Source organism: Paenibacillus sp. FSL R5-0475, from assembly GCF_038004585.1.
Taxonomy (GTDB): Bacteria; Bacillota; Bacilli; order Paenibacillales; family Paenibacillaceae; genus Paenibacillus_AQ.
In genome coordinates this window covers 4438843-4496513 of sequence record NZ_JBBORK010000001.1, presented here as the reverse complement: position 1 = coordinate 4496513, position 57671 = coordinate 4438843, and the positions used below count along the sequence as shown (strand labels likewise).

Below are 57671 nucleotides of genomic sequence, written 5' to 3'. Positions count from 1 at the left end.
CGTTAAGGAAAGCGGGGGAACCAACAACTGGGAACCAGTGTAACAATCGGTACTAGTTATGGGGTGAATCCTGTTCCAGGTGCATAAATGCATCCATGCAGGTAGGGCAACTCTCACTGCCCGAATCCGACAGCTAACCTCGTAAGCGTATGGAGAGAGGATGAATGGCGTATTTGATGATGAATAGCCACAGAGAATCCCTCTGTGGTTTTTTGCTGCGTTAAAAAGCAGATATAGTTGTAGAACCTATCTATGAAAGAGGTGTTAACTTTGCCTATTGCTAAACTGAATGGAACTTCGCTCTATTACGAAATCAATGGAACAGGGACTCCGGTTGTGTTTATCCATGGACATGGATTAACACATAGTATGTTCAAGCCACAATTAGAGTATTTTTCTGATAAATATAAAGTGATTCTGTGTGATTTACGGGGGAATGGCAAATCAGGTGAATTACTGCAGGCCCCAAACGAGATTATTGAAACCCAATGTCTAGATATAATAATGCTATTAAATGATTTGGGTATTCGTGAGGCTGTTTTTGTTGGGAGTGCCTATGGGGGGCTCGTCGTTCAGCATATTGCGAAACAATATCCAGAGCGAGTAAAAGCGATTGTTGTCGCGGATAGCTTTTGTAGAAGTCAGGCGTCAACGATAATCGGTAAAATCCAGCTTATGGCTGCTTATTGTAGCTGGTTAATGTATTACGCTCCAAGTGAGCTTGTACTGCCTTCGATTCGTATGATGTACCGGGAACGCTGGAATCTGGCTTATAACGAGATTAGAAGAGGACTTCTCGATAAACGTCCACGGGAATTGTATCGGCAAAGGCTGGCTACGAGCCATGTGGATTACACTAGATGCTTAAAGTCTTTTAAGCGTCCCGCCTTATGTATTGTAGGTGACTTTAGTGAATTTGGAGTTAATTGTATGAAGGATATGGTGTCTCAGCTGCCACATGCTCAGTTAGTGATCATCCCTAACGCATTAGATCCTAGTAATCTGTGTCAGCCGGAGAAATTTAATGCTATACTTCAGCGGTTTTTGGAGAAACAGCAGGAAACTCAGCAGATTAGTTGATCTTAGTGGTAAGTGAGAAATGAGGGGCGTCCCATAGCCGGGGAGTATGTACTGGCTACGGGGCGTTCTTCTGTATGTCTGTATTTTGTACAATGCTGTCTACTGATGTAAGATTAAAGATATTCGATATTAACTATCTAAAGGAGCTGAGTCATGATGTCTCAAGCCGAAACCATAAAATTGACCTCATTATCTTCAAAAGGGGGCTGCGGCTGCAAAATCGGTCCCGCCGATCTCATGCAGGTTATTCGCAGTCTACCACCAACCGTTCCTAATCCGGATCTACTTGTAGGTCTGGATACCAGTGATGACGCTGGGGTATATCGATTAAGTGATGATCTAGCGTTAGTGCAAACTGTTGATTTTTTCACGCCGATCGTGGACGACCCTTATTCCTTTGGGCAAATTGCAGCAGCTAATGCGTTAAGTGATATTTATGCTATGGGCGGCAAGCCGCTTACAGTGCTTAATATTGTGGCCTTCCCTATTTCTGTTTTGGACAAAAGCATTCTCGGTGACATTTTGCGCGGTGCAGCAGAAAAAGTGCAGGAAGCAGGAGCAACGCTTGTGGGCGGACATTCCATCGACGATAAAGAGCCTAAATTTGGATTGGCCGTTACGGGCCTTGTGCATCCGGACAAAGTAAGAACGAATGCAGGTGCGCAGGCAGGAGACAAGCTGATTTTGACTAAACCTATCGGTGTGGGCATCTTAACGACTTCTATTAAAAAGGATCAGCTATCCCCAGAAGAAACTACACGCCTTACGACAGTCATGTCTACACTGAATAAAAAAGCGGCAGAAATCATGGAGCCCTATGATGTACATGCTTGTACAGATGTTACCGGATTCGGGTTGCTTGGACATGCCTCGGAAATGGCAAAAGGGAGCAATCACGGACTGATTATTCGTCAAGGCGATGTACCGATGCTGCCAAGAGTAAGAGAGCTCGCGGAGCAGGGCTTTGTTCCAGGCGGCACTAAGAATAACTTTGCTCATTTGGAGGGCAGTATTCTTTATCCGGAAGAGATGGACCAATTAAGCCGCTATATTCTGTGTGATGCTGTGACTTCCGGTGGATTGCTGATCTCTGTTGCTCCTGAACAAAGTGAGGATTTGCTAAAAGAGTTAGTAGATGCAGGTGTAGAAGCAGCATTGATCGGAGAGGTAACGGAAGAGCATCCGGGTCAGATTGCAGTTATAGCTGCGCAATAACGCTGGAGTTCAGCTTAGAGGCGACCTAAGAAGTTAGCCACCAGAGGAGAGAGCGCATTGTTTCAGGATATTACATTGGAAGAACTAAGAGTGTTAAAGAATAAGAAGCAGATCACCGTTATCGACGTTCGATCTCCTTCTGAATATAAAGATGCAACGCTGCCGGATAGCTTGAATATTCCCTTTTTTGATGATGAGGAACGGGCTGAAGTAGGTACGTTGTATAAACAGACAAGTGTGCAGGCTGCGAAAGAACGCGGTTTGGAGATTGCTGCTGCGAAGCTACCTTCCTTTGTCAAAGAATTTGCTGCGATTCAAGGGGACAAGGCTGTATTCTGCTGGAGGGGAGGTATGCGCAGCCGTACAACTGCGACCGTACTTTCTTTAATGGATATTCACGCTTACCGATTGATTGGCGGCTATAAAGCTTACCGTAAATGGGTACTCGATGAACTGGAGTCCTATGAATTCAAGGCGAAGCCTTATGTCATTCATGGAAATACGGGTACAGGTAAAACAAACCTGCTGCACCGCCTGAAGGCACAGAGCTATCCTGTTTTGGATTTGGAAGGAATGGCAGGTCACCGCGGTTCTATCTTTGGCGAGATCGGACTTCATGCAAACAATCAAAAAACGTTCGATAGTCTTCTTATGGAGGAATTAATTAAGCTTGGGGATGCTCCTTATGTACTGTTTGAAGCGGAGAGCAAAAAGATTGGGAAGGTCGTAATGCCCCCATTCATGGCCGAGCAGAAGGAGATTGGAACACAAATTTGGATTGAGATGCCACTACAAGCCAGAGTGCAGCAAATCCTTGAGGATTATCGACCAGAAGAATATAAAGAACAGTGCATTTCAGCATTTCGAAGTATCAAATCGCGAATTCATATCCCCATTGCGGCGGAAATCGAGCGTTGCTTGCAAGCTGATATGTTCGGAGAGGCTGTTGCGCTGCTGTTAGAATACTACTATGATCCTAAATACGATTATACGTCTACTCAGTATGAAGGCATTGAGAGAGTTACCTTTAAGGTGAACAATTTGGATGAAGCTGAGGCTGCGGTAATCTCTTTTTTAAGTAATCAGAAGGTATAAGCTTTATGTATCGTAAAGTATGAGGGGTTTAGAGGAGGCTCGGCTTAACAAATGATCTATTTAGACTATAACGCTACAACACCTGTAGATAAGGAAGTAGCAGAGGTTATGATTCCTTATCTTTATGGTCATTTTGGCAATCCTTCAAGCAGTCATTCTTTGGGACAAAAAGCTAAAGTCGGAATCGAGCGAGCAAGAACACAGGTGGCTAATTTCCTGAATTGTACGCCGGGTGAGGTGCTTTTTACAAGCGGGGGCAGCGAGTCGAATAATACCGTCATCAAGGGCGTCGCCCAAACGTATCGACATAAAGGCAATCACATTATTGTGTCTGCTGTGGAGCATCCTGCGGTAATTAAACCGTGTCAGTATCTGGAGCAGTTGGGCTACACGATTACTTATGTACCTGTTGACGCGTATGGAACGGTGCAGGTAGATGATGTGAAAAATCAGCTTACAGACCAAACTATACTAGTCTCCATTATGCACTCTAATAACGAAACGGGCACGATTCAGCCGATCAAAGAAATAGCTGAGGTCTGCCATGAACGGGGTGTCCTTGTACATACCGATGCTTCGCAGTCCGCTGGAAAAGTAGAGCTTGATGTGGCTGAGTTAGGGGTGGATTTTCTAACGCTGGCAGGCCATAAATTATATGCGCCAAAAGGGATTGGAGCATTGTACATCCGAGAGGGCATTCACATCGAGCCATTAATTCACGGAGCAGGGCATGAGCAGGGGAGACGTGCCGGAACGGAAAACACCCCTTATATTATTGGATTAGGAAAAGCCTGTGAGCTTGCTTCGGACTCTGCATCCAGAGAGCGTGTGAAAGAAGTAGCGGATTATTTCTACGATAGATTGCAGAAGGCATTTGGCGACAGAATTCACCTGAATGGTCATAGGCATAAGCGATTGCCCAACACGCTTAACGTTAGTTTTCTTGGAGCGGTGGGTCACGAAGTGATTGCTTCGCTGGAAGATGTGGCTGCCTCAACAGGCTCAGCTTGTCATTCTGGAGAAACATTGATTTCACCTGTTCTAAAGGCAATGAATGTCTCAGCAAGTATTGGGCAGGGAGCGGTTCGTTTTAGTGTGGGACGGTATACGACTAAAGCGGAGATCGATGAGGTTATCGGTAAGCTGAAAGAGTATTTGTTGTGAGTGGATTGCCAGGGATAGCTAAGTTTGCTCAATAGCGTCTCTCCGGATCGAAAGATTAAGAAATTTTAATCGAATATTATAACAAAAGCATCTGTTACTCCTTTAGTGGGGAGGGCAGATGCTTTTGTTTGTGTTAGTGATTATACAATAGTAAAGCCTGCACTTGCATAACCAGTGACTGTATTTACAAGGGTAAGACCTGTAGCAGTGGCTGAGAATACCATAAGTAGACGTGTCTGCGGTGTTACAGCAAAATTGATACCATTCGTAATTCCGCTGACAAAAGTTCCTAAATTAATAGTACCAGTGATAGATGGAAGTGGTACTATTGCACCTGGAATAGGAGTAAATGTGTTATTTGGTGTGGCCGATTGGTACAATTGCGCTGTTACATTTATCGTAGTACCAAGAAGCGATAAAGCAATGGTATTACTGAAGTATGCAGCAATAGATGTTATCACTCCTGAACGAGGAACGGACATTGCAAAGTTGATAAGAGGTCCAAGAACAGTACCTGTCAAATCTATATTTCCACCAACAAGAGAAATGCCTGTGGCTGAACTTCCGAAGCCTATAAGGCTTGTTGTTCCCACCAAACCACCTAAAACCGTGGTCATAATAATTGGTCCACCAGATGCCAGTGGAATGATTGCGCCATCACCGGTTGCCCCAGTAACTCCTGTAACTCCGGTAACCCCCGTCGCACCAGTCGGACCAGCAAGTCCGGCAGTACCCGTAACCCCCGTAGCTCCAGCAAGCCCGGCAGTACCTGTCGCACCCGTCGGCCCAGCAATTCCAGCAGTACCTGTCGCACCCGTCGCGCCAGCCAGCCCCGCAGTACCTGTAGCACCTGTCGGTCCAGCAATTCCAGCTGTACCTGTAGCGCCTGTCAGTCCAGCAAGTCCGGCAGTACCTGTAGCGCCCGTCGGTCCAGGACCTGGAGGTCCCTGTATACCTTGCGCCCCAGTCGCACCCGTCGCGCCTGTCCCGCCAACACCATATTCTCCTTGAGGACCTTGAGGACCTTGAGGACCCTGAGGACCCTGCGCCCCTTGAGGTCCTTGCGGACCAGTCGCACCTGTTGCTCCACCAGCAATTAGTAAATAATCTGATGAACTACCTGGTGTTCCTTTGGGTCCGGCAACAGTAGCTATATAAGTGCTGCCATTAAAGGTTACTACTTGACCCGCTGGATATAATGGGCTTTGTGCCGGATTAAAGACTACAATACCTTGCAGCCCTGCACCAGTGGCTCCTTGTGGACCCTGAGGTCCTTGAGGCCCTTGGGGTCCCTGAGATCCTTGAGGCCCTTGAGGTCCTTGGGGTCCCTGAGGACCTTGTGGCCCCGTCGCACCTTTAATAGGTAAGCCAAGCGCTTGTGAAATAGAAGCTTGAATATGTCTGATTTGAATTACCAACTGATCTTTGCAATGAGGGTCAATCTTCGTGGCGAGGATAAAAGATAATAACTCGGCTAACAGCTGTTGAAGATTAGTACCCACGCTCACGACGGAGAAGGGACTGACCTCAGTAGATACAATAGTTATTTCTACTACAGAAAGAAGCTCCGTTCTAAAAGGGCTGCATATCCTAGCCTCATGCAAGAATTCCATGAGCTCTCTTAACACTCTTTGAAGATTGGAAATATGAAGTGTAGTGGGATTCGTAAGTGCGGGAGGTACCACTATAGCAAGCTCTGTGACTATTTTTAATAGTGCAGCACACTCTCTTTTTCTAACAGGACTGCTTATTCTTCCTTGTTTGTTTAGGATAGCGTCACCTTTGAATGGTCTATGATAATGATCCGACATGCTTCTGTATCTCCTCCTTGAGCTTCTCCTTTTCATACCTTTAAAAATTGGGAACCTGCCCAATCAGCATATTCAGAGAAGCTGAAGTTGTTACAGTAATCGCTCTGGAAGTCAATACACATGAACCTACATTAAAAAGGCAAGCCACCGCTAATACAGTAGCCTGCCTTTTTTTGATAGAGTAGTTTAGTAGTGTTATTGATCTGTACTCCGTTCGCATTCTCACTCAGCCTTCAGTTTTATGAACGAGTATTAGAACGCCTGTATTCCATCGGCGTGATGCTGAAGTTGCGTTTGAACATCCGATGGAGATAAGAACTGCTCGTGAAACCGGTCATTTCAGCAATATCCGATACGGACAGATCGCTCTCTTTCAAGAGGCGACATACTTCCTGCATTCGTACATCCATGATGACATCCACAATAGCTGTCATTGTTTGCTGCTTATAAAGACGGCTGACATATATAGGTGACAGGTTAAGCTCATCAGCAATCTGGTTCAGGCCCAGGCTGGGGTCCGTGTAAGATTGATTGATTTTTTGGTTAATTTGACGGATCAGATCACTTTGCTTAGAGCTACGTTTATCGACCTGTAATTCCTGAATATCATCGAAGAGTTGGTAAAAAGCTTCTTCAAGCTCCTTCATCGTCTCGTAATTCTCAAGTGAAGGTATCTTGAGGATATCTTCCACAGATGTAGAGCTGAGCTTTTTGATATTATCGATGATTCTCTTAATCGTTAGCGTCACCCTGGATAGCGTTAGTTCTAGTACATGGTAGGGGTATTGGTCCAATTCGCGCACGATGTCAGAGAAATGGCTACGAGCTTCGTCTGTTCTACTACTGGTGAGGGCATCGACCAGCTTTTTCTCGTTATCCGCAGGGTAAGAGTATAGGTTATTCTGCAATTCGTTAATCTTCTCCGCGTTGATTAGGCAACCATGCCCATAAAAAAGTCTATGTTTAGAAGCTTCTTTGGCCTGGTTATATAGGCGGTTCAATCGATCTGGATTATCACTAACGGGACTGTACACTAGCGATAATCCTATTTTCAGATAATCGCAGCAAGCCACACGGATTTGCCTTAGCAACACTTCGATTAATTCCGAATCGAGATGTTCAGTGGACGTCATACTGCTAAGCAGCATAACAACACTATCATCGTTCATATCTACGCTTTCCACTTGATAAGTCTGACCGCAAATTTCCGAAGCGATATTCATGATCGCGAACTTGTATGCTAGTAGATAAGCACCTCGCTCTTGTCGCAGGGTATTGTATTCATCAATACGCAGCAATACAAGCCGATAACCTTCGTTTAAGTTGAAAGCAATACTTAGTTGCTCGAAATCACTAGGCCGACTGCTGTGGGGGGCTTTTATACCGAGCACAAGATTACGTAATGAATTCTGTCTAATCGTAAACATACTGTTGCGCTTGTCAGCTTCAAGGCTATTCATTCGGCTTACAATGGAATCAATAGGAAGGTAGAGGCGTTTGGACAGCATTCTAGAAATGATAAGTCCGAATATTAAAATAATCAAAGAAATCAGTAGTGTTGTATTACGGATTTGCTTAGTCTGTTCTGTGATTACATCATAAGGAGTGATGCGAACATACTGCCAACCAAGAGAATCTGGTGAAGTATAGGACACTAATGATTTCTGGCCTTTAAAAGGAGCTGTGAAATAACCTGCGGAGCGGGTTTTAACTTTATTCTCTATCCAACTGCTTTCATCCCCCGAGAGCTTCTCCAATGTCAGCTTGTTCCCCGATAGAAACCGATCTTGGTCATCAAGAAGATAAGTATTACCACTACCGGCGGTATTGCTGTTAGCCAACTCCTTGTTTATCCAAGCTGCTGATATATTAACAATAACTGCAGAATTGATGGCACGGTCCCAGTTGATCGCATCATAGCAGAGATAAGTATAGACAGCGATAGCTTCTGATTTGGGTTCGCCGATGGAATAGGTGCGTGGGATCGGAGTGAATGTTTTGTAATCCTGATAATGATTCAACATTTGTATGATTTCAGTGTCCTCTAACTCTCCTGTGGAGTACACACCATTCTGCCCTTGCGCCGCTGAGATATATATAGTGTCATTATTCGGATTATAAACATAGATGGATTCAATGTATGGCATGGAGTTCAGATAGTTTCCGAGATCCGACATTGCAGCCGTAACCTCGTAAATGGAAGGTTTGTTGTAGAACAACAGATGGGAAATAGTGGAGGTCCTGTATAGCTGAAATGAAAGCGTTTGAGCTACTTCAGCCATGTTGACTACTTTTTTGCCAGTCTGAGTTAGATCTTTTAGATCGGAACGGAAGGTCTGAGTCTTTTCGACGCCGATGTAGTATGTATAGTACACGATTGTAGAGACCAGAAGAGTTAACGAAATACATAGTGTAATCGTTGTTAGCAGCTTGCCATACAGCAGTCTTTTTCTCCGTATATCATTATTCTTCATAATAGCCCTCCCCCGAAATATATGCGGCTTATTGGATAAGGCTCTGGATGAACTCTAGATATGAAGTCCTCTTATTATAATTGCCCTAGAGTGAACAGAACAGTGGAGTAACACTAGAATGTTGTATTTTACCAATATATAGCTGTGAAGAAAATAAATATTTGTGCACTTATCATCATTATTTTCGGGATATTCGAGTGCATTCCCCTATGTACACTGGCATTAACACTATTCATCGTTTCTTCATAAACATCCTTATTGTTCAACAGCGATTTCTCCAGTTTGTGCAGGAAAGCTATGAAGCTTCACTTCTGTGTTCAAAAGAACCACCCTATAGTGGAATTATGCAGTTTCTACATTAAAGGGAGTGAGAGACCTTGAGCCAAACCTCATCCAAAGGAATCTCAACCGTCGAACTTGGCATCCAGGCCGATGGAAGAGCACGCTTACGGACGACAAGAAAGAAGAAGGGATTTATTTATGAACTGATACACAATCGGATGATGTTTCTGATGCTGCTGCCCACCTTGATCTTTTTCTTAGTGAATTCTTATTTTCCAATGGTAGGTATCTATTATGCGTTCACTCAATTTGACTTCAACAGCAGTATGTTTAATTCCAAGTTCGTCGGCTTGCAGAATTTCGAGTTTCTCTGGAGATCCGGCACACTGGTGAAGCTGACGATGAACACGATAGGTTACAACATCGCTTTTATTGTACTTGGGAATGTACTGGCGATTGCTTGTGCGATTCTCTTAAGTGAACTGAATGGGAAATGGTTTAAAAAGATTAGCCAATCGATAATGTTTCTACCATATTTCGTATCCTTCGTCATTCTAAGTGTTATTGTCTACAACCTGTTCAATTATGACAGCGGTTTCTTAAATACAATGCTTACACAATTTGGGCTTGATCCGGTGGACGTTTACAGCAAACCCTGGGCTTGGATTTTTCTAATTATTATCTTCTATCTATGGAAGAATCTCGGTTATAGCATGGTTATCTATCTAGCAGCGATTACAGGGATCAGTGATGAATATTATGAAGCGGCTAAGATCGATGGCGCTAATATTTTTCAACGGATTTGGTATATTACAGTGCCAATGCTGAAATCAACCTTTGTGGTGCTGCTGCTCTTTGCGCTCGGAAGTATTATGAAAGGGCAGTTTGATCTGTTCTATCAATTAATAGGAAACAACGGGCTTCTCTATAATACGACGGATATTCTCGATACCTACGTCTATCGCTCGCTTAAAGTAACGTTTGATGTGGGCATGGCTACTGCTGCCGGGGTCTATCAGTCCTTGTTCGGTTTTGTCCTCATCATGACGGTTAACTATATTATTCGCAAAATAAATGATGACTACGCCCTGTTCTAGGAGGACAAGAAATGAAAATTCAAAAGGATAAATATACACGGATGCTTCATGCAATCGCCTATGTGGTCATCATTGGACTGTCGGTTGCTTGCCTGCTGCCCTTTCTGCTAATTATATCCGCATCATTAACCAGCAATGAATCTATTATCCGGGATGGCTATCATCTGATTCCGGGGCAGTTCTCTCTTGAAGGCTACAAGACGGTGTTCATTTTCCCGGATGAAGTACTGCGTGCTTACACGGTCACCATCGTCACCACTGTAGTGGGAACGACATTAGGACTCTTCTTCATGACGATGGCTGGTTATGTGCTGGCCCGCAAGGATTTCAAATACCGCAATACCTTTTCCTTCTATATATACTTTACGACCTTGTTTGGTGGAGGACTTGTTCCTTGGTACATCATGATTACTAAATACCTCGGTCTGCTGGATTCCTATGCTGTATTGGTGCTACCAGGCCTGATGACACCGTTCTTAATTATTTTAATGAAGAATTTCGTTAAATCAGCAGTCCCTGAGGAGCTATTTGATTCTGGGAAAATCGATGGGGCCGGTGATTTCAGAATCTACTGGCAGATCGTCCTCAAGCTCTCCATGCCAGGGATTGCTACAGTCGGATTGTTCCTTGCATTGTATTACTGGAATGACTGGTTCACATCTTCACTGTTCATTAATGATACCCATAAATATCAACTGCAGTTCTATCTGTACAATGTTATCAATTCAGCGCAGTTCATTGCACAGATGGGCGCTGGAACTGGGGTGTCTCTGGCTACAGAAGTCCCTGCTGAGTCTACCAAAATGGCCATGGCGATTGTTGTGACTGGACCAATTCTATTTCTGTATCCATTCGTTCAGCGTTACTTCGTCAAAGGGTTGACCATCGGAGCTGTAAAAGGTTAGAACCGTAACCTTACCCCTACCCGGGTTTAGGTAAAGTCGGCTAACATAGAAGCATAGTGAAAAGGGAGGATTCAGATGAATAAGCTACGGGGCAAAAGCATGTCTATTCTGCTCACGTCAGTACTGAGCTTGGCTCTACTGGCAGGCTGTGGGGGGAATTCTAGTTCCACGAACGGGGAAAATGCAGCGGTAAAAGAGAGTACTAGCGGCGGGAATACGGCTCAGAGCACCAATGCTGAGACTGAGGAGAAGTCGGGGCTGGATACATCGAAGAAGGTAGAGCTGCAGTTTTATATGCTGGGCGATGCCCCGAAGGATCTTTCGAGCGTTGAAGCGGAAATTAACAAGATGGCTGAAGAGGATCTGAATGCAACCGTTAAATTCAACTATACAACTTGGACAGACTGGGATCAGAAGTACAAATTGCTACTATCTTCTGGACAATCGATTGATTTGATTTTTACTGCGGATTGGACACAGTATCAAGCTTATGCTAAAAAAGGAGCTTTTTTGGCTATAGATGATTTGCTGCCGACGGCTGCTCCAGCGCTCCAGCAATTTGTACCGCAGGATATGTGGGATGCAGTTAAGATTGATGGCAAGATTTACACTGTACCCGCGACCTATAAGGAATATGTAACTAACGGTTTCGTATGGCGTGAGGATCTGCGTAAGAAATACAATCTGCCTGAGCCAACAGATCTGGCCAGCTATGAGGCTTATATGGAAGGGATCAAGAAGAATGAACCGAAGATGTCGCCGGCATCCTTTAACAGTGATGTGAGGGGTAATCTGCATGATGTCTACACTACACTTACCGCGATGGTCGGAAGTCCGCTGCCTTATGGTATCGGAATCAAGTACAGCGATCCTTCGAAGGCTTATCTTTACTGGGGCTCGGAGGAACATAAAGAAGAACTGCTGACCATGAGACGTTGGCAGGAAAAAGGCCTAATCTCCAAAAATGTATTGAACGTGAAGGACACTCTTCAGGCTCCGGTTATTGCGGGTAAAGCGGCATCCATATTCGGTGATAACCCGACTCGCTTCAACGATACGCTGATGAAAGTTAAAGCAGCTCATCCAGATTGGGAGTTGGGTTACTATCCTTATGGTCAAACAATCGGTTACGCAACACCGGTGCATCCTATTCATAATGGATTTGCTATTCCGAAGGGCAGCAAGAACCCGGAACGTGCATTAGCCTTTTATGAGAAGATGGTTTTGGATAAACGTTATAACCAGCTGACACAATACGGTGTTGAGGGAAAAAATTATAAGGTTGATGCAAACGGCTATTATGAGCTTATTGGAGATGCTTCTACGAACGGCTTCACTCGTGAAGGGATGAACGGCTGGGCATGGCGGAACCCGGAATTTATGTTATTCGACAAATCCTATGATGGCGTCAAAGAGATTTTCGCTGAGCTTGATAAGATTCAGAAGCCGGATATCTTCACAGGATTTGCAGAAGATTACACCTCTTATCAGGCTGAAAAAGCGGCGCTGGAACAGGTAGAAAAGCAATACCTGTATCCGCTGCAAGCCGGATTGGTAGAGGATGTTGATGCGGGTCTAGCTACCTTTATGGAGAAGGCTAAGCAAGCCGGCCTTGAGAAAATTCAGGCGGAATATATCAAGCAATGGAATGCTTACGTACAGGGGAAGGGTCTGTAATAAAAAGAGCAAGGGATGTTCCTTAAGCCATAAAGGCGGGGAGCATCCCTTTTTTGTATTTTAGGAGACTACGAGAAGCGCTGGCGGAATTCCCGCGGAGTGGTTCCCTCAATACGGACGAAGCTGGAGCTGAAGTAAGGCGCTTGATTGAAGCCGACCTCCTCGGCGATCCGGGCAATCGTGTAACTGGTCTGCATCAGCAATAGCTTGCTCTGCTGAATTCGGTAGTGCAGCAGGTAATCCATAGGTGCACAGCCGTATTCCTTTTTCATGCAACGAGCGATATATACAGGATGAAAGTTCAGGTTCTCCCCTAGCTGCTGTGCTGTGATACGTTCACGGAAATGACTACGCAAGTAGGAGGCAGCTTGCTCTGCACATATTTTGGAGGGAGAGGGACGCTCATGGCGCAGAGAGGCAGATAATTGCTGGAGAACCTCTTGGAATAGCAGCTGCTGCTGAAATGGAGTATCGCTCAAATGGGAATTAGGCGCTAGTTGATTCAGCTGCGAGAGCAGTTCTTCCATCTTGGACGGTTGCAGCAGAGAGGTATATTGGGGCAGCTGTAAGGTAAAAGTGCGTATATTAAATTCGTCTGAATGAAGAGGATGCTCCACTCTGTTGTGTTCTGTCTCTGGTGCTGTAGCCGTAACCTCGGAGATATTCCAATCGCCCACTGTCTGAAAATGCAGCCAGTAATAAGAGGTGTGTTCCTTGCAGCTGTCCGTACTGAAATGATGGCTATCTGGACGAAGAAGCAGTGCCTGACCTGCACGTACCTGAAAGGTAAGACCTCCTTCATTCATATATAGGCAGCCCTGCTTGACTACAAGTAAGTCAAATACCTTGATATTGTGGCGGCTCATGTGGTAATGCCCTGGTGAGAAGGTGTGCAATCCACTTACGATATAATAGGGCATTGGCGGGACGGTGAAATTAATAATGTTCATGGAGAGATCTCCTTTTATGAGGTTGAAATAATGAAATTATTGGTTTGAAATCTGTACCATCACCAAAATTATATCATCTATAATTTAGTCTGACCTAAAGAAAAAATATGCTGTTTCATAGGTCCAGTATGCATGTTTGGTTTAAGGGGAGGTTTATTTAGTGAAAAAAGAAAGACAGGGCTTTGGACTATGGGTATTGGCTTGGCCTATATTTATAGAGGTGTTTCTTCAGACCCTGCTAGGTACGGTAGATACACTCATGGTCAGCCGTATTTCAGACGATGCAGTCGCCGTAGTCGGCATTTCAAATCAATTGTTCGGTGCGTTGACCACACTTTTTACCACCTTTGCGGGCGGGGCGGGGATCCTAATCGCGCAAAGAATGGGTTCAAAACGATTCAGCGAAGCGCGTACGATTGCAATTATGGGCGTATCGGTTAGTCTCATTCTTGGTATTGTCGTGAGTATCATCCTGTTCTTCTATGCGGGTCCAATAGCGGGGATTCTAAATATATCGCCTGAGCTATTATCACTGTCCAATATCTATATCTCGTATGTCGGTGGCGGTCTGTTTTTGGTGGGGATGATTGCTTCCCTTGGAACAGCGATTCGTAATACAGGGAACACCAGAGGACCAATGTACACAGGGGTCATCATAAATGTCATTCACATTATTCTGAACTATACCTTTATATTCGGGATGTTCGGTCTGCCACAGCTAGGGCTTGCGGGAATCGCAATCTCAAGTATTATCAGTAGACTGGTCGGTGTGATCATGCTGTATACCATGTTTAGAGGTTCCTTCGAGATTAAGATTAGACTTAGGGATTTCCGTATATTCAACGGCAAGCTATTCAAGGAAATTATAAGGATTGCTTGGCCTCTAGGGATTAATTCTTCCTGCTGGGTGTTCTCTCAGTTGATTGTCTATTCCTTTCTAGCCGCACTGGGGGCTGAAGCGTTAGCCGCACGGACTTATCTCAATACCTTAGAGTCCTTTTGCTTCACGTTAGGGTATGCAATCGCGCTGGCTGGACAGATACAGATCGCGCATTTGTTCGGGGCGGGGAAGCTGAAGGAGGCTTATCGTAGTGCATATCGCACGCTGTATATCGGCTTGGCTATTGTATCAGCGAACATGTTACTGCTATTTCTTTTCGGCAGGAATCTACTAGGTTATTTTACTTCCGACCCGCGGATTATTGCGATTGGGATTTCCCTACTGGCCCTAAATCTCCTACTGCAACCTTGCAAAATGTTGAATATGGGCATGGGTAATGCGCTGAACGCCATCGGCGATACCCGTTATACGATGTATACTTCCATCGTGTCTATGTCCATTATTGGAGTGGGATGTTCTTACTGGTTTGGAATCAGCTTAGGCTGGGGGCTCACAGGGATCTACTGCTGTATGATTGCTGATGAATTTGTGCGGGGGATGCTTGTTCTAATGCGCTGGAGAGGGAGGAAAGTTATCCGTCAGGCGGATATCGGTTTGAGTGAAGGGAATGCCTCACTACATGGAGCCGGGAAAAGAAGTACTTCGTTAACTATATGAGCGGGACTCTATAAGCCGACCATGGTGGGCAATGGAGTGTAATGATGTCTTTTTGCACCAATAGCAATAGTGTCTCTGGGGTCCGATAGTTGCCCAAAAGAGCCATTTTTTCGAAAATAGCGACTCTGGAGTCCAATAGAAAGTTTGAGAACTGCAAGTAACATCGAGCGACAACAAACATCAAGCATTCCAAGCACCACTGAGCACCTTAAGTGCGCCCAGCACCAATCCCCATCTGCTGCGCAATCGCCCACCGAGCTGTGGGTGTTGGGGGATGTTTTTGGAGAGAGGCTACCCATGAGTAAATAATTACTTAAGGGTTAGCCTCTTTTTTGTGCGAGTATAAAATTTAAGTTTGATGGTTCTGAAATTTGATTATTCATTCATATAGAATTTGATTCTATGATATAAATGAGTTAGCCTTTAGAGCATAGGTACCTGTTTTATGAATACATACTACTGAAGGGTTTGAGGAAAATGCCGTTAAAATGGAGAGGCTTGACGATCCTAACACTGCTCTTAATGATGATACTAATATCGGGATGTTCTAATGGTACCGTTCACGTCACGGTGAATAAGAATCAAAGCGTAGATTTAGCAATGAATGTGAAATTGGATTCCCGAACAGAAGCATTGATCAGCGATAAAATGGAGAAGAGTCTGACAGATAAATTGAAGGAGGAAGGGATTCAGCTAGAAAAACGACAAGAAGGTAAGTCTACAGTCTATGAAATCCAGAAAAATTACGCTTCATTTGAGGATATAGGTTCAACCTCTATGGGGCTGGATATTGTGGATCTACAGCTCGTTACTAAAAAGAATTTGTTATATACCACGTATGATGTTGAGGCACAGCCTCAATTTAATAGTTATATGGATACCATTATGGATAACATGGGGACATTGAGTTTATCAAAGCCGATTATTCGGGCGGTGCTGAAAAACTTGGCATTTGATTTTATACTAACGTTGCCAATAGATCTAATTGGTGATAATAATGCAGCTGTTGATGAAGGCAGAACACTTACCTGGAATGTTTCCCTGGGGGATACGGAGCCGATCAAAATGCAGCTTTATGTGCCAAATGTATGGAATATAGTGATTGTGTTAATCATCCTAGTGGTGGTGATCATTGCTGCGATTCTATTTTTCGTCAGAAAAAGAAAACACCGTAAAGTAAATCGTGCTTAAGTGGTTCGAGATATGTATTGATAGTGCCGGGAAGCCATGCTGCTTTACCGGCTTTCTTTACTTTATAGCAGGTGTAGAGTTATAATTAGTACCAAGTACTAATATCAGATACTAAATGAAGAGGTGATTGGAATGACAGGTGCAAAAATTACAGCTATCGGAACTTATGTCCCGGAAAAAAGACTGACGAATGCCGATCTTGAGCAGATGGTGGATACTGATAATGAGTGGATTGTGGGGCGGACTGGAATTCGTGAACGCAGAATTAGTCGGCAGGATGAATACACAAGCGATTTATGTGTAGCCGCAGTACAGGATCTAATGAAACGTTATGGAAAAAGCGTTGAGGATGTGGATATGGTCCTAGTAGCTACTAGTACACCTGATTTTTCCTTTCCCTCAGTAGCTTCTTTGATTCAAGATCGCTTAAATATTCCGCAGACTGCTGGAGCTATGGATTTGAGTGCAGCCTGTGCGGGTTTTGTATATGCACTTCATACGGCTCATAGCTATGTTGCTTCAGGGATGCACCGTAAGGTTCTAGTGATTGGTGCGGATACGATCTCCAAGATTACAGATTACACTGATCGCAGTACATGTATCCTTTTTGGTGATGGGGCCGGTGCAGTGCTTGTGGAGAGTGATAAGCAATCGACGGGATTTTTAGGTTTTCAGCTAGCTAGTGATGGCAGCGGCGCGCATCATGTGTATCGCACGGGTCTAGCCCATACGGTGAATAATATTGAACTGGTAGATACACAGATGCTCGTACAGAACGGACGCGAGGTATTTCGTTGGGCGGTCAGAACCGTTCCTCTCGGTGTACAGCAGCTGCTTGAAAAAGCAGAAGTGGGTCTGGAGCAAATCGATTGGTTTATTCCACACAGCGCAAATATGAGAATGATTGAGCCGATTTGCGAGCGTATGAACTATCCGATGGAGCAAGTGCTGCATAGTCTTGTGAATTTTGGCAATACTTCTGCCGCGACAATTCCCTTAGCTCTTGATTTGGGCATTCGTGAAGGCAAAGTAAAGAACGGGCACAAGATTCTGATGTATGGCTTTGGTGCGGGGCTGACGCAGGCCGGTCAACTGGTAGAGCTGAACTTGGATGAGCAAGTAGGGGAGCCAACTTTATTGTGAGTTGTTCAGGTAAACATAAATAATAAAACATTGTTAAAGCAACGACCGTTTCTCGGTATTTTTTCGAGGAACGGTCGTTTTTGTTTCATTACTAAAAGTATTTTTGGGCATATATTATGCATGTATTAGGCTACTGTTGTGATCATATTCGGCTAATGATATGCAGATGTTATTCGTTTATTAGGCATCTTTTGGTATTGAGTTAGGCGTTTTGACCCATATCACAGCCTTTGGATGCATCTTTTGAAGTTTACAGATATTTAATGCTAGGCAAATAATCCATACCTACAATAAACACAGCAGACCCCAGTCTACCAAAAAAAATAGTATGGTATGTACTTTGAATAGGATGAAGAAAGGAGGAGTTATCGAATATATCCGAGATAAGGGTAGTTAGCTCTTTTGTCGATGGAGAGTTCTCATGGGATTCAAAACTATAAAATAATGCTTGGGAGAGATGATTTTGTTCAGAAAAGGTAGGAAATTTGTTGCATTATTACTGGCACTTACAGTGATTGGTTCCACGATGCCGAATATCACCCCTGTGTTTGCAGCTGAAGAATCTGAGATTCTATCTGTAGATCAACCAACGACTTCTGTACCCACCGGCCGATATGAAGAAGCGCAGACGATCCACCTCACAACTGCAACGCAGAATGCTGACATTTACTATACACTCGACGGCACACTTCCGGATGTTCATAGTTTAAAATATAACGCGCCGATCTCGATTTCCAAAACAACGAATTTGTCTGCCATTACGATCAAAGATGGTGTAGCTAGTAAAGGAGTAACCTTCTCTTATATCATCAAGACCAAAGAAAAGCCGTTGCTCCAGTTTGTAGCGATGTCTGACGTACATGTAGGCTCACATGCTTCAGCAGATGCACGTTACACCCAATTCTTTGATACGATAGGGTCAATTTTCCCGAACCCGGATGCGATACTCGTCGTTGGCGATATGATTAATGATAATGGGAACGACAAGCCTAATGATCATGTGATGGTTCGGGAAATTTTTGAGCAAAATTTAGCTAGAAAGCAGTGGAATAACACCCAGATCCGAATGGCTATAGGTAACCACGATTCCACAGTTGCTAAAGTCAACGAACATTATCCCACGGACTGGTTTACAAACCAGCCGAATGGCTATTATGAATCTGAAATCGGTGGCTATCATTTCTTATTTTTAAACGGGAACAACTACAACTCAGATACAGGTCAGCGTAATTGGCTAAAGGGTAGACTTGCAGAGCTCACAGCTGATCCGAAGAATCAGAATACCCCCATCTTCGTGAATGTGCACCAACCTATATCGAATACGGTAATGGATGGGCAACAGGCATCGAATCCTAATCTTTATACGGATCTCAAAGACTATCCTCAAGTGATTACCTTCTCCGGACATTCCCATCTGAATATTAGTGATGATCGCTCCATTTACCAGAAGGATTTCACTTCAGTTAACCTTGGCTCCATGTCTTACATTGAATCCGATCGCGGTTACTCCCAAGTGACTAAGAAGGGACTTGAAGGACGTTTTGAATTTCCTGTCAGTCAGGCCGACTTCGTTGAGGTATATGCGGATCGGGTTGAAGTGGATCGGATTGCGTTTAACGCAGATCCTGGAGATATCTACACAGACGGTAAGTGGACGGCTGAGCCGCAGCCTCCATTCAACAGTGCGGGTACAGTTGCTGGAGATAAGTGGGTCATTCAGCTAAAAGGCTCGACGAATGAAGCTATTAAGAGCAATTTCAAGTACACGACGGCTAACCGTAATAAGGTTGCTCCTGTATTCAATAGTGAGCTCGACATAACGAATCAGGATACGGTACCTTTACTTTCCTTTAAGCAAGCGAAAGATGATCAATCTATGCATCATTATGAAATCAATGTCATCGATAAAAGATCCGGAGTTAGCAGCAAATCTGTGAATGTATTCTCTGACTATTACTTTTCCCCGATTCCGAATGCAATGAATATTCCACTCGAAGGACTTGCGCCTCAAACTTCATACATTGTTCAAGTGACAGCTGTTGATGCCTACGGGAATCGCTCTGCAACGCTAGAGCAATCGTTCACAGCCGGCAATGAAGCACCTGAACTGACGCCAATTGATCCATCGACCATGTGGAAGGATCTAGTGGTCGATATGAAATTGGATGGTAACCTATCCGATGAAGCTAAAGACGTGACAGGGCTTGCAAGTCTAGCAGGCAATGTAACGTATGTCGATGGTAAATCCAATAAAGCTGCGCTCATTGCAGCGGGTAATAGTAATTATATTGATTTGGGCAAGCGTGATGATTTGAAATTCGGAGCAGGAAGCTTCACCGTGTCTTTCTGGCACAAAGGCAATCTTTCCGGGGATCAGACTATCCTTTCCAATAAAAACTGGAATAGTGGCGGTAATCTAGGTTGGTATATTGGACCTGCCTCCACCAATGGTATGACCTTAAATATTAGTGATGGAACGAAAAGAGCGGATATTACAGCATCAAGTGTAGGAACGGAGTGGCATCTCTTTACCATTACGGCGGACAGAACAAACAACTTAGCAAAAGTTTATGTAGATGGGACGGAGAAAGCATCGGGGAGTATTGCCTCGCTTGGCACTCAAAGTGTAGACACAACCTTTAACACGCTGATTGGTGTGGATGGCAACAAAGGAAATGGCGGAGCAACGATTACCATAGATGATCTGAGAATCTGGAAGAGATCGCTCACTGCCACGGAAAATAAAGCATTGTCGGATTCCTATAAGGGTGTTCAGCTCTTTACCTTTGAACAGCTCACCACATTAATTCATGATGCTGCATCCTTCCAAATGAACAGCGATAAAGTCAGTGGTGTATCTTACCCGAAAGAACAGCTAGACGAGCTTGCGAAGCAAATTCAGAAAGCCAGACAACTGACGGCAAGTAATAGCCCAACCGAAATTGACCTTGCTTATGTCGAGCTTCAGTGGGTCTATAAAAAAATACAACAGGCAGCAATATATTCCTTTATTCCTAAGAACGCATTCACAATCGACTCCTTCAGTTCCTATGCGGACAATGAGAATGCCTATGCTGCGAACATCCTAGATAACGATACCGCTACGATTTGGCATTCCAAATGGCAGGAGACTGCAGCCTCATTTCCACATTGGGTGATTATCGACATGAAGGGTAGTAAGAACTTAACTGGTATTGGGCGCACTAGCCGCTTAAGTCAGACGGCTCTGGAATTTCCAAAGGATTTTGAACTCTACGCCTCGGATCAATTATCGGATTTGACCGATCCGGCGTACTTGAGCAATCCGGCGAATAAAGCGATCGGCACATTCCAGAAAACCTGGAAAGGCACGAGCTATCAAGACTTCAATATTTTGGATAAAGCGATACAAGGTAGATATGTGAAATTTGTTGTCACGAGCACCTATAACCCAACCGCTTTATTCACCAGTATGAGTGAAATCGATTTTACTGGTAGCTCAGTGCTCTCTGCGGATACACTTCTACAGATGTCCTTCGAGAATAATTTGGAGGATCAATCTGTAAATGCTATACCGGCAACACCGGTTAAAGATCCACAGTTCGTGAAAGGTCGCGTCGGACAAGCCTTGAGTATCGATTCCAAGAGCTCAGCGCTGCAATATGTTGATCTTGGCAAGCCAACAAGTCTGCAATTCGGTAAGGACAAGAACTTCTCGTTCGCATTTTGGGTTAAATCGCCTTCTGTCTCAGGAGACCCTGCGATTCTATCCAACAAAAATTGGGATTCCGGTGCAAATGTAGGTTATGCCTTAGCGCTGAAGGGAAGTGCACTCCAATGGAACTTTAATACATCCGGCGAATCGCGTGCAGATGCCCAAATTCCAAATGTTGTAGATGGCACCTGGCATCATATCGCCATATCGCATGATCGTGCTTCAGGGCGAGTTGATTTTTATAAAGATGGTGTTCCTGTAAATGTGACCAAAGTTAATGGCACGAACTATCAGGGTATAGCAAGCACCATGACCATTGCAGGTCGAACGGGTACGCTGGATACAGGATTGTCAACCATGATCGGAAATGATGGTACAGGCAATTACAGCAATGCGCTGCAAGTACAGCTTGATGAGCTTCATATGTATGGAAGAACATTAACCGCGCAGGAAGTTTCTAATATGTATAACAGTGCTCCACCGCTTGCTTCCATTGAGGATTTTTTTGGTTCATTAAATCTGATTGGAGCTAAGCACACGGTTCAAGGTACGCAATTCCGATATAATCTAGATTTGCGTACACCTGATATGACGACTAAAGTGGACAAAGCTGTCGTTGAGATAGCCTATGATCCAGAACAGTTCGAATTTGTCAGCGCATCTCGCGCAACGAAGACAGACGCTTCGATCCCTGGTATCGTTAGACTAGAACTACCAGGAGGTAATGTCTATAACATCGAGAATCCGCTGGAGTATGCAAAGTCCAGAATCTCGGAGCTCAAATTCAATACGCTTGGTGCTTCCGGCCAAGGCATCATTGAAGTTAAGCATGCGGATTTCTATACTGGATCAACAAAACTAACGATTAAGGCATTTGATTCGGCGCCTGCCGTTATTCAGCTCCATGCTAAAGCTTCCGAAGATCTAAATGCAGATGGTTATGTTACGATAGGTGACCTTTCACTTGCGAAAGGCATTTCGGATGAAGAGCTGGCAGATATGGCAGCCCAAGCCCAATACCAGCCCTATAAACGTGTAGTTGTCATCGGGATTGATGGTGGGGGTGTAGCGGTCTCCAAGGATGCGCCTTATTGGGAGACGCCTAGCTCCAAGAAAGAAAAGGTAGGTGATCGCCTGCAAATTCCAGCCATTCGGAACATTATCGAGCATGGAGCTATTAGCTATACGGCTAAAACTACTTTACCTTCCAGCTCATCTCCAAACTGGGGTTCGATGATTAATGGTGTTGGTTATGAAAAGCATGGTCTATATAATGACGATACCGCAGCTTACACATACAGTGAATCATGGGACTACCCAACGGTATTTAAAAAAATTAGGGAGGCATTGCCTGCTACTAAGCAAACGGTATTCTCCACCTGGAGCAACATCGTTCAGGGGCATATTGAACCTTCTGTTGGTGTCGAAGGTTATTCCCTAGGAGATGAAGCTGATGTAGCGGCGTTCACGCAATACGCTGCTAGCGGCAAAGCGAAAGATACCTCGTTAATTTTCTTCCAATTGGATGATATGGATGGGGCGGGCCATGGTGATGGATTCTATACGAAGTCGTATTATGAGCAAATAAAGAAGACGGATAAGAACATCCAGACCATCTATGATGCTTTAAAGAACAATCATTTGTTGGAAGACACGCTCATCCTCATGCTGCCTGACCATGGTGGGGGTAAAGAGAATGCAGACGGAACTTTGGGCATGGCAACAAGTCATGGGCAAGATGAGCCCCTTGCCACCACAATCTTCTTCGCGGCGAATGGTAGAACAGTAGCCACCGAAGACGGGAAGGAAAAATTATTGCAAGGTGGGAATACAAGAGACTTGGCTGCAACAGTTCTAACTGCACTTGGCCTGAACCCATCCATTGGAGATTCTCATGTCATTGACGGTATGTTCATACCTCAAACCGAACAGAAACAATCGGGTGCTGCGGACTTGCGATTCACAAAATTAGTTGATGCTGCTACACAAAAGGTTAACGGTTATGAAGTATCAATCAACAATGCGACTTCAGATGTGACAGCCATCGATTTGAATGTAGACTCCAGCAGTCTCATCTTCTCATCGATTGAACCGGCTCAACCTGGCGTTAAGATTGTGCGCAAAGAGACGGTTAATGGAATGACAAGAATCATTCTAACCTCAACGAATGGCATTCAAGCAGATGCTCCGATTCTTAAGCTACGAGTATCACCACAAGAAAAGGCTACTGCTGTACAAATTACGCAAGCGATGATTGCAGATGTGAAAGGGCATGAAACGATGCCGAATTTGACCACTGCAACTAAAGAAGTACAGATCTCTCAGGCAACACTAGTAGATCTTCAGGTAAACGGTCAATCGTTGATCGGCTTCACACCGGATCAAATGAACTATGCGATTCGTGTACCGAATAATGTTTCGGTCGCAGAGGTCACTTATAAGGTAGCAGATCCTTTACTAAGCGTTCATGTCATAGGTGGTAAATCTCTGCAAGTAGGCGAGAATCTGGTGGAAGTGCATGTCCAAGCTCCAGACGGCAGCTCGAATGTGTATACCATTATCGTCATCCGTGAGTCAGAATCCTTACCTAACCAAATTCTGCTGTCCGATCTACGAATGAATGGGGAAACTCTACCAGCTTTTGCACCTAGTACGTTGAACTATAACGTAATGGTTCCCTATAGTACGTCGGTAACGGATATTACCTATACGGCATACGATCCGACTAGCGTAGTTAAGATTACGGGTAGTGGAGCCCTTGAGGTTGGTAGGAACGTCGTGAAGGTTACCGTGACAGCTCAAGACGGATTACAAAATATTTATACGATCATCATTACGCGTCAGCCTGAAGCGGAGTCTTCAAGCAATGCAGATCTGGTAGATCTTCGCGTTAATGGAACTACGATTCGTGGATTTGCCTCTGGGCAATACAACTACGAACTGACTGTACCTTACTCGACAACCGTTACGCGAGTAACCTATACAGCAGCGGATCCTATGGCTACTGTATCGATAACAGGCAGTGGAGATTTACATGTCGGCACTAATATGATCACCGTAACTGTGACAGCTCAAGATGGAACCAAACAGATTTACACTATTGCTGTTATGCGCGAAAATGATACCTCGACAACACCACCAACGGGTGGGGGGAACCCAGGATCAAGCGTTACGCCGCCAGTGGTGGTGAAGCCGGAGCTGCCTGCAGGGGCGGTTGTTATCCCAGATGAACTTTTAACGAAGAGTGCTGAAGGAAACATCATCATGCAGCTTCAAGCGGATAAGAATCAAGTTATGATTCCGATCGATCAACTCGATCAGATCGGCAATAGGGATCTAGAGATTCAAGTGAATGGGGTTCGTGCCATTATGTCCTCCAAAGTATTGAACGAGCTTCGTAAGCTTCTGCCATCAACTGCGAAGACAGCAACAATACTTTTGAAGATGGAAGCCATTCAATCGAATCAACTTACAATAACTACACCGTATTCACGGGTTAGTGACATCATGGACTTCTCATTAATCATGTCAGATGAGTCTGGTAATAAATATTCACTGAAGCAATTCCCAGTACCCGTGAAGATAACACTACCGATTCTAAATGGAACCAATCCAGCTCTAGCGGGTATTTATCGTATTGAGGAAAATGGCAGCTTTACCTATCTAGGGGGGACGATGAATCCGTCCAAAACCAGTCTTACCGTAGATTTGAATCATTTTAGCCAATACGTTGTTCTTTCGTTCCAAAACAGCTATCGAGATGTACCTGAAAGTCACTGGGCATACAAGACTATTCAGGAACTATCTGCTAAACAAATTGTGAAGGGACAATCTGACTCTATGTTTAACCCATCGGGTTCCATCACAAGAGCAGAATATGCAGCGCTCCTCAGCAGAGCGCTTTCCTTAACTGCGAGTCGTCCGACTTCATTCCAAGATGTAGTCGCTGGATCGTGGTACGAAGAGGCGGTCAATGCAACCTTTGAAGCAGGTATTATTCAAGGCGTATCCGAGGATCGTTTTAACCCGAATCAACAGATTACCCGCGAGGAAATGGCAGCTATGCTGGTAAGAGCCTATGCATATCGTACGGGCGTTAAGCCGGAAGCAAGCTCATTCCATGCGACTAATGACAGCTCTAAAGTTAGTTCTTGGGCAGTAACCTATGTACAAGGTGCGCTAGAAGCTAAGCTTCTGACGGGTCATCAGGATGGTAACTTCCTTCCGCAATCGATGACAACCCGTGCCGAGGCAGCTCAGAGTATTTCAAATCTACTTGCGAAATTCTAAAATGAAATTGTAAGTTCCCTACATGAAAAATCCCCTCAAGTTAGACAATGCCTTAGACATCTTATCGAGGTCTGAGACGTTGTGAACTTTTGGGGATTTATTCATGTTATACCTTAAAATTTCAATTGGCTTCCGCAGGACTCGCGCACAACAAGCACTGGCTCCACAACAAATGAACCGCCACCTGACTGATTGTTAATCAAGTCATAGAGCATATGGGCAGCGAGGATACCAAGTCGTTGTTTGTTCTGACGGATGGTGGACAGTCTTGGTGTAGTATATTTGCAGGCTTCGATGTCATCACAGCCGATGATGGCGATATCCTCAGGAACCCGGAGGTCATGTTCTTTTAATGCACGGATGGCTCCTAAAGCCAGCAAATCAGAGGCAGCAAAAATGGCCTTTGGTAAACTGCCGCTTTGAATTAATTGTTGCATAGCCGTATACCCGCTGGACTCAAAGAAATCGTCGCCATGTACAAACCAACGCCGGTTCAAAGGGAGACCGAAACTTTCGATAGCTTTGGTATATCCTGATTCCCGTAGATTGGATATTTCTGAATCCGCGGCACTTCCTATAAAACCAAGCTCCCTATAACCAAGAAGGTAAAAATGCTCTACGACCTTAGAGGATATTTGGAAGTTATCTGACATAACAAAGCCTGACTTTTTCCCTTTTAGTTCGAGATCTACCCCGATACAAGGGATACTGCTCATGTCCAGATCGTGGATCGTTGGCTCCATCTTCTGTCCAGATATAATGACACAGCCATCCACATTAAAATGAACAGCGCGCGCGAAGTAATCTCCGCTGCTAATAAATTTTTCGTTAGAAAAGAAGATGAGATCGTATCCCAGTACACCCATCTGTTTCTTGAAGGAGTTTAATACCTCAACGAAAAAAGGGTGCGTAAATTCTACATTAAGCTCACCCGCAAAAATCACACCGATCAGATTCGATTTTTTGGTTGCAAGTGTCTTGGCGGAGTTGGATGGTGAATATCCAGTTTGCTCGATGATCTCTAGGACTCTTTTCTTGGTCTTTTCCGAAACATCGCTGTAATTATTCATAATTTTCGAAACGGTCGAGACAGAAACGCCTGCCATTTCGGCAATCATTTTGATATTCATATGTTGTATAAGCCACCCTCCGCTTAATAGTTGGAATATGGGGGAAAGACTGTAGTAGAGCGGTTATTTATGAGTTTTTTTGAATGGAGTGAAGAGTAAAACAGTTATTTTAAGTCTATTCTTATTGCCGAAACAAGTCAAACGGATATTTTAATACTGAGATATATTCCGAAAAAATAATGTAAAAAAATTCAAAATTATATCTTTACAAATATGGAAATCTAAGCAACAATAACATTGTCGAAACCGATTTCGATTCTTCGCTTGAATTACGAATATTACGAAATTCGAGGAGTGATGTTTAGGATGAAGAGGAATTTCACGGCAGCATTAGCTGCTATGCTCCTTGTCACCGGGCTGCTATCACCGGTTGGGAGCATGAATGCTTCAGCGGCAGAGCCATTAAAGGGAAACTCACCTGATTCAGCGGCAACGAAAGTGGAAAATGAAACAATCGATGTATTGAAAGCGTTTACGGATGTATCTCCAAGCCATTGGGCTGCAGGTCCATTACAGCGTTGGAGCGCAAATGGGATTATAAGTGGATATGACGATGGGTCGTTTCGACCGGGTAAGGAAGTCACAAAGGCAGAGTTCGCGGCTATTATGAATCGTATATTTAATTATCAGGAGCAATCGGATAAGCTTCCAGCGGATGTGCTGGCCACAGACTGGTATAAGAGTGATATTGCCAAAGGGATTACAGCTGGATATTTAAGCAGTGATAAGAATAACAATATTTATCCTTCACACGCTCTTTCGCGTGCTGAGGCGGCATTATCCTTGGAGAAAGTGTTTCGTTTCAATACGGACAAAAGTAGCGCAGCAGCATTCACTGATTTGAACGGAGTCAGTGATGAAACTGCGAAAGCGATAGCAGCCCTATCGGGTGCTGGCTTTATTAAAGGTTATCCTGGAGGTTTGTTTAAGCCTGAGGGCGGAATTACACGTGCAGAGCTTGCTCAGCTTGCTGATCGAATGGTTTCGGGACTCATCTTAAAATCTGGAGAGACTTCGCTTGGAACAGTAAAGGGCAATGTAATCATTAATCATGCCGATGTGGTTCTTAAAGATACTGTCATCCAAGGCAATCTTTATTTAACGGAGGGGATTGCCGAAGGGAATGCGAAGCTTGAAGGTGTAAAGGTAACAGGGACTACGTTTGTACGAGGTGGCGGTGAGCAGAGTATTGGCTTACACAATACTTCTCTTGGGCCGCTTCAAGTAGCCAAACCTAACGGCAAGGTTCGAATTTATACCAGCGGTTCAACAGCTGTGGGTACTGTGCAGCTGCAGTCCGGAGCAATCTTGGAAGAGAGTAGCGATCTTACGGGAGCAGGCTTTGGGGATGTTGAGATGAACGTCGTTCCTCATATTATCTCACTTCGAGGGATATTTGCAGCGGTTCGCTCGGCAGACTCAGCAGTCAGCGGTTCTTTGCTAAGAATCTCAGGAACTGTTGCCAGTCTTACGGTGGGCAGCTCAACGCAATTGACTCTGGAGAACAATGCACAGGTGGCCGCGTTAATCCTGACTGCGAGCGCTGGAGGCACAGCGATTCAAGGCAGCGGAAGCGTAACCTCAATAGATAACAAAGCCGATGGAGTAACGATTGGCGGCTCGCCATTAAAGAAAGGAAACACTAGTAAAACGACACTGCCAGTAGCAACTTCAGCCTCAAGCAGTTCTGGTAATGTTGGTCCAACACCAACCAATGATCCGTGGACGCTGGTTTGGGGAGATGAATTCAATGAAGGCACCATTGATCCTACGAAATGGACCTATGACCTTGGAGATGGTTCGCAATTTAACAATCCAGGTTGGGGCAACAACGAGAAACAATGGTATACAAATGATGAGAAGAACGCAAAGGTACAGGATGGTAATCTAGTGATTACTGCGCGTAAAGAAGCAGTAAGTGGTAAGGCGTACACTTCTTCACGACTTAAAACGAAAGGTCTTTTCAGTAAGAAATATGGGAAATTTGAGATTCGGGCAAAAGCGCCTACCGGAAAAGGGTACTGGCCAGCGATCTGGATGCTACCTGAGAACTACGAGTACGGGAATTGGGCTTCCTCTGGTGAGCTTGATATTATGGAGGGCTGGGGCAGCCGTCCTAATACGGTAGCGGGTACCATTCATTACGGCGGCGAATGGCCTAACAATGTATACTCTGGCAAAGAGTACGTGTTCCCGGAAGGCTCCACGATAGAACAATTCCATACGTACTCCATTGAGTGGGAACCGGGAGAAATTCGCTGGTATGTAGATGGTGAGCTGTTCTTGACCAAAAATGACTGGTACAGCATCAGCAATGGCCAGCCTGCGAATAATGCTTATCCAGCACCATTCAATCAGGAGTTCCACCTGCTGTTAAATCTGGCTGTTGGCGGCAACTTTGATGGTGATCCAACACCAGAAACCGTGTTTCCAAAATCAATGCAGGTTGATTATGTCAGAGTCTATGAACTGACAGGCCGTGAGTATCGTGAGCCGGTGCCAGTAACGCTGGAGAAGGAAGCTTACTTAGAAGGCTCAAAGCTAGTACTTCCTGACGGTAACCTTGTCTATAATAACAACTTCACGGAGCAGGTTCCGGGAGATACTGGGATGGGTATACCGAATACTTCACATTGGGTTTTGTTTAAAGAACCAGGAGCTGATGCTACAGTATCCACTGTATCGATTGGAGGACACAACTTCCTAAAGGTAAATATCAGTAATGCTGGAGGCAATGCGTATTCCGTTCAACCTCAAGCGATCGTATCCGTTGCTAAAGGTAGATTCTATAGGCTCAGCTTCGATGCCAAAACAGATGTGTCACGTAATATTAGTGTTAAATTAACGGGGGGAGAATCACGTGGCTTTGCGGCTTATTCTCCAGCGCTTAAGGCAGAGCTGACTTACGAGATGTCCCATTACGAAACGATGTTTCAAATGAAGGACAACTCTGACATTGCAGCACGGATAGAGTTCAATATGGGAACTAACGCTTCACCAGTTTGGTTAGGTAATGTCCGTCTGGAAGAGGTAGATAGTATTCCTTTTGATCATGATGGAATAAAAACACCGCTCGGTAGCGGTAATCATCTGTACAATGGCACTTTCGATCTTGGTGAGCCCAATCGGATGAGCTATTGGCACGTAGAAACAGCCAATGGTACAACGGCCGCCGCTAAAGTAGATGAAAAAGGCAAGCTGAATGTGAAAATTGGCGGCAGCGAAAGTGGCGAAGTTCGGTTGCTTCAGAAGGGAATTCAGCTCATACAGGGCCAAGATTATGAGCTTACCTTTAATGCTGCAATATCCTCTGCACGTACAGCCACAGTTCAACTTCTTGGAAAAGACGGCAGCGTACATGCACAGCAATCGGTTAACTTAGCCCAAGGTGAACAAGAAATAAAAGCCAGCTTCACCAACCTTACAGGTACAACAGATCATGAGGGACAATTCATATTACTTCTGAATGGTGCTGTGGATACAATCATCTTGGATAACTTCAAGTTGCTCCGTACGAGCTTTTATTATGATCCATCACTTGTCTACTACCCGCTGGTAAATGGTGAATTCAACGCTGAATTTTATGCCTGGGATCGTCTACTGACGGAGCAAGGCGGTCAGAGCAGTGCCACCGCTACAGAGAGTACAGCGAAGTTTAACATTACGAATACGGGAAGTCAGCCATATTCCGTGATGTTGTTTCAAAATAACTTGAAAGCTGCAAGCGGAATAGATTATGTGCTAGAGTTTGATGCCAGTTCAACCATTGCCCGAAAAATCGGTGTGAATGTTGAAAATGCGTCTTATCAGGCTTCATTTACAAAAATTGTAGAGCTCACACCAGCAACGAATCATTACACATTCGAATTCCGTCAAGGCAGTAAGGACACATTGTCACTTAAATTCCTGCTTGGAAAGGTTGAGGGAATTAGTATTCCTCAAAGCCATGATATTATCATCGATAATGTGAAATTTGAAATCAAAAATGCACCGGCCAAACCGCAGGAATTACTAAGCGATAGCAGCAATAACAGAGTTTCGCAGCCGATTGAGCTAACCTTCATAGACCATGAGGATTGGAGAAAGAAAATCATTGCAGTGAAGGTTAATGGTATAACACTTGAAACCGAACAGTACACCATTGAGCCTGGAAAAATCACAATCGATGCAGCAGTATTTCCATCCGAGGGCAGCTATACAATCACTGTAGAAGCTGACCATTACGCAAATGGATTTGTGCTTCAGACGATACTTGCTAACGATAACAATCTAGTCATAAATGGCTCGTTCGGCAGTGGTAGGACGGGTTGGTCCACATGGTCTGGAGAAGGTGGTGTTTCTGCGTTTGAGGTAAAGGATGGCGTGGCAGAAATCTTGATTACGTCAGCAGGATGGGAGGCGTGGCATACACAATTTTACCAAGAGGGTATCCCACTGGAAGGCGGAAAAACGTATGAGGTGAGCTTTAAGGCGAAATCAACGGTTCCGCGGCAGATCATCCTAGAATACTCCAATACTTCTGCAGCTTCCGCTCAAGCTAAGTTTGATATTACTGCCGATTGGGCAACGTATGGCGCACAATTTATGGTGTCCAACAGCAATCCGCTGAAGCTGAATTATCTGATCGGCAAATCGCTGGGCACTGATCCTACGGCTAACAGTACGCCACATACGATTTCTTTTGACGATATTGTGGTCCGGGAGGTACAAGGTGGTCCGCTAGTGAACCCACCAAGCGGTACGCTGGATAATGGAACCTTTGATGTGGATTCTAAAGGGTGGAGCCAGTATTTTGATGGAACTGGATCTGCTGCTGTAAAAGATGGGGAATTTGCGATAGATCTGACGGGCACAGGGCAAGCTGCCTACAGCGCACAAGTGGATTACGAAAACCTCAAGCTTGTTCAGGGAAAGACGTACACCTTGAAGTTTAAGGCCCGTTCTACGGTAAACCGTAATATTCAGGTAGCTGTGGAGCATAAAGGCGGGGACTACAACAAATATATGGAAGCTGAGCTTATAGCTTTGACCCAGAGTATGAAAGAATTCAGCTACACATTTACCATGAACGGTGCGACAGACGCAGGGGCTCATTTGGTATTTTTACTAGGGCTTATTGATGGAAACAGTACGGAGACGAATAATGAAATTAGTGCTGGCAGCACGATCTATTTGGATGATGTAAGCTTAATCGAAGGTTAAACGAAAAAAACGGCAGTGTTTTCCTTTTTACAGGAGCACTGTCGTTTTTTGTTTTGGAATTAAGATTCTTCTTTAGGGATAAATTCGAAGATCTTACCATTCTCAAAGGATTCTATTAATTTTAGCAACCAGCGGTAGTAATTAATGGATTCGGTAATCTTCTCTTCATCTGTATTTAAGAGCTGCATAAGTTTACTATCGTCACTATACTCTTTTTTCATATCGTTAATTTCTGCAAGTGATTTCGCTAGTGAAATCATATTTCCTTCGACGGCTTTTCTCCATTTAATAGAGAAGTAATCACTGAAATTCTGATGCCAGTCAGGCACAGTGGTAAACAGGTCTTTGCGAGTCCCTCTCCCCCAAACTTTATCGATCATTTTCAGATCTAGGAGGGTACGGACTCCCGTACTCATGGACGTTTTGCTCATTCCCATTGTTTTGCTAAGCTCGTCCAGTGTCACTGGACCTTGATTGAAATACATATAACCGTATAAATGCCCAATGGATAAAGTGATGCCGTATAGGTCCATATTTTTACCGATAGAGTCTATCACGCGTTCACGGGCCTTACTAATCTTCTCTATTTGTTCGGGTGTTAACCCTTCTAAATCGTTCATGATGTCCCTCCTGAGGAATAGGTCGATAGACTGCTGCAACCTTATACAATGTATTGTAATCAAATCCCCCTCCATAAGTAAAGAAATCATGAAGAAAGGAATTTGGTGTAAAACAGAGTATTCTATACATAAAGTACGTAAAGTTAAAACTGTACACTAAATTTTATCCGTATATGGTGTTTGCATGAATTTTCAATAGTCCGGTACACTACTATAAGTGAACTAAACCCGGATATATTTTCGGGAGAAGGAGGACGGCATGGCTATTATAGAGGTGAAAAAGCTAACCAAAGTATTCGGTCATGATGCGGGAAAGGCGATTCCATTATTAGAGCAAGGGTGGTCGAAGGAAAAGATCGCTCAGGAATTAAAGTTGACGGTCGGAGTCAACAAAGCCGAATTCAGCATTGAAGAAGGAGAAATATTCGTCATTATGGGATTGTCCGGCAGCGGTAAGTCAACGTTGGTTCGTTTGTTGAACCGTTTGATTGAGCCTACAGGGGGACAAGTCCTTTTTAAAGGAAAAGACGTTGTGAAAATGAACCCGGAGGAGCTTCGGCAATTTCGGCGCAAGAACATCGGCATGGTGTTTCAGAAGTTCGCATTGTTTCCACACCGGACGGTATTGGAGAATGCGGAATACGGACTTGAGGTTCAGGGCGTAGATAAAAAGAAGAGAACTGAACGGGCCATGGAGGCATTGCATCTAGTGGGTCTAAAGGGATGGGAGAACCATCGCCCAGATCAACTCAGCGGAGGGATGCAGCAGCGTGTGGGACTAGCAAGAGGACTTGCTAATGACCCAGATATCCTGCTCATGGACGAAGCTTTTAGTGCACTAGATCCGCTGATCCGTAAAGACATGCAGCAGGAGCTGCTGGAATTGCAGTCCAGAGTGAAGAAGACGATTGTGTTCATCACTCATGATCTAGACGAAGCCCTGCGGATTGGTGATCGGATTGCATTGATGAAAGACGGTGTTATCGTGCAGATTGGTACACCGGAAGAGATTCTCATTCAACCTGCCAATAAATATGTAGAGCGGTTCGTGGAGGATGTGGACTTGTCCAAGGTGCTAACAGCAGCTCATGTGATGCGGCAACCGGAAACGGTTAGACCTGAGCGTGGACCTCGGGTAGCACTTCAATTAATGCGTGATAGCGGCATATTCAGCTTGTATGTGGTAGACAAAGAAAACAAGCTCTTGGGTGTTATTACAGCTGAGGACGCAGCACAGGCACTAAAGGATAATAAATCCATCCTAGAGGTTACACGGCGGGAGATCCCTCGTGTATATCCAGAAACACTGCTCAATGATTTCTTTGAACTAATATCTGAGACACATTTGCCTGTAGCCGTCGTAGATGAAGCGGATAAATTAAAAGGCATTGTGATTAAGGGAGCCGTTCTTTCCGCACTCGCGGGTAACGCGGTACCGGAAGGAGAAGGATCTTAATGGACATTCCAAAACTGCCTTTAGGAAAGGCCCTCGAGTGGTTGGAAAACTGGCTAACTACGTATTGTGGCCCCTTGTTTGACTTTATCGCTACAATAATCGGTGGAATGGTTTCTGCAATTGAAGGTGCGCTGACCTTCCTGCCTGCATTAGTGCTTATCGTACTTATTGCAGCTTTGTCTTATTGGATTGGGAAATGGCGCATGGCTTTATTTGCGGTAATCGGACTGCTCTTAATCGATAATCTCGGATTATGGGGACCTTCGATGCAATCTTTAGCCCTTGTTCTAACCGCCTCGATATTGGCTGTAGTAATCGGCGTACCGATTGGTATTTTGTGTGCGCAGAGAAATGCGGTTAGAAATACAGTTACGCCTATTTTGGACTTTATGCAGACGATGCCGGCATTTGTGTATTTATTGCCAGCGGTATCTTTTTTCTCACTTGGGGTAGTTCCAGGTGTAATTGCATCGATCATCTTTGCGATTCCACCGACAATTCGTTTGACCAATCTCGGTATTCGTCAAGTTTCAGAGGAGTTAGTTGAAGCAGCCGATGCTTTCGGTTCAACACCAACTCAGAAGCTGGTTAAATTGCAGCTGCCGATCGCACTGCCAACGATTATGGCAGGCGTCAATCAGACGATTATGTTATCACTCTCGATGGTTGTCATCTCATCTATGATCGGTGCGCAAGGTGTAGGTGCCTATGTATACCGCGCGGTATCGCAGGCTAAGACAGGAGATGGGTTCGAGGCGGGGATTGCTATCGTTATTATAGCTATTCTACTCGACCGTTTAACGCAGAACGCACTAAAACCAAAACAGAGATAGGGGTTTTAAATAGATATGAAGAAAAAAAATATAGGTATATTCCTGTTAGTGATTATGATGATTACTGTTATTGCCGGATGTTCATCCACTAGTAAAGAAAAAGTGAAATTGGCATATGTGGCATGGGATTCCGAAATTGCGAGTACTTATGTTGTTAAAGAAGTACTTGAAACTAAGCTTGGAGCTACCGTTGAAATGCTACAGGTAGATGCAGGCCCAATGTGGGCAGGGGTTGCTGATGGTAGTGCGGATGCTATGGTCGCAGCTTGGTTACCAAGCACGCATGCAGCTTATTTAGAGAAGTATGGTTCGAAAATCGAAGATTTAGGTGCTAATTTGAACGGAACTAAAGTTGGTTTAGCGGTTCCAGCGTACATGGATATTAATTCTATTGAAGACTTGAAGAACAGTGACCTGGCAGGTAAATTGAGCAATCGAATTATCGGAATTGAGCCTGGTGCTGGTATTATGACGACGACTGAAAAGGCTATTGCGGAATATGGTCTTAGTGAATATACGCTTCTAGAAAGTTCATCGGCAGCGATGGCTCAGGAGCTGCAAAAAGCCTATGACAACAACGAGCCTATCGTTGTAACGGGTTGGACACCACACTGGATGTTCGCCAATATGGACCTGAAATATCTGGAAGATCCAAAAGGTGTATATGGTGCGGATGAGCAAATCCATACGATGGTTCGTCAAGGTCTGAAAGAAGACATGCCGAATGTCTATAAGTTCTTGGATCAATTCGAGTGGACAGCAGAAGACATGGCGAAAGTAATGGTTGAGGTTCAAGGTGGGAAGTCACCAGAAGAAGCTGCTAAAACTTGGGTAGAAAACAACCCGGATAAAGTGAATGCGTGGATTCAAGGTGTAGAATTGTAAGTAGATAGAATTCTGTGGTATGATGTGAAGAATCAATGGATTACAAAAGTGTAACTTGTACGCTAACCACTGTTCTTTACAAATGCACTTCATAAGCAAAATCATTCAATAAAACACCCCGGAAGGGGTGTTTTTCTTGGGAATATAAGCAAAGTATTCAAAGGAATATCTATACTTTGCATATATTTTAATGCTCACACTTATGCTTTAGCGAAGTAAATCAGGAGGCAGCTGCTGCAAGGAGTCAAGAGAGGAGACTGCTTCATGACAGAGACCATAAATACCTGGATAGATTGGCTGCTGCAAACGCTTGGCCTTAGTGGACCCTCTATTTTATTTGTGACGATTCCATTGGCGCTGTTGCAGAGTATATTAGGATTTTTTCCGTTCGTAATTTTGATTGTCCTCCATGTGTCTGTATTTAACGTTATTGGAGGTATGATAATTAGTTGGCTGGCTTGTAATCTGGGTGGAATACTGATGTACTTCCTCATTCGACGATACCTTTACAATTGGTTTGATCGAAAATGGAGGTCCAAGCTGAAAAGGTATGACAAATGGCAGCGTTACTTGGACCGATATGGAATTTGGACGCTGGTCCTTCTACGTACGATTCCCATTATTCCGAACAATGTAATCAATTTTATGTCCGCTGTTTCACCGATAAAAGCATCATCTTTTATTTGGGGAACCGTGCTTGGAAATCTGTCCTACATTTGGCTATTCGGTACGATCGGCTCAAGCTTAATTGTCCCTAGAGAAGAATGGAATGGATATATTACTTGGTATGCCGTGTTTATCGCTATTCTAATCGGTATCTTTATACGGCGGCACTGGGACCATCTACAGGAAGATAAACGGAGTAGAATGCACTAATATTAATTGATCATTTAATAAATGAAGAACGTTTCTTTGGCATTATCCGCCGGAGGGAACGTTCTTCTTTTTTGTCTTCTTTCCGAATACCTTAAACTAAGTGGAGGTGGCTTGACCTCTACGTAAGGTGGGAGGGACTATCGCAATGGGGAGATTAAGAAAATGGGGGAACCGAGGGCTAAGATTACCTGATCTAGGTCAGCTTCGGCTGCCAAAAATAAATGGGGGCGGGACGCCGAGGTTCTCTGGAAGAAGCTCCGCGTTCAAGTCAAAACCTAGTAGGGCAGCGGCAAGACCACAGAGTGCACGCTTTGAAGCTAAGCGAAGTAGAAGTCATATGAGATCATCCAGTAGGGCAGAGAGAAAGATGACCGTTTCCGGCGGAAACACGCGTAAGCCAAGAAGCCGGCGCAAATTTTGGTTGATTGCATCGTTGGTATTAATTGTGCTTGTGCTACAAGCACTGCGATACGTGGAACTGCACATGAAGCCACCTATCTTGCATTTAGCGCAAATTCGTGTGAAGCAAATCGCAACAGAGTCGATAAATAAAGCGATTACTTCACAAGTTGCGAACGGAGGAAATGCGGAGGAACTAATTGATTGGAAGACCGATAAGAACGGGAAAATATCAGGCTTTATGTTGAACTATGCGGAGCATATGCGTATTACTTCGCAAGCAGCAGAGGTAATCCAGACCACGTTGCAGGATTTGCATAATCAGACAGAATATATTCCGCTCGGTCAGGCACTAGGTAGTCCTCTCATCGCCTCTTATGGACCTGATATCCCGATCAAGATTGAACCGCAAGGTGCTGTTAAGGTTGAACTCAGCACTCGCCAGCAAAATGCCGGAATTAATATGATTTTAGTTGAGGTCTATATCCATATTGTTACGGAGGTAGCGGTGGTTATTCCTTTTGACATGGAACCCCAAGTAGTGGATACGGAAATTCCTGTGTCATATTTGATGGTCGTCGGAGACGTGCCTATGTATTACTACGATAATCAGGGTCAGCCTGTCGGAGCTAATGGCAGCAGTGCCCCGGGAATTGCTATTCCTGCACCATCTGTAAGTGGAGATAAAAATGGAGTATCAGATCAGAGCAAGGATACCCCTGGGAATAGCCAAGAGGATAGCAATTCATCACCAGCCGCACCCAATTCTTCGAATACAGGCGCAGCTCATACAGAAGAAGGCGGCAAAGGTGTAAATGGAGGGAATTAAGGGATATCGTGCTTAACCACTCATAGACTATAGGTAGAGTTGCTTTAAATAAATGGAGCGTGAGTCCTAATGTCACATGAATCGCTGAATATGGAACGCTTGGCAGGGAGATATGGTTTCCTTGAACGTGCCGGACTTCTACCCTTGCCTAGTGAAGATGGGATTTCTATTGTAGTTGAGCTTAGCCGTATGGAATGTGCCAGGGTCTGTTTACCCCTGCTGCTGCGTCACTCGGGAGTGGCTGTGCGCATTATTGCTGTTTCAATGACGCCCGATTTCCCCATGGAGGTATTAGCAAGACAGTTCTCGCCAGAGGAACCGGTGCTCTTCCTACCCTATGAGAAGGAGGAGTATATGCCCAACCTAGCTCTGGCCCATATCGAGACCACCTTTGCTGTTCTGCTTGAAGATTCGATTATGATATCGCCTGGCTGGTTAAGCGAGTTAATGTGGGCTTCCTTTGATGATGCTTCCGTTAGAGTCATTGCTCCGCGTTCTTCTACCGAGAGGGGAGAAGGGAAGAAACGGCTTCACTTTGGTACTCATCATGAATTAGCTGAGCATGTAAGCTACAGTCTTGGGCGGTATCAAGGCGAATGGCGCGAGGTGGAAGTGCTAACCGGATCTTGTCTTCTATTCACTAAGGAATTGATTCAGCGAAATGGCGGCTTTGACACCTCGCTTCAAGCGCGGCATCTCATGATAGCTGACTGGTGTCTCCGAGCGCGGCAGATTGGAGCGAAACTGGCACTGAGTGAAGCTGTGTATGTTCATGCTATTCAGTCACTGGATAGATACCTGAGAACGAAGGACGAATCCAAACAGACGAATGGCTGGCAGACATACTACAAGAAATGGGCACTTGAAAGCGGGATAGAGAACGAAGGACTTTTAGTACCGCCTACTGAATTCTTAAAATTTCCACAGCCGGTTATACCATTGGGCAGGATACCCCTAGCTTCTCCGTTGGTAACGGCCATAGTGTATTGTGATGAAGCTTGGGATTGTGATGAGCTGAAGGAGCAATGGATAGCTGCACGCGAGCAGCAGAGCTACAAGTATATTCGCTGGATTTGGATCAGAGATACTTTGCTGGACGCTGCTCCTGAGTTTCCGGTTAGCGAACATGATGTAGTGATAACGGTTCATGGTGAGGATGGATGGTTACGGGCGTTAAAGAACGCATCTGCATTATATGAGAGTGATATCATTCTGTATTTGTCCACTTCTATCCAATATGAGAAACATTATATTGAGCGGGTGGTGAAGGCCATAACCCAAGGCTCCGCTGATCTGATCGTAAGTTTATCGACTGAAATGGAGGAAGCGGGGGTTCATTTACTTGCAGGGGGAGATTCAGCGCTCACTCTACCTCTTGAAAGTATTGCTTACAAAGGAGGGATCGTGCCTGGGATGATTAGCAATAGGAAGTTTACTTCCCGTCAATTGCTGCTTCACCCTAATGCCTCTCTGGTAATAGGCTATATTGGGGATTTGTCCGATTCCAAGGAGGCACACCCATGAAATATTTAATTCTAAGCGGAGGTTCTTGGGAGGACTACGAATATAAAAGATTGCTAGAGCTTCTTCCCAACCGGGAAGGGGTCTGCTTTGCTGGACGAATGACCAGTGAGCAGCAGACTAACAATCAGATTAGGGCAGTTGCGGCTGCAGATATTTATTCTTTGAACATGAAGCAATACACGATTCTTGTCTCTTCTCCTTATTGGCTTTCAGAGGTTCTCTCCTTGCAGGCAGCTTATGTAGTGGCTCTGCTAGAACGTTGTCCGGAAGAAGAAAAGAAGTGGTTATGGGATAAATACAGCGGTTTGCTTGGCGCAAAGGCTGACCTTGTAGCCACCCGATCTGAACGGATATATCTAGAGCAGAGCTTACGCAGGGAAGGTGTGCTCTATCTCGGCGGAGATCAGCAGGAATCCTATGGAGCTACCTTTCAGGGAGATCGGCTGTATTTTCTTACGGATTATGAGGTACTGTGGAGGAAGGCCATAGTGAACTTGTGGCAGGATTCAACGATATCACCTGCTGATTGGGTTACTATACAGCTTGAGTTGCGGACGGACTATTACATTTCCATGTGTGCTAAGCTGCCTAGTCAACCTGTTGTACATTACTTGGCAGCTTCTTATCTGTACTTGTTGGGGGATTCCGTAGCAAACTGCTATCTGGCGCAATCCTTTGAGCTCATGGTGCTGTATGAATATTTAGATTGCCTTCATTCACATTTTCGCTTTTTTTCGGCTATAGAGGGTAAGACTGGGGATTTGGAAACAGCTGTTCAACAATATACGATTACGGCATTTACAGCTGAGGAGAAGCGGGATGCGGAAAGACTGCGGGGCTGGCTTCACTCCGGGCAGTACGAACTTGTCCGGGCAGAGCTGTTTCGCTTGAATGAGGATGAAGCTGCGGCAGTACGAATTCTGAGTTCGCTCACTACCTCAGAGGCGAAGCTGTTATTGATTCAGAATTATATTCGGACCTTCCAATGGGAGAAAGCGCTAGAGCTTCAGCAAGATTTGGAGGGGAGTGTTGATGGGACTATAGAAGGCACAATACACTTGCTCCATGGCAGGCGACATGAGGCTATACGCAGCTTCTTGAATGCGGCAGGGCAAGACATTCAGGCGTGGCCGCTTTTATCAGAGATGGCAGATCTAGAAGAGGCGGTAAAACGATTGAAAAGGAGAGTGGAGGGATGAGTAGTCATAGATGGCCTCTCCGCAAAACAGCAGGTAACCGCTTGACCGCTATGATGCAGGTTCGAAACGAAGCTGGAAGGTATCTGGAGCAGGTACTTGAAGAACTGAGTGAGTTCGTGGATGATATTGTAGTTGTTGATGATGGAAGTACAGATCATACGGCACAGTTATGTCGTTCTTTTGCCAAGGTTACGAAGCTTGTGACACTGGAGACCTCCTTGTTTAATCGTGAGTGGGAGCTAAGGCAGACGTTATGGGATTTGGCGGTATCTACGAATCCGGATTGGCTCCTGTCTGTAGACGCTGATGAGTTCTATGAAGAGGCAGCTAAACGGGAGATGAGACGGCTGATTGATCAGGATGTGTATGACTGGGTATCTTTCCGGCTATTTGATTTCTGGGGTGGTACCACCCATTATCGTGAAGATGAACATTGGAATATCCATACGAAGCATACTCGTACACTTGTCCGATATTTGCCGAATTTTCATTATTTCTTCCCGAAAATGGATCATCATGTTCCTAGGCTGCCGCTTTCTTACTCTGTATTACCGGGTTTTCTTGCCGAACTGCGGGTGAAGCATTATGGATGGGCGGTTCCGCCGGAAGAGCTTCGACTTAAATATTCGCGTTATATGGAGCTTGATCCAGAGGGGCGCTGGGGGAGTCTGGAGCAGTACCAGTCCATTCTAGATGAGCAGCCCCATTTGATCGAATGGAAAGAATAGCTCTGAAATCCGAATCTGCCAGTCGGTTAGGTCTGACTGGCAGATCTGACGAGCAGCCCCCATGGGATTTGAACTGAGGAAATCCCATGGGGATAAGCTTTTGCCGCGAGTATGAGCTTGTAGTATGAGAGACCGACTGCAGCGGTAGTTCCCCCGATTCTGCGCAAAGCCATTTCATCTGATTGAGCGATCTTTGGAGTTTCACCACAGGAGCAAGCTATTGCCACATATAATAGCCATTCGGCACAGTCCGTCGAGGCATTATAATGAGGGGTTTGACTGAGATAGATGGAACACCACTGTTTCTTTACGGGGATAGGAGCCTCAAGCAATCCATAGTATAAGGGCTGCGGCAGCTTGCACCACTGGAATAAAGAGCCCTCTGATTGTCTATAAAGCGATAATACACTATCCCAAGCACCGACCTGAAGCAGCAATTGCATAGCGTAGCTCAGATCAGGAAGAGCAGGCTTAATGTCAGAACGACCTGTTAAGATATGATGAATTGTTAGCATCCCCGGTCTGTATGGCGATATGGAGATAAGCCACTTCATGGCTGATTCAGTATCTCCAGCACGGCAAGACAAAGCCCAGAGATAGCCGAGTATAGATGAACGTTCGGAGAGAATAGATGGATTATGAAGCAGCTGCTCAAGCGGTGCTAGGGTGTGTTCCCCCTCTTGCTGCTGAGTACAATCAAGGAAAGCCTGCACAATGGTTTGAACGGCTAACGGTAGCTGCGAAGCAAAAGAGAGAGTGACCAGCCATTCAAAGTCACGAGCATTGAGCGCCGCGGGCACAAGATAGCCTAAGGTAATTGGTGAGAGAGCGTGGATATGGCAGCGGGTCAATGCGATCATACTTAACCTCTCTCCGGATAGCAGGCTTAGTGGGACAAGCTGTTTCCACGCATCCGTATAATCTGGTTTGAATTGTATAGCATCCTCGTAGTGTTCCCGCGCGTTTGGATATAGAAATAACTTCTCGCATACTCTGCCCGCTAGTAGTTCTGTTCGATACGTTCCACTTCCCGAAGAAGATGGATATGGATGTGCTGTATCTCCGCTCTTCAGTGCTTGCTGCAAGAAGTGTCTAGCTTGTCTAAGCTGTCCTTGTTCGAGCAACAAAGCAGCATAGCCCTCTAATAAATCAGTGAAATCAGGAAACAATAAGCTCCCCGCATGAAAGACTTCCTCAGATTCCTGCTGCCTGTTACATCGTTGTAAGGCATAGGCAGTCTTTAGATAAATATCGGAGGCATACCCGGATTGGGTTGGAACATCAGCGAGTAATGGAAGAAGTACATCTGCCGCTGCATGATATTGTTCCTGTTGATAATGCTCTACCCCTAGTGCATAACGAAGGATTAGATGGTTCGGTTGAAGCTGCAGACCACTATTGATGAGAGCTAAATTGCGCTGGTATTTATTTTTGTGCTGTAGTTCATCCTCTAAATAACCGTAGTGATAAATACGCAATTCAGCGTAAGCGATCTCCCCCGCAGGAAGCTCCCAAATGCTGCTGGCCGTCTCCTCATGAATGATTCCACGAAAGATGATTCTTTTATCGTTTCTGAACAAGCGGCAGACATGATCGGTAACAAAATCCGCTTCAGGGGCGTCACCGATATAGTGGATAATGGGTAGCCAATATCCGTGAATATGCGCTGCGTCCAGCAGGTGCTGGAGCTGCTCCCTCCTCCAATGATCTACAGCCTCATCGGCATCAAGTACTAGAATCCAAGAGGAAGTTGCATGCTTCAGACTTAGGTTTCGTGCTTTCGAGAAATCATTCTCCCAAGTCATATCGATGATCTTTGCACCGAACTTAGTTGCTATGTCTATGCTATTATCCTCAGACCCGGTATCCACAATGATGATTTCTGATACGATTCCTTGCACAGAAGACAGGCATTTCTCCAGGTGGTTCGCCTCATTCTTAATGATCATACAAAGTGTGATATCGGGTGTGGTCATAGGAAACGTCCCTCCTATTCTGAAACTTTGGGAAGCGGAAGAGCTAGGCGTACTCTTTTGACCGCTGGTGAATAGGTAGCAGAAGAGGATAATGAAGCAAGCAGACGATCCGCAAACATAATCTGTGAACGCCCCTGCTCAGATGCTTGATTAAATGCCACTTCTATAGAAATGGGCTGCTCTGTGGCATTTATCAGCTGTGCGGCTGCTTCATTACATCCCTCACTCTGTAATAATTCTAGGAGAATCCTGTTCTTAGTCACTGTGTAGTCTGGCAGATGAGCGTGGAACCAACCGTAAATCTCACTCTCACGACCTGCACATTTCAGGGCTCGTAGTAGCCGGGCAATGACGGGAGTAGGTTCGGGATGAAGCTGTGCGGTTTTGGTGTAACAAGCAATGGCTTCGGTCTCATCACCCATCTCTTCACATAATTGACCCAGCATATAATAGGTTAAATATGAACCGAATCCAGCCTCAGTATGGTAGCCGGGAGGAGCAGCTCCGATGACCAGCGCTTGTAGCAACGATACTTTGGCTTCTGCAAAGGCACCTAATTGTAAGAGTAGAGCCCCTTTGATATGAGCTAAGTCTGGGTAATCCGGATGTGAGCTAATCCCACGGTCACAAGCTGCAAGCGCCCCAGGATAATCTTTTAATTCTGCAAGCGAGCGAATTTCATATTTGTGCAGCAGGTGGATGTAACTTGTATCAGGCGGTGCCTCTTCTAGTGATTGTTGGATATGTTTTAGAGCAGGTTGATACTCCCCCAGACGCATATACTCAACAGCCATATTAAAATGGTGGAAAGGATCTTTAGGATTTAACCTTAGCTGCTCTTTCAGCAGCTCGACATTTCGTTTGATTTTATCTTTCTTGACGACTACCCCTTCTGCGTAACCATAATGATGGATGACTACAGTGGTCAAATGCATCGGTGCCTGAGGTGTAGCTGTTATGATAGCCTCAGCGATCTGTTCGTGAATAATACCGCTAAACCGGTACTTAGGGCGATTACGAAACATCCGAATAATCGGATTGACGGTGATCGTCTGTGAAGCGGGGGTTAGCCCTTTATGATTATGAATGCGTAGGAAAAATGCCTCGTACTCCATATGCTCGGCACATAGCAGTAATTCTCCCTTGCTCTCCTCACTTAATTCCTCATCTCCATCTAGAACAAGAATCCATTGTCCATGGGCCTGCTGGAGACCTGCGTTGCGGGCAGCAGCAAAGTCGCCGCTCCAAGGGTGTTGTATGATTTTGGCCCCGAAGCTTAGGGCAATTTGAACCGTGGCGTCGTTGGATCCAGTATCGACTACAATGATCTCATCGACGACTCCGCGTACGCTTTTTAAACATTGGCTCAAGCTATCTCCTTCGTTCTTAACGATCATGCATAAGGAAATTAGTGGCTTTCTTCTTGAGTGGTTCATAGGGATGACCTCCCTTCGCTCTGACGGAAGCTCCACTGAGTGTGCCAAGATGTACGATTTAGCAAGGTAATGGATTTACGGATAGCTCCGATATCCTCCTGCAAGGGGCCATGAGCATGGGCATCCTTTAAACTTTGTAGAGCATCTTCCATACTCAGCTTCGCTTGCTGAAGATAACAGAGGGATAAGCCGATTCTTGCGGATTCATGCTCAGGCTCTTGTTCCAGCGCTTGCTGAAACCATTCACTGGCTTCGGAATAATGCCCTTTGTCAAAGATCATCTCACCAATATAAAAAAGCACGCTTGCATCGGCGATCTTATCACGAACAAGTACAATAAATTCCTCTCCTGCGGCCTGCCAATTCCCTTCTTTATATAATGCTGTGGCAAATTCAGATCGATAAGCAGGGAACAAGTCCACTAAAGTATGACTAAGTGTGAGCTGATGCAGCTTTACGGATTGCCCGATGAGGTCGGAAAGGAATGAGGAATATATGTGATCTACCTCTATTTCTACCGGACATGCCACTCGTTGGCGTTGGGATCGCTCAATGTATTCCAGTCCAGAACGAAGTTCACCTGATATATGGTTGAGCAAGTCCTTTTTAAATTCTCCATATCGTTCCCATTGGCAAATGGCCCAAAGAGTATACCACTGCTTTTGATGCTCTAAACCAAGGTGATCTTGGGAAGCCAGTGAGGTCATCTGCCCTATAGCTGTACTCGCGTCTTCTAGCTTGCCGGTGATGATGAGTGATGAGATGATTCTACATGCAGTATCCAATTCCAATGGAAAAATATCTCGGGATAAGGTAGTTATGGTCTCATAAGCGTTTATCTCATATAAACTGTCAATGATCGCGGATCTACTGATTGAGGTAGTTGGGGGAACGAGTTGGATTAGTAAAGTTGCGATTTCCTCATCAGGGACAGCTAAGCGTTGAAAAGCAGCAGCAATCCCCTGCAAGGCGGGCGTATATAAAGAATGGTGTTGAAGTGCACGATGAAAAAATCTCGCAGCATCCTCAAGAAGACCAAGCCGCTGTGAGATTAAACCCATCCGGTATAGGGGGCGAAAGGTACTCATTCCTTGTTCACATACATATTTTCCGCTAAGCACCTCATGCTCAGGAATGGACTCTGCATGTTGATAAGCTAATAGCGCACGTTCCAAAAGGCCTTGGCTCTCCAAAGATTGCCCTAACAAAAAATGCAAATCAGGATAGTCGCCATAACGTTCCAGTTCAATCATCAGCAAGGGGTCAATCGCATTCATTTTTCCTTGAGCATGATAAATTTTACAGAGATCCCTAATCATCGTAGGACGATAGGAGGCTTCGAGTACTACATGGTGAAGGCCTTGACGAAGCAACGTCTCAGCTTCCAGAAGACGACCGTCCTGACAGAAGTTTACTGCTAAATTATAGGAGTGGAAAGGATCATCCGGATATTCGGTTAAAGCGAGGTGCAGCAGGTGTCTATTTCGATTGATTTTATCTTTTCGTGTCATGATTTCAGGTAAATATCCAAAGTGTATAATCTCAAGTTGACTGTGCTCAATCGCCGAGAGGTTATGTTTGCTAAGGATTGAAGTGTCAATTCCCTCATGAATTCTTCCACTATATTGATAACCCTGTCCATTTCGGAATAAGCGGACTGCACTGTGTTTTACCTTATCTTCAGGTCGTACGCCAACCCAATTATCAATGTTTACTGTAAAAGCCTGAGCTTGTGTGTTCTGCAGAAGGCTGCGGATTTCTGTAAGTGGGGTCTGCAAGCACTCATCGGCATCAAGGATAAGAATCCAATTTGTTGAGGCATGAACGAGCCCTTCATTACGAACTGCCGCGAAATCGTCTGTCCATTCCCGTTGGAAGACTCTAGCCCCGTACGCTTCGGCAATAGCTATGGATTCGTCGGTAGAGCCCGTATCGATCATCACAATTTCGTCAGCACCAGCTATGCTTGCGAGACAGTGAGGTAGGAGATCAGCTTCATCTTTTACGATGAGGTGGACGCCAAGCGTAATATTATTCACGGTTGTTCCTCCTTGGAAAGCATTATGTGTTTGTTGCACATATGTATAGCTGCTGACACAAGCATAAACGCCTTCGGCGTCCTTATAGTTAAAGAAAAAGCACATGGATATCCATGTACTCTTTCTTGTTACAACATATGATGGTCATTTGGATTACGTGCCCTGAGCATTGAAACTTACATTGATCGTGGATGCAGAGCCAGAATTGGCTGATTGATAGGATAGGCGGGTGTATTTCAGGAATCTGGCTGGCACGATGACATCGATAGAGCCTGCTGCTAAAGGATTATCCCCCGTGGTATCGACGAAATAGTTCGTTCCATCAGCACTGATTTCCACACGTGTGTTGACCGGATTTGCCCCAGTATTGTTAATGAAGAAGGAATACGTTCCCAGTACGCTCGTAGTAACGGCTGGTAGAGGTGTATAGGTATTAGCAGTCGCAATACCTGTAGTGGTCTGTTCTATAAAGCTGCGTTGTGAAATAGAAGTGACACTACTTAGAGTACCAGCTGTGATCGTAGCTCCGAGCACACTAGTAATGGTGCCGTTAAGGATGTTGGTGACTGTACCTGCGGAAGATAGAGTACCAGCTGTGATGGTGGCACCGAGTACGCTGGTGATGGTGCCGTTAAGGATGTTGGTGACTGTACCTGCAGAAGACAAAGTACCAGCAGTAATCGTAGCTCCGAGCACACTAGTGATAGTCCCGTTAAGGATGTTGGTGACTGTACCTGCGGAAGATAGAGTACCAGCTGTGATGGTGGCTCCGAGTACGCTGGTGATGGTGCCGTTTAAGATGTTGGTGACTGTACCTGCTGAGGACAAAGTACCCGCTGTGATGGTGGCTCCGAGCACGTTAGTGATGGTGCCCTCAAGGATGTTAGTAATAGTACCTGCGGAGGACAAAGTACCGGCGGTGATCGTAGCGCCGAGTACGCTGGTGATAGTCCCGTTAAGGATGTTGGTGACTGTACCTGCGGAAGATAGAGTACCAGCTGTGATGGTAGCGCCGAGCACGTTAGTGATGGTGCCCTCAAGGATGTTAGTAATAGTACCTGCGGAGGACAAAGTACCCGCGGTGATCGTAGCGCCGAGCACGCTAGTAATGGTGCCGTTAAGGATGTTTGTAACTGTTCCGGCGGAGGATAACGTACCTGCTGTTATGGTTGCCCCAAGCACACTAGTGATTGTACCGGCAGTAATGGTAGCACCGAGCACGCTGGTAATGGTGCCCTCAAGGATGTTGGTAATAGTACCTGCGGAGGACAAAGTACCGGCAGTAATCGTAGCGCCGAGCACGCTAGTAATAGTCCCGTTAAGGATGTTGGTAACTGTTCCTGCGGAGGACAAAGTACCCGCAGTAATTGTAGCGCCGAGTACGCTAGTAATAGTCCCGTTAAGGATATTGGTAACTGTACCTGCGGAGGACAAAGTACCGGCAGTAATTGTAGCGCCGAGCACGCTAGTAATGGTGCCGTTAAGGATGTTGGTAACTGTACCTGCGGAGGACAAAGTACCCGCAGTAATCGTAGCGCCGAGCACGCTAGTAATGGTGCCGTTAAGGATGTTTGTAACTGTTCCTGCGGAGGACAAAGTACCGGCAGTAATTGTAGCGCCGAGCACGCTAGTAATGGTGCCGTTAAGGATGTTGGTAACTGTACCTGCGGAGGACAAAGTACCCGCGGTGATCGTAGCGCCGAGCACGCTGGAAATGGTGCCGTCAAGGATAATCGTTGTTAGATTTCCGCTTGGATCTGTAGTGAGTGGATGATCAATCAGCGAGGCATCCCGGCCGAATATAAGCGTTCTTAGATTATCAGGATTCGCTTGAAAAGAGCTATAGTTAGGCAAAGTTCCTCGTCCTTTCCTTATAAATGATTGAGTTATACCAAAAGACTGGGCTTGGACGTATACACAATCTTGCTTGCCAATACCTTTTGAATGGCCGTTATGGATTTCATTCACTTCCTACGGGCTTTCTGGAACTCAATCCATGAAAAGGCCCAAACCGTCGTTTGAGCCCTGAGCCTAAAAATAAACCGCAGTCCAATAAGCTGCAAACCGATAGGGACAATCCTTAGCCATTCGAATGGTTTGATATTAATATATGGTGGGAAATAGGGGGTGATTGGGCAGAAAAAGCAATATACGCACATTCCCACAACCTGTTACTGAGTGTGGCATAAAATAGAATAAGCTTAAGTACGGGGAGGATAACTCATGCCGAACGACTCAGTATTCAATCAGAGTAGCCAGCCACTTTTTACAGAACAAGTCAATACGTATGTTGCACCTGGTATAGATTCAGCTCCTGAGGGGGGAGCAGCTAAGGCAGGGTTATTGTTTGGAATCCCATTTACTTCTACGGTAACGACGGCTGCCCCGTTAGTTATTCAGATTAGTAATCCGGGAGGAAGCGGACGTACCTTATATGTATCCCGTGTTACTGCCAGCTCAGCGACGGCGGCGGTTACTTTATCACTACTTCGGAACGCTACGGTCACCGGAACCACCGTTACACCGATTAATTATAATTTTGGCAGTGCGTTAACCAGTGTTATGACAGCAAGAACCTCTACGGCTGCGCCTACTGGAAGTCCGGCTACTCTAGTATCTCTATTGCTGGCGGTCGGTCCGGTCATTGTTGATTTTACTGGACAAATTGTTGTTCCTCCCGGAAATTCCATCACTACCTCCGTAACGATTGCATCGGGGTCATCAGCGGCGACAACGTCTATCAGCTGGTGGGAATATTAGAAACAGGAGGGGATAAATATGCCTAATCAATTTGTATTTAACGACAACGATCAACCGCTTTATGTGGATATGGTGAACACCTTCCAAGCGCCAGATATTAGCGCGCCGCCTGAAATAAGCGCTTCGCAGGCTGCAGTCTTGTATTCAACTAACACATCTGCGTCTAGTTTGGTCGTACTTAGTCTAATATCCGCAATAGCTTCTATTCGGATTAGTAATGCTTCAGGCAGTGGAAAAACTGTTTATATCTCACGTATAAGCGGCAGTATTGGCGGTTCTTCTCTACTATCCGCAATGTCGGGTAGCTTTACAATTGTAAAAGGAGGGACGCTAACTTCACCAGCAACCTTAACGCCAACGAATAATAATTTGGGCAGCTCGGCGACGAGTGCGATGACCGTTCAGTCTTCCACAGCAGCCATTAGCGGGGGAACGACGCTTTTCAATTATCAATTGGCACCGGGGGCTTTCACACAGAACTTTACGGGCAGCATCATTGTACCGCCTGGGACTGCTATTTGTGCTAACGTAACCTCATCCAGCTCCGCCGTAGGTTTAACGATTACCTCAGCGTTGGGTCTTCTTTGGTGGGAACAATAGCGTTCTTGCTGCGAACCATTCACAGAGCTGAACCTTGACATCACTTGGGTTGAGGTTTTACATAAAAGGGTGGAATGTATAGAAAATAAAGGGGATTGGCATTATACAATAAAGTTGCATGTCAGATTGGAATGTGAAAAGAGGGACAATTATGGAAAGTTGTTTATTTATTCATGGCTTTACCGGAGGTGAGCATGAGATCTCTCCCTTGTCCCAGTTTATGGAGCAGCATAATTACCGTTCCAGAACGTTTACCCTGAAAGGGCATGGGGGGAGCAGGAATGATTTATTGCATTCGGATCGACATGATTGGCAACAGAGTGCTGAAGATGAATTGACAGAGCTGTTAAAGACGGATGAAGGTGTTCATCTGATCGGCTTTTCTACCGGTGCCCTTATTGCTTCACATCTTTCTGTACGGTATAAACCCTGGATCAAATCCCTTACTTTATTGTCCACTCCCGTATTTCCGCTGAATCCTGTGGAGATTCTTAAGACTCTTGGGAGCTTTTCCATGCTAAAAACGTATATTAATAAATTCACTTCAACGCCCCCAAGGGCGACGAGAGAGTTTCAACGATTGGTCCGGGAGAGTTTTTCAATCTATCCGCATATTGAGACTCCAACCTTGATCGTGCAGGGTAAGCGAGATCATCTGGTGAAGACTCGAAGCGCTGACTTCCTGCAGCATACGATTCCTACAGCCCAAAAACAGGTGATAATGGTGGATAACAGTGGTCATATGGTTTGTCATTGTGAAGATAAGGACCGGATTATGAATGAAGTACTGCATTTTATTCAGAGTGTAGGAAGCTAAGCATATAAGGTGAATAATGAACCCCAAAGAGCCCCCAATAAGGAGGCTCTTTTTCTTGGGAATTTTAAATTTTATAGCTTGACAACGCATTCACAATCATGGTAATTTTTAGTTGGGAAACCGGTTTCCCTAAAATTATTTGTTTTTTGTGTTAAAGACGTTAAAAACATTAGAGACATCACTGGGTGGGCTTGGTTTTTAATCAAGGAAGTAGGCTTTAGAGTGTTATGAATACGCTTTAATAAGAGAGGGAGATGCACGCAATGAAACGTAGGTTATGGTATGTACCCGTTCTAATTACATCTATTCTTCTTTCTACCGTGATTAATTTGTTTGTCTTAACACCGCAAAAAGCTGAAGCGGCAAGCATCGGCACGATTAATGAAAACGACACTATTTATCAGATTATGGTTGACCGATTTAATGATGGAGATACTTCCAACAATGCTACTGGTGCGGCAATTCGCTATGGAGAAAACTCTGAGGAAGATTTCCGTTATATGAAAGGCGGAGACTGGCAGGGGATTATCGATAAGCTATCATATATTAAAAATATGGGCTATACCGCGATTTGGATTTCCCCAGTGGCTGAGCCACAAATGACTAACCGGGAAAACAACGGTACCGGTAAAAATACAGCCTATCACGGATACAACGTTAAGAACCCTAACGCTGCCAATCCATACTTCGGAACGAAGGAGAAGCTGAAAGAGCTTGTGGATTCCGCACATGCGCTTGGCATCAAAGTAGTGATTGACGTTGTGCCAAACCACGTCGGTGATTATATGCTAGGTTCTCAAGCCTATTATGATATCCCATCATTGCAGCCAGTGGCTCCGTTCAATAATCCAGCATGGTACCACCATAATGGAGATATTAACTGGTCTCTAGCGGATGGAAGATATGACCAGTGGGCGCAGGATTACTTAGAGAATCATGATTTGGGCGGGCTAGATGACATTGATTTTGATGTTCCTGCGGCTAAGCAGGCGATATTCGATTCCATCAAAGGCTGGTTTGATTATACAGGCGCTGACGGTGCACGTGTGGATGCTGCCAAGCTGATGAAGCCAACAGATATTGGTGAGCTACAAAATTATCTGGGTGTTAATACATTTGGCGAGAATTTCGACGGAAATGCTGAATTTGTCTCACGTTGGGTCGGAAACAATAAGGAATGGGGCATGCTCGATTTCCCAATGTTCTTCTCCGTACTTAACAGCTTTGCTTATGGACAGTCTTTTGAGTCCAATATCAAAAGCACCTTGGCACAGGATTCCTACTACAACGGGAATGCCAATCACATGGTTACCTTTATCGACAATCATGACCGCAACCGTTTTCTAACGGAAGCCGGGGGAAGCGTTGATAAGCTGCAGAATGCTTTAACCTTTATTTTTACAGTTCGTGGAACACCGGTTGTCTTCCAAGGAACAGAGCAGAACAAAGGCAATGGCAACAGTCAGATCATGACAGGCGGTATTGCGGATACTTGGAACCGTTGGTCTATGGTGAAACGGGATGCAAGCGGAAACGTGATTGAGAACTATTTTAATGAAAATGCCAGCACCTACAAGCACGTAGCCAAACTTAATGAAATTCGTAAAAATAACCCAGCACTACGTACAGGTACTCAACGTGAAATGTGGGCTGCACAGAACTTATATGCCTTCTCACGTCGTATCGACACTGGAACTAATCAAGGTCAAGAAGCTATCTCTGTATTTAGTAATCAATCTAATGGTTCGCAAACGGTAACCATCCCGCTACGTGCCGAGAGTAGTTTGACCGCAGGAACAGTTTTGTATAATCAGCTGAATACTGCAGATACAGTGACTGTACAATCAGGCGGAGTAACTGGAAAGCAAATTACTGTAACTGTAGGTGCGAATTCAGCCAAAATCTATGCGAAACAACAACAACCATCAGAAACAGTTCCTCCAACCACTCCGACTAATGTAACGGCAACTGTTCAGAATGCATCTAGCGCTTTGATCAGCTGGACGGCTTCTACCGACAACGTAGGCGTAACTGGATATGAAGTTTATCGTAATGGTGTCAAGGTAGGCACAACGGCGACTACATCCTATACGGACAATGGTTTATCCGCTAGCACTACCTATAACTACACGGTAAAAGCATTTGATGCCGCAGGCAATCTATCTCTTCTTAGTGCGATTGCTTCTATTACAACACCAGCAGGGAACAGTGTCACGATTTACTATAAGCAAGGTTATACCTCGCCTTATATTCATTATCGCCCAGTAGGAGGTACATGGACGACATCTCCGGGTGTGGCTATACCTGTATCTGAAGTAGCCGGATACAACAAAATAACGATTAATATCGGTTCCGCCAGCCAGCTTGAAGCATGCTTTAACAACGGCAGTGGCACATGGGACAGTAACGGGGGGAGCAACTATCTATTCGGTACTGGAACCTGGACTTATACGCCAACAGGAAGTATTACATCGGGTGGACCAGTGACACCAACGCCAACACCAACAGTAACACCGACGCCAACATCAACAGTAACACCGACACCGACACCGACACCAACAGTAACACCGACACCAACTCCGACAGTAACCCCAACGCCAACGCCAACGGTAACCCCAACGCCAACGCCAACGCCAACGGTAACCCCAACACCAACGACTACACCGACTGGCAACACTGCAACGATCTATTATAAGAATACGGCTTACAGCAGCTCTTACATTCATTACAAGCTGGATGGGGCGACAGTCTGGACGACGGCTCCTGGTGAACAGCTTCAAGCTTCTTCTTTCCCAGGATATAAGTCGATCACAATTCAGCTGGGCACTGCAGCCGGACTGACCGCAGCCTTTAATAATGGCAGTGGTACATGGGATAACAACGGCAGCAGTAATTACCATTTTGATGATGGAACCTGGAGTCTAGTGAACGGAAGTATCAGCGCAGGGGAACCTCAAGCAGACAGTGTGACGTTTCGTGTAAATGTTCCAGCGTCTACTCCGGCGAGCGGACCTGTGTATCTTACCGGTACCTTCAACAGCTGGAATGCAGCGGATCCAGCCTATCAACTGACTAAAGGTAGTGATGGGGTGTATTCCATCACACTGAGCTTACCAGCAGGAACAGCGGTGCAATATAAAGTTACGCGGGGCGCTTGGACTAATGTAGAGGTAAACTCGAACGGATCGGACATTTCCAATCGAACGCTTACTCCAGCAGGCGGCGCACAAACAGTGAACCTGACCGTGCAGCGTTGGAAAGATCTATAAGTTACTATAAGAGTGGATCAAAATACCTTTCACATGACAAGGAGCGGCCCCCCGTGTGGGGCCGCTCCTTGGTAAGTAGTACGAAGCTTTTTCATTGTAGAAGATACAATAGAAAAGTAGTCCAATTATGAAGTTGCTCCAGAGAATTTAGCTCTCATCGTGGATTCACGAGGAATTAGTTCTGGCTCTAGTAGCAAATGCTTGTGGGGCGCATCATTGCCACGAATGCGCTCCATCAGCAGCTGCCCTGAAGATACACCCAGCTTAAACGTATCGATATTAAGCGAAGTTAAAGGAGGTGTTGTATAACGGGACAGCGGATATTCATCGAAAGCGGCGATGCCGAGTTCAGATGGAACATCAATTCCGAGTGCTTTTGCGGCTTGAAGCACCCCAAAGGCTACATAACTGTTCATACACACCACAGAGTCTGGCCGTTCTTCACGCTGCAAAAGCTCAAGGGCAGCATGATAGCTATCATGTTCATCAGCCTTGCAGTTAATGATCCATTGCTGAGGAACGGTAAGGTCAGCCTGCTGTAATGCGCTTAAGTATCCACCTAGGCGATGTGTATAAATTTTTTCCTGCTGCTGCCCGCCTATGAAGGCTATCTTTGAATAACTTTGTTCGATGAGATGCTCGGTCAGCATGTTGCCGCCTGCTTCATTATCGAAATCAACCCAACTTCCGGGGGGCATAATCTCTCCAATGGAGATGTAAGGAAACTCCAGTTGATTCAGTTCTTCAGATAGCTCTTCAGTCAGCACAGAGTTGTTGGCAATAATACCGTCGACACGTTTACTAAACACAAGCCTATTTAGAAAATGGCCTTCTGGACTGCTATGTTGCACATTGGAAATGGTCAGCTCGTATTTTAAAGGTGCAATTACGCTCTCGATTCCACCAATAATGTTGTAGAAGAATTGGTTCAGAAACTCACTTTCTTTAGACATATCGACCAGTAAGCCAATATTGCAGCTGCTTTGTCTAGCTAACCCAGTAGCGATACTGCTTGGCGTGTAGTTCATTTGCTTCATAATCTCTCGAACCTTTTGTTTCGTTTCCTGTGATATTTTTGGGGAATCATTTAGTACTTTAGATACAGTAGATTTAGCCACATTGGCTGCTTTAGCAATATCAGAAATCGTTACTTTCATCGTCGTCCCTCATAACTTGAAAACGGTATTTGTAACCATAATAACACAAATTTAGCAGTCTCTCTAATGATGTATGAACAGATAGATAGAACGATAAAAGTATAGAAGGAGTCCATAAGTTATGCCTCAATCATGGTTTGTATATCATACAAGTGAAGATCCATTTGCCTATCCTGTAGGTACAGGGACCCTGAAGCTCAGATTATTTACACAAGCTGGACAGCAATTATCCTGTACCGTAATCCACTCGGATCGTTATGATTCTCCGGGGCAAGAAGTTCCTTTGCAGATGGAGCGAATTGGGTCGGCCGGTATTTATGAGATTCACGAAGCAATTATTCAGACCAGCACTAGAAGAAGCAGATATCTATTCCATATAGCGAATGCTGCGGGGCAGTATATCTGGTATGGAGAGAGGGGCGCATCGGAGAATCGGGAGCGTGCAGGTTCTTTTCAATATGCATATCTTCATCATTCTGAGGCTTTGAAGTTACCGTTATGGAGCCAGGATGCGGTGACCTATCAAATTTATCCTAGCAGCTACAATGGTGGAACTCTAAAAGGCATTACGGACAAAATACCTTATCTACAGCAGCTTGGTGTGAACACTATTTACATGACGCCTGTATTTGAGTCTCCTTCCGAGCATAAATATAACACCTCCGATTATTATAAGATCGACCCTGCATTTGGCGATGTAGATGGATTGAAGACGCTAGTCAGTGAGGCACATCGCCATGGAATTAGGGTCATTTTGGATGCCGTGTTTAATCATTCGGGAGATCAATTCTTTGCATTTAAAGATGTGATGGAAAAAGGCGAGCAGTCTCCTTATAAAGATTGGTTCTTTATTCGTTCTTTTCCCGTAACACAGACGCCTGCCCCGAATTATGAGACATTCGCTAAAGCTGAAGCGCATATGCCTAAGCTGAATATGGATCATCCCAAGACGGCAGATTATATGATTGGAGTTGCCAAGTATTGGATTCGTGAAACAGAAATAGACGGCTGGCGTCTTGATGTAGCGAATGAGGTCAACCCGGCTTTTTGGTCCCGGTTTCGGCAAGAGCTCAAGTCTGAATTTCCTGAAATTCTACTCATTGGAGAGATAATGCATGCTTCTGGGCCTTGGCTTAGAGGGGATCAATTCGATGGTGGCATGAATTATGTGCTTCGGGATGCCGTGCTGGAATTTTTTGCAGAGCAGTCAACAGGGCCTGATCGCTTTATGGAGCAAGTACTCCATCAGGAGGCGTTGTATAATGACCAGGCGAATTCGGCTATGTTTCAATTGATTGGCAGTCATGATACGTTGCGTTTTCTTACAGCGTGTAAGGAGGGGGGACGTGGCTGGGACCGCGAGAGTACGGCAATACAGCGCATGAGGTTGGCAGTTTTTTTTCAGATGACTTATATCGGTATTCCGATGATCTATTATGGGGATGAGGTTGGGATGGAAGGAGCTACGGACCCTCACTGTAGAAAAGCTATGGTATGGCAAGAGCAAGCTCAAAATACAGCGCTGCTGAAGTGGTATCAAGAGCTGATTTTCCTAAGAAAAAGCTGTGATATTCTACGAAAAGGTAAGTTTCGTCCTTGGTTCACGGATGAAGTCCGTAATGTCTTCGGTTATACACGGGGAATAGATCAAGAGAAGATAGGTTTAATTATCAATAACTCTCCGAACGCGTACGAGCTTGAGCTTAATGTATATCGTTCGGATAAGAATTTGCTTACCGATTTACTGTCAGGAGCTACTTTTAAAAATAATAACAAGCTTATAGTGAGCATTGAACCGTTTGGATGTTTAATGTTGTACTAAAATAGTATAAGGCCTCTCTTCAAAAGAAGGGGCCTTATTCATCAAGAAACGGGTGTCATCTCCAAAGGATGGCGAAGCCGTTTCTTTTTTAAAATTTAAGAAAGTATAAGATTATCCTTATATTTCTCGCATAAACGCTGACCGTCCTTTAGGGACGCTAAAGGCGTTTTTCCTTGTTTGTAGCACTTTTTTTATTTTTGTTCTTTAAGTCTCTATACTCCTGATTCTCCCATTGTTTTAGCAACGGAAAAGGGTCAAAAGCCCATTCAGTAATCCCTCGGTCACGGTAGATGCCAAAATGTAGATGTGGCGGGAATTTCCCTTGTGTTCCTGGATTTCCGTAACCTGAGCTGCCAACCCAGCCAATGATTTCACCTGGTGAGACGATATCTCCACGAGAAATGGATTTGTTATACCCGGATAAATGGGCGTAATAATGGTAACGGTTCTCGATATCACGAATTCCAATTCTCCAGCCACCGTAGCGG

36 protein-coding genes and 1 riboswitch (2 of these 37 only partly in view) are annotated in these 57671 nt (G+C 45.0%); of the genes, 25 read left to right on the top strand and 11 right to left on the bottom strand.

Annotated elements, in window-relative coordinates; genetic code table 11:
- Positions 1-164: riboswitch (cyclic di-AMP (ydaO/yuaA leader) on the top strand; it begins 21 nt to the left of the window's first position.
- Positions 165-270: 106 nt separating this feature from the next.
- The 4 genes from MKX41_RS20065 (at position 271) to MKX41_RS20050 (ending at position 4554) form a co-directional block, all read left to right on the top strand.
- Complete coding sequence (locus MKX41_RS20065) at positions 271-1080, top strand: alpha/beta fold hydrolase (RefSeq protein ID WP_076300380.1); 810 nt, start codon at positions 271-273, stop codon at positions 1078-1080.
- Positions 1081-1233: 153 nt separating this feature from the next.
- Positions 1234-2295: a selenide, water dikinase SelD gene (gene selD / locus MKX41_RS20060; protein ID WP_445671321.1), complete on the top strand. Its 1062-nt coding sequence runs from the start codon at positions 1234-1236 to the stop codon at positions 2293-2295.
- 57 nt (positions 2296-2352) lie between these two features.
- Positions 2353-3390, top strand: a complete 1038-nt coding sequence (gene mnmH, locus MKX41_RS20055) for a tRNA 2-selenouridine(34) synthase MnmH (RefSeq protein WP_076285291.1) — start codon at positions 2353-2355, stop codon at positions 3388-3390.
- A 51-nt stretch (positions 3391-3441) separates the two neighbouring features.
- Positions 3442-4554 (top strand): cysteine desulfurase family protein, encoded by a 1113-nt coding sequence (locus tag MKX41_RS20050; protein ID WP_076285290.1) that lies wholly within the window; start codon positions 3442-3444, stop codon positions 4552-4554.
- Positions 4555-4694: 140 nt separating this feature from the next.
- Here MKX41_RS20050 and MKX41_RS20045 read toward each other — a convergent pair whose 3' ends face one another.
- Together MKX41_RS20045 and MKX41_RS20040 are read right to left on the bottom strand one after the other, a co-directional pair.
- Entirely contained in the window at positions 4695-6365 is a 1671-nt protein-coding gene (locus tag MKX41_RS20045) for an exosporium glycoprotein BclB-related protein (RefSeq protein ID WP_340972787.1), read from the bottom strand.
- 239 nt (positions 6366-6604) lie between these two features.
- A complete protein-coding gene (locus tag MKX41_RS20040; RefSeq protein WP_340972784.1) occupies positions 6605-8839 on the bottom strand; it encodes an AraC family transcriptional regulator in 2235 nt (744 codons plus the stop codon).
- Positions 8840-9339: 500 nt separating this feature from the next.
- Here MKX41_RS20040 and MKX41_RS20035 point away from each other — a divergent pair, with 500 nt between their 5' ends.
- From MKX41_RS20035 to MKX41_RS20025, 3 genes are all read left to right on the top strand, one after another.
- A complete protein-coding gene (locus MKX41_RS20035) occupies positions 9340-10218 on the top strand; it encodes an ABC transporter permease (protein WP_143759548.1) in 879 nt (292 codons plus the stop codon).
- Between the two features lie 11 nt (positions 10219-10229).
- The gene (locus MKX41_RS20030) at positions 10230-11123 is read left to right on the top strand and encodes a carbohydrate ABC transporter permease (protein ID WP_042191692.1); all 894 of its coding nucleotides are present in this window, start codon (positions 10230-10232) and stop codon (positions 11121-11123) included.
- Between the two features lie 75 nt (positions 11124-11198).
- Entirely contained in the window at positions 11199-12800 is a 1602-nt protein-coding gene (locus tag MKX41_RS20025; RefSeq protein WP_445671320.1) for an extracellular solute-binding protein, read from the top strand.
- Positions 12801-12868: 68 nt separating this feature from the next.
- On the opposite strand, the gene MKX41_RS20020 is transcribed toward MKX41_RS20025, so the two are convergent.
- The gene (locus tag MKX41_RS20020; protein ID WP_340972782.1) at positions 12869-13750 is read right to left on the bottom strand and encodes a helix-turn-helix transcriptional regulator; all 882 of its coding nucleotides are present in this window, start codon (positions 13748-13750) and stop codon (positions 12869-12871) included.
- 160 nt (positions 13751-13910) lie between these two features.
- Here MKX41_RS20020 and MKX41_RS20015 point away from each other — a divergent pair, with 160 nt between their 5' ends.
- The 4 genes from MKX41_RS20015 (at position 13911) to MKX41_RS20000 (ending at position 25626) form a co-directional block, all read left to right on the top strand.
- On the top strand, positions 13911-15308 hold the full coding sequence (locus tag MKX41_RS20015) for an MATE family efflux transporter (protein WP_042191684.1): 1398 nt from the start codon (positions 13911-13913) through the stop codon (positions 15306-15308).
- 477 nt (positions 15309-15785) lie between these two features.
- A complete protein-coding gene (locus MKX41_RS20010; protein ID WP_340972781.1) occupies positions 15786-16499 on the top strand; it encodes a hypothetical protein in 714 nt (237 codons plus the stop codon).
- 132 nt (positions 16500-16631) lie between these two features.
- The gene (locus MKX41_RS20005; protein ID WP_340972779.1) at positions 16632-17642 is read left to right on the top strand and encodes a ketoacyl-ACP synthase III; all 1011 of its coding nucleotides are present in this window, start codon (positions 16632-16634) and stop codon (positions 17640-17642) included.
- A gap of 463 nt (positions 17643-18105) precedes the next feature.
- Entirely contained in the window at positions 18106-25626 is a 7521-nt protein-coding gene (locus MKX41_RS20000; protein ID WP_340972777.1) for an S-layer homology domain-containing protein, read from the top strand.
- A gap of 113 nt (positions 25627-25739) precedes the next feature.
- On the opposite strand, the gene MKX41_RS19995 is transcribed toward MKX41_RS20000, so the two are convergent.
- Complete coding sequence (locus MKX41_RS19995) at positions 25740-26756, bottom strand: LacI family DNA-binding transcriptional regulator (protein WP_340972775.1); 1017 nt, start codon at positions 26754-26756, stop codon at positions 25740-25742.
- 306 nt (positions 26757-27062) lie between these two features.
- On the opposite strand from MKX41_RS19995, the gene MKX41_RS19990 reads away from it, so the two are divergent.
- Positions 27063-31958: a carbohydrate binding domain-containing protein gene (locus tag MKX41_RS19990; RefSeq protein ID WP_340972773.1), complete on the top strand. Its 4896-nt coding sequence runs from the start codon at positions 27063-27065 to the stop codon at positions 31956-31958.
- A gap of 59 nt (positions 31959-32017) precedes the next feature.
- Here MKX41_RS19990 and MKX41_RS19985 read toward each other — a convergent pair whose 3' ends face one another.
- On the bottom strand, positions 32018-32578 hold the full coding sequence (locus MKX41_RS19985) for a GbsR/MarR family transcriptional regulator (RefSeq protein ID WP_042191677.1): 561 nt from the start codon (positions 32576-32578) through the stop codon (positions 32018-32020).
- 259 nt (positions 32579-32837) lie between these two features.
- Between MKX41_RS19985 and MKX41_RS19980 the strand changes: the two genes are divergently transcribed.
- From MKX41_RS19980 to MKX41_RS19945, 8 genes are all read left to right on the top strand, one after another.
- A complete protein-coding gene (locus tag MKX41_RS19980; protein ID WP_042191675.1) occupies positions 32838-34034 on the top strand; it encodes a quaternary amine ABC transporter ATP-binding protein in 1197 nt (398 codons plus the stop codon).
- Positions 34034-34867 (top strand): ABC transporter permease, encoded by an 834-nt coding sequence (locus MKX41_RS19975; RefSeq protein ID WP_042191673.1) that lies wholly within the window; start codon positions 34034-34036, stop codon positions 34865-34867. The genes MKX41_RS19980 and MKX41_RS19975 overlap by 1 nt, the downstream gene beginning before the upstream one ends.
- A gap of 15 nt (positions 34868-34882) precedes the next feature.
- Positions 34883-35752 (top strand): glycine betaine ABC transporter substrate-binding protein, encoded by an 870-nt coding sequence (locus MKX41_RS19970; protein WP_042191671.1) that lies wholly within the window; start codon positions 34883-34885, stop codon positions 35750-35752.
- 264 nt (positions 35753-36016) lie between these two features.
- Positions 36017-36628 (top strand): TVP38/TMEM64 family protein, encoded by a 612-nt coding sequence (locus tag MKX41_RS19965; protein WP_076285278.1) that lies wholly within the window; start codon positions 36017-36019, stop codon positions 36626-36628.
- A 145-nt stretch (positions 36629-36773) separates the two neighbouring features.
- On the top strand, positions 36774-37856 hold the full coding sequence (gene yunB / locus MKX41_RS19960) for a sporulation protein YunB (protein ID WP_371915736.1): 1083 nt from the start codon (positions 36774-36776) through the stop codon (positions 37854-37856).
- 69 nt (positions 37857-37925) lie between these two features.
- A complete protein-coding gene (locus MKX41_RS19955; RefSeq protein ID WP_340972770.1) occupies positions 37926-39380 on the top strand; it encodes a hypothetical protein in 1455 nt (484 codons plus the stop codon).
- Positions 39377-40579 carry a hypothetical protein gene (locus MKX41_RS19950; RefSeq protein WP_340972769.1) on the top strand — a complete coding sequence of 401 codons (1203 nt, stop codon included), beginning with the start codon at positions 39377-39379 and terminating at the stop codon, positions 40577-40579. The genes MKX41_RS19955 and MKX41_RS19950 overlap by 4 nt, the downstream gene beginning before the upstream one ends.
- Positions 40576-41307, top strand: coding sequence for a glycosyltransferase (locus MKX41_RS19945; protein ID WP_340972768.1), 732 nt, complete (start codon positions 40576-40578; stop codon positions 41305-41307). Before MKX41_RS19950 ends, MKX41_RS19945 begins: the two co-directional genes overlap by 4 nt.
- Before the next feature lie 26 nt (positions 41308-41333).
- On the opposite strand, the gene MKX41_RS19940 is transcribed toward MKX41_RS19945, so the two are convergent.
- From MKX41_RS19940 to MKX41_RS19925, 4 genes are all read right to left on the bottom strand, one after another.
- Positions 41334-43283 (bottom strand): glycosyltransferase, encoded by a 1950-nt coding sequence (locus MKX41_RS19940; RefSeq protein WP_340972767.1) that lies wholly within the window; start codon positions 43281-43283, stop codon positions 41334-41336.
- Positions 43284-43297: 14 nt separating this feature from the next.
- Complete coding sequence (locus MKX41_RS19935; protein ID WP_340972766.1) at positions 43298-44719, bottom strand: tetratricopeptide repeat-containing glycosyltransferase family 2 protein; 1422 nt, start codon at positions 44717-44719, stop codon at positions 43298-43300.
- Entirely contained in the window at positions 44716-46758 is a 2043-nt protein-coding gene (locus tag MKX41_RS19930) for a glycosyltransferase family 2 protein (protein WP_042191656.1), read from the bottom strand. The genes MKX41_RS19935 and MKX41_RS19930 overlap by 4 nt, the downstream gene beginning before the upstream one ends.
- A gap of 153 nt (positions 46759-46911) precedes the next feature.
- On the bottom strand, positions 46912-48612 hold the full coding sequence (locus MKX41_RS19925) for a DUF6385 domain-containing protein (protein ID WP_340972765.1): 1701 nt from the start codon (positions 48610-48612) through the stop codon (positions 46912-46914).
- Between the two features lie 369 nt (positions 48613-48981).
- On the opposite strand from MKX41_RS19925, the gene MKX41_RS19920 reads away from it, so the two are divergent.
- The 4 genes from MKX41_RS19920 (at position 48982) to MKX41_RS19905 (ending at position 54204) form a co-directional block, all read left to right on the top strand.
- Positions 48982-49518 (top strand): hypothetical protein, encoded by a 537-nt coding sequence (locus MKX41_RS19920; protein WP_339243436.1) that lies wholly within the window; start codon positions 48982-48984, stop codon positions 49516-49518.
- Positions 49519-49536: 18 nt separating this feature from the next.
- Positions 49537-50118, top strand: coding sequence for a hypothetical protein (locus tag MKX41_RS19915; RefSeq protein ID WP_042191651.1), 582 nt, complete (start codon positions 49537-49539; stop codon positions 50116-50118).
- Between the two features lie 151 nt (positions 50119-50269).
- Positions 50270-50935 (top strand): alpha/beta hydrolase, encoded by a 666-nt coding sequence (locus MKX41_RS19910; RefSeq protein WP_042191649.1) that lies wholly within the window; start codon positions 50270-50272, stop codon positions 50933-50935.
- A gap of 263 nt (positions 50936-51198) precedes the next feature.
- Positions 51199-54204: a carbohydrate binding domain-containing protein gene (locus tag MKX41_RS19905; protein ID WP_340972764.1), complete on the top strand. Its 3006-nt coding sequence runs from the start codon at positions 51199-51201 to the stop codon at positions 54202-54204.
- 125 nt (positions 54205-54329) lie between these two features.
- Here MKX41_RS19905 and MKX41_RS19900 read toward each other — a convergent pair whose 3' ends face one another.
- Entirely contained in the window at positions 54330-55361 is a 1032-nt protein-coding gene (locus MKX41_RS19900; RefSeq protein WP_339798512.1) for a LacI family DNA-binding transcriptional regulator, read from the bottom strand.
- A gap of 121 nt (positions 55362-55482) precedes the next feature.
- Between MKX41_RS19900 and MKX41_RS19895 the strand changes: the two genes are divergently transcribed.
- Positions 55483-57183 (top strand): alpha amylase N-terminal ig-like domain-containing protein, encoded by a 1701-nt coding sequence (locus MKX41_RS19895; protein ID WP_340972763.1) that lies wholly within the window; start codon positions 55483-55485, stop codon positions 57181-57183.
- Between the two features lie 157 nt (positions 57184-57340).
- Here the strand turns inward: MKX41_RS19895 and MKX41_RS19890 are convergent, their stop codons facing one another.
- Positions 57341-57671, bottom strand: partial view of a M23 family metallopeptidase gene (locus MKX41_RS19890; RefSeq protein ID WP_042194496.1) — the end only. 743 nt of this gene lie beyond the right edge of the window; the window shows 331 of its 1074 coding nt (coding positions 744-1074); its start codon lies beyond the right edge, outside the window; the stop codon is at positions 57341-57343.

Coding starts and splice junctions, on each gene's coding strand:
- selD (WP_445671321.1), top strand. CDS start 1,234: ATGATGTCTCAAGCCGAAACCATAAAATTGACCTCATTATCTTCAAAA.
- MKX41_RS20050 (WP_076285290.1), top strand. CDS start 3,442: ATGATCTATTTAGACTATAACGCTACAACACCTGTAGATAAGGAAGTA.
- MKX41_RS20045 (WP_340972787.1), bottom strand. CDS start 6,365: ATGTCGGATCATTATCATAGACCATTCAAAGGTGACGCTATCCTAAAC.
- MKX41_RS20040 (WP_340972784.1), bottom strand. CDS start 8,839: ATGAAGAATAATGATATACGGAGAAAAAGACTGCTGTATGGCAAGCTG.
- MKX41_RS20035 (WP_143759548.1), top strand. CDS start 9,340: ATGATGTTTCTGATGCTGCTGCCCACCTTGATCTTTTTCTTAGTGAAT.
- MKX41_RS20030 (WP_042191692.1), top strand. CDS start 10,230: ATGAAAATTCAAAAGGATAAATATACACGGATGCTTCATGCAATCGCC.
- MKX41_RS20025 (WP_445671320.1), top strand. CDS start 11,199: ATGAATAAGCTACGGGGCAAAAGCATGTCTATTCTGCTCACGTCAGTA.
- MKX41_RS20020 (WP_340972782.1), bottom strand. CDS start 13,750: ATGAACATTATTAATTTCACCGTCCCGCCAATGCCCTATTATATCGTA.
- MKX41_RS20010 (WP_340972781.1), top strand. CDS start 15,786: ATGCCGTTAAAATGGAGAGGCTTGACGATCCTAACACTGCTCTTAATG.
- MKX41_RS20005 (WP_340972779.1), top strand. CDS start 16,632: ATGACAGGTGCAAAAATTACAGCTATCGGAACTTATGTCCCGGAAAAA.
- MKX41_RS19995 (WP_340972775.1), bottom strand. CDS start 26,756: ATGAATATCAAAATGATTGCCGAAATGGCAGGCGTTTCTGTCTCGACC.
- MKX41_RS19990 (WP_340972773.1), top strand. CDS start 27,063: ATGAAGAGGAATTTCACGGCAGCATTAGCTGCTATGCTCCTTGTCACC.
- MKX41_RS19985 (WP_042191677.1), bottom strand. CDS start 32,578: ATGAACGATTTAGAAGGGTTAACACCCGAACAAATAGAGAAGATTAGT.
- MKX41_RS19980 (WP_042191675.1), top strand. CDS start 32,838: ATGGCTATTATAGAGGTGAAAAAGCTAACCAAAGTATTCGGTCATGAT.
- MKX41_RS19975 (WP_042191673.1), top strand. CDS start 34,034: ATGGACATTCCAAAACTGCCTTTAGGAAAGGCCCTCGAGTGGTTGGAA.
- MKX41_RS19970 (WP_042191671.1), top strand. CDS start 34,883: ATGAAGAAAAAAAATATAGGTATATTCCTGTTAGTGATTATGATGATT.
- MKX41_RS19965 (WP_076285278.1), top strand. CDS start 36,017: ATGACAGAGACCATAAATACCTGGATAGATTGGCTGCTGCAAACGCTT.
- yunB (WP_371915736.1), top strand. CDS start 36,774: ATGGGGAGATTAAGAAAATGGGGGAACCGAGGGCTAAGATTACCTGAT.
- MKX41_RS19955 (WP_340972770.1), top strand. CDS start 37,926: ATGTCACATGAATCGCTGAATATGGAACGCTTGGCAGGGAGATATGGT.
- MKX41_RS19950 (WP_340972769.1), top strand. CDS start 39,377: ATGAAATATTTAATTCTAAGCGGAGGTTCTTGGGAGGACTACGAATAT.
- MKX41_RS19945 (WP_340972768.1), top strand. CDS start 40,576: ATGAGTAGTCATAGATGGCCTCTCCGCAAAACAGCAGGTAACCGCTTG.
- MKX41_RS19940 (WP_340972767.1), bottom strand. CDS start 43,283: ATGACCACACCCGATATCACACTTTGTATGATCATTAAGAATGAGGCG.
- MKX41_RS19935 (WP_340972766.1), bottom strand. CDS start 44,719: ATGAACCACTCAAGAAGAAAGCCACTAATTTCCTTATGCATGATCGTT.
- MKX41_RS19920 (WP_339243436.1), top strand. CDS start 48,982: ATGCCGAACGACTCAGTATTCAATCAGAGTAGCCAGCCACTTTTTACA.
- MKX41_RS19915 (WP_042191651.1), top strand. CDS start 49,537: ATGCCTAATCAATTTGTATTTAACGACAACGATCAACCGCTTTATGTG.
- MKX41_RS19910 (WP_042191649.1), top strand. CDS start 50,270: ATGGAAAGTTGTTTATTTATTCATGGCTTTACCGGAGGTGAGCATGAG.
- MKX41_RS19905 (WP_340972764.1), top strand. CDS start 51,199: ATGAAACGTAGGTTATGGTATGTACCCGTTCTAATTACATCTATTCTT.
- MKX41_RS19900 (WP_339798512.1), bottom strand. CDS start 55,361: ATGAAAGTAACGATTTCTGATATTGCTAAAGCAGCCAATGTGGCTAAA.
- MKX41_RS19895 (WP_340972763.1), top strand. CDS start 55,483: ATGCCTCAATCATGGTTTGTATATCATACAAGTGAAGATCCATTTGCC.